General features: G+C 62.4%; 56 protein-coding genes and 1 pseudogene (1 of these 57 running past the window's edge). 31 read left to right on the top strand and 26 right to left on the bottom strand.

All coding sequences use genetic code 11. The annotated features are described in order from the left end of the window. From PCA31118_RS10530 to PCA31118_RS10550, 5 genes are all read right to left on the bottom strand, one after another. On the bottom strand, positions 1-632 hold a 632-nt coding region (locus PCA31118_RS10530), incomplete at its 3' end, for an ABC transporter permease subunit (RefSeq protein ID WP_425495342.1). Positions 633-650: 18 nt separating this feature from the next. After that, positions 651-1,601 carry a branched-chain amino acid ABC transporter permease gene (locus PCA31118_RS10535; RefSeq protein ID WP_044456815.1) on the bottom strand — a complete coding sequence of 317 codons (951 nt, stop codon included), beginning with the start codon at positions 1,599-1,601 and terminating at the stop codon, positions 651-653. A gap of 210 nt (positions 1,602-1,811) precedes the next feature. Next, positions 1,812-3,020, bottom strand: a complete 1,209-nt coding sequence (locus PCA31118_RS10540) for a branched-chain amino acid ABC transporter substrate-binding protein (protein ID WP_044456816.1) — start codon at positions 3,018-3,020, stop codon at positions 1,812-1,814. 761 nt (positions 3,021-3,781) lie between these two features. Then, positions 3,782-4,756 (bottom strand): 4-hydroxy-3-methylbut-2-enyl diphosphate reductase, encoded by a 975-nt coding sequence (gene ispH, locus PCA31118_RS10545; RefSeq protein WP_044456817.1) that lies wholly within the window; start codon positions 4,754-4,756, stop codon positions 3,782-3,784. Positions 4,757-4,764: 8 nt separating this feature from the next. Continuing rightward, entirely contained in the window at positions 4,765-5,220 is a 456-nt protein-coding gene (locus tag PCA31118_RS10550; protein WP_044456818.1) for an FKBP-type peptidyl-prolyl cis-trans isomerase, read from the bottom strand. A 166-nt stretch (positions 5,221-5,386) separates the two neighbouring features. Here PCA31118_RS10550 and radC point away from each other — a divergent pair, with 166 nt between their 5' ends. The 4 genes from radC (at position 5,387) to nadB (ending at position 8,602) form a co-directional block, all read left to right on the top strand. Continuing rightward, positions 5,387-6,061, top strand: coding sequence for a RadC family protein (gene radC, locus PCA31118_RS10555; RefSeq protein WP_150625218.1), 675 nt, complete (start codon positions 5,387-5,389; stop codon positions 6,059-6,061). 276 nt (positions 6,062-6,337) lie between these two features. Continuing rightward, a complete protein-coding gene (gene rpmB, locus PCA31118_RS10560) occupies positions 6,338-6,571 on the top strand; it encodes a 50S ribosomal protein L28 (protein WP_039400832.1) in 234 nt (77 codons plus the stop codon). Positions 6,572-6,587: 16 nt separating this feature from the next. Next, the gene (gene rpmG, locus PCA31118_RS10565; protein WP_010807102.1) at positions 6,588-6,755 is read left to right on the top strand and encodes a 50S ribosomal protein L33; all 168 of its coding nucleotides are present in this window, start codon (positions 6,588-6,590) and stop codon (positions 6,753-6,755) included. Positions 6,756-6,997: 242 nt separating this feature from the next. Then, positions 6,998-8,602, top strand: a complete 1,605-nt coding sequence (nadB, locus tag PCA31118_RS10570) for an L-aspartate oxidase (protein WP_150625219.1) — start codon at positions 6,998-7,000, stop codon at positions 8,600-8,602. 239 nt (positions 8,603-8,841) lie between these two features. Here nadB and nadC read toward each other — a convergent pair whose 3' ends face one another. From nadC to purN, 6 genes are all read right to left on the bottom strand, one after another. After that, positions 8,842-9,744 (bottom strand): carboxylating nicotinate-nucleotide diphosphorylase, encoded by a 903-nt coding sequence (nadC, locus tag PCA31118_RS10575; protein ID WP_246190180.1) that lies wholly within the window; start codon positions 9,742-9,744, stop codon positions 8,842-8,844. Beyond that, the gene (gene nadA, locus PCA31118_RS10580; RefSeq protein ID WP_150625220.1) at positions 9,744-10,877 is read right to left on the bottom strand and encodes a quinolinate synthase NadA; all 1,134 of its coding nucleotides are present in this window, start codon (positions 10,875-10,877) and stop codon (positions 9,744-9,746) included. The genes nadC and nadA overlap by 1 nt, the downstream gene beginning before the upstream one ends. Positions 10,878-10,972: 95 nt before the next feature. After that, positions 10,973-12,169 carry a DesA family fatty acid desaturase gene (locus tag PCA31118_RS10585; protein ID WP_150625221.1) on the bottom strand — a complete coding sequence of 399 codons (1,197 nt, stop codon included), beginning with the start codon at positions 12,167-12,169 and terminating at the stop codon, positions 10,973-10,975. A gap of 319 nt (positions 12,170-12,488) precedes the next feature. After that, complete coding sequence (locus PCA31118_RS10590; RefSeq protein WP_246190181.1) at positions 12,489-13,910, bottom strand: mechanosensitive ion channel family protein; 1,422 nt, start codon at positions 13,908-13,910, stop codon at positions 12,489-12,491. Positions 13,911-13,973: 63 nt separating this feature from the next. Next, positions 13,974-15,254 (bottom strand): RsmB/NOP family class I SAM-dependent RNA methyltransferase, encoded by a 1,281-nt coding sequence (locus PCA31118_RS10595; protein ID WP_150625647.1) that lies wholly within the window; start codon positions 15,252-15,254, stop codon positions 13,974-13,976. Positions 15,255-15,439: 185 nt separating this feature from the next. Beyond that, positions 15,440-16,099: a phosphoribosylglycinamide formyltransferase gene (gene purN / locus PCA31118_RS10600; RefSeq protein ID WP_150625222.1), complete on the bottom strand. Its 660-nt coding sequence runs from the start codon at positions 16,097-16,099 to the stop codon at positions 15,440-15,442. 213 nt (positions 16,100-16,312) lie between these two features. Between purN and PCA31118_RS10605 the strand changes: the two genes are divergently transcribed. The 7 genes from PCA31118_RS10605 to dut all read left to right on the top strand — a co-directional run bounded on the left by PCA31118_RS10605 (position 16,313) and on the right by dut (position 25,400). Further along, positions 16,313-17,305 (top strand): bifunctional riboflavin kinase/FAD synthetase, encoded by a 993-nt coding sequence (locus PCA31118_RS10605; RefSeq protein WP_150625223.1) that lies wholly within the window; start codon positions 16,313-16,315, stop codon positions 17,303-17,305. A 178-nt stretch (positions 17,306-17,483) separates the two neighbouring features. After that, positions 17,484-20,330 carry an isoleucine--tRNA ligase gene (gene ileS, locus PCA31118_RS10610; RefSeq protein ID WP_150625224.1) on the top strand — a complete coding sequence of 949 codons (2,847 nt, stop codon included), beginning with the start codon at positions 17,484-17,486 and terminating at the stop codon, positions 20,328-20,330. After that, positions 20,330-20,872 carry a signal peptidase II gene (gene lspA, locus PCA31118_RS10615; protein ID WP_150625225.1) on the top strand — a complete coding sequence of 181 codons (543 nt, stop codon included), beginning with the start codon at positions 20,330-20,332 and terminating at the stop codon, positions 20,870-20,872. Before ileS ends, lspA begins: the two co-directional genes overlap by 1 nt. Before the next feature lie 166 nt (positions 20,873-21,038). Beyond that, positions 21,039-22,250, top strand: coding sequence for a bifunctional phosphopantothenoylcysteine decarboxylase/phosphopantothenate--cysteine ligase CoaBC (gene coaBC, locus PCA31118_RS10620; protein WP_150625226.1), 1,212 nt, complete (start codon positions 21,039-21,041; stop codon positions 22,248-22,250). Positions 22,251-22,497: 247 nt separating this feature from the next. Beyond that, on the top strand, positions 22,498-23,718 hold the full coding sequence (locus tag PCA31118_RS10625; RefSeq protein ID WP_150625227.1) for an MFS transporter: 1,221 nt from the start codon (positions 22,498-22,500) through the stop codon (positions 23,716-23,718). A 74-nt stretch (positions 23,719-23,792) separates the two neighbouring features. Next, on the top strand, positions 23,793-24,824 hold the full coding sequence (locus PCA31118_RS10630) for an LLM class flavin-dependent oxidoreductase (protein WP_150625228.1): 1,032 nt from the start codon (positions 23,793-23,795) through the stop codon (positions 24,822-24,824). A 129-nt stretch (positions 24,825-24,953) separates the two neighbouring features. Then, positions 24,954-25,400 carry a dUTP diphosphatase gene (gene dut / locus PCA31118_RS10635; protein ID WP_150625229.1) on the top strand — a complete coding sequence of 149 codons (447 nt, stop codon included), beginning with the start codon at positions 24,954-24,956 and terminating at the stop codon, positions 25,398-25,400. 116 nt (positions 25,401-25,516) lie between these two features. Here the strand turns inward: dut and clpA are convergent, their stop codons facing one another. Beyond that, positions 25,517-27,814 (bottom strand): ATP-dependent Clp protease ATP-binding subunit ClpA, encoded by a 2,298-nt coding sequence (gene clpA, locus PCA31118_RS10640; RefSeq protein WP_150625230.1) that lies wholly within the window; start codon positions 27,812-27,814, stop codon positions 25,517-25,519. Next, a complete protein-coding gene (clpS, locus tag PCA31118_RS10645) occupies positions 27,811-28,125 on the bottom strand; it encodes an ATP-dependent Clp protease adapter ClpS (RefSeq protein ID WP_010807118.1) in 315 nt (104 codons plus the stop codon). The genes clpA and clpS overlap by 4 nt, the downstream gene beginning before the upstream one ends. Positions 28,126-28,567: 442 nt before the next feature. Between clpS and cspD the strand changes: the two genes are divergently transcribed. Next, positions 28,568-28,774: a cold shock domain-containing protein CspD gene (gene cspD, locus PCA31118_RS10650; protein WP_010807119.1), complete on the top strand. Its 207-nt coding sequence runs from the start codon at positions 28,568-28,570 to the stop codon at positions 28,772-28,774. A gap of 643 nt (positions 28,775-29,417) precedes the next feature. Here cspD and PCA31118_RS10655 read toward each other — a convergent pair. From PCA31118_RS10655 to PCA31118_RS10670, 4 genes are all read right to left on the bottom strand, one after another. Beyond that, on the bottom strand, positions 29,418-29,732 hold the full coding sequence (locus PCA31118_RS10655) for a non-heme iron oxygenase ferredoxin subunit (protein ID WP_150625231.1): 315 nt from the start codon (positions 29,730-29,732) through the stop codon (positions 29,418-29,420). 30 nt (positions 29,733-29,762) lie between these two features. Continuing rightward, on the bottom strand, positions 29,763-30,236 hold the full coding sequence (locus PCA31118_RS10660; RefSeq protein ID WP_150625232.1) for an aromatic-ring-hydroxylating dioxygenase subunit beta: 474 nt from the start codon (positions 30,234-30,236) through the stop codon (positions 29,763-29,765). 21 nt (positions 30,237-30,257) lie between these two features. Next, entirely contained in the window at positions 30,258-31,481 is a 1,224-nt protein-coding gene (locus PCA31118_RS10665) for an aromatic ring-hydroxylating dioxygenase subunit alpha (RefSeq protein ID WP_150625648.1), read from the bottom strand. A gap of 182 nt (positions 31,482-31,663) precedes the next feature. Continuing rightward, a complete protein-coding gene (locus PCA31118_RS10670) occupies positions 31,664-32,755 on the bottom strand; it encodes a 2Fe-2S iron-sulfur cluster-binding protein (RefSeq protein ID WP_150625233.1) in 1,092 nt (363 codons plus the stop codon). 194 nt (positions 32,756-32,949) lie between these two features. Here PCA31118_RS10670 and PCA31118_RS10675 point away from each other — a divergent pair, with 194 nt between their 5' ends. Beyond that, on the top strand, positions 32,950-33,888 hold the full coding sequence (locus PCA31118_RS10675) for a LysR family transcriptional regulator (protein ID WP_150625234.1): 939 nt from the start codon (positions 32,950-32,952) through the stop codon (positions 33,886-33,888). A 63-nt stretch (positions 33,889-33,951) separates the two neighbouring features. Here PCA31118_RS10675 and PCA31118_RS10680 read toward each other — a convergent pair whose 3' ends face one another. Next, positions 33,952-34,695, bottom strand: coding sequence for an SDR family oxidoreductase (locus PCA31118_RS10680; protein WP_150625235.1), 744 nt, complete (start codon positions 34,693-34,695; stop codon positions 33,952-33,954). A 108-nt stretch (positions 34,696-34,803) separates the two neighbouring features. Here PCA31118_RS10680 and PCA31118_RS10685 point away from each other — a divergent pair, with 108 nt between their 5' ends. Next, entirely contained in the window at positions 34,804-35,727 is a 924-nt protein-coding gene (locus tag PCA31118_RS10685; protein WP_150625236.1) for a LysR family transcriptional regulator, read from the top strand. A gap of 137 nt (positions 35,728-35,864) precedes the next feature. Beyond that, the gene (locus PCA31118_RS10690) at positions 35,865-36,293 is read left to right on the top strand and encodes a hypothetical protein (RefSeq protein WP_150625237.1); all 429 of its coding nucleotides are present in this window, start codon (positions 35,865-35,867) and stop codon (positions 36,291-36,293) included. Between the two features lie 163 nt (positions 36,294-36,456). Here PCA31118_RS10690 and icd read toward each other — a convergent pair whose 3' ends face one another. Next, complete coding sequence (gene icd, locus PCA31118_RS10695) at positions 36,457-37,710, bottom strand: NADP-dependent isocitrate dehydrogenase (protein ID WP_150625238.1); 1,254 nt, start codon at positions 37,708-37,710, stop codon at positions 36,457-36,459. A gap of 307 nt (positions 37,711-38,017) precedes the next feature. Here icd and PCA31118_RS10700 point away from each other — a divergent pair, with 307 nt between their 5' ends. The 4 genes from PCA31118_RS10700 to PCA31118_RS10715 all read left to right on the top strand — a co-directional run bounded on the left by PCA31118_RS10700 (position 38,018) and on the right by PCA31118_RS10715 (position 39,927). Next, a complete protein-coding gene (locus PCA31118_RS10700; RefSeq protein ID WP_150625239.1) occupies positions 38,018-38,608 on the top strand; it encodes a pseudouridine synthase in 591 nt (196 codons plus the stop codon). A gap of 53 nt (positions 38,609-38,661) precedes the next feature. Then, a complete protein-coding gene (locus PCA31118_RS10705) occupies positions 38,662-38,904 on the top strand; it encodes a hypothetical protein (protein WP_044456841.1) in 243 nt (80 codons plus the stop codon). A gap of 127 nt (positions 38,905-39,031) precedes the next feature. After that, positions 39,032-39,235, top strand: coding sequence for a hypothetical protein (locus tag PCA31118_RS10710; RefSeq protein ID WP_044456842.1), 204 nt, complete (start codon positions 39,032-39,034; stop codon positions 39,233-39,235). A 281-nt stretch (positions 39,236-39,516) separates the two neighbouring features. Continuing rightward, positions 39,517-39,927 carry a DUF192 domain-containing protein gene (locus PCA31118_RS10715; RefSeq protein ID WP_150625649.1) on the top strand — a complete coding sequence of 137 codons (411 nt, stop codon included), beginning with the start codon at positions 39,517-39,519 and terminating at the stop codon, positions 39,925-39,927. 151 nt (positions 39,928-40,078) lie between these two features. On the opposite strand, the gene PCA31118_RS10720 is transcribed toward PCA31118_RS10715, so the two are convergent. The 3 genes from PCA31118_RS10720 to xseA all read right to left on the bottom strand — a co-directional run bounded on the left by PCA31118_RS10720 (position 40,079) and on the right by xseA (position 43,229). Further along, entirely contained in the window at positions 40,079-40,828 is a 750-nt protein-coding gene (locus tag PCA31118_RS10720) for an HD-GYP domain-containing protein (RefSeq protein WP_150625240.1), read from the bottom strand. A 246-nt stretch (positions 40,829-41,074) separates the two neighbouring features. After that, entirely contained in the window at positions 41,075-41,653 is a 579-nt protein-coding gene (gene sodB / locus PCA31118_RS10725) for a superoxide dismutase [Fe] (protein WP_039367328.1), read from the bottom strand. Between the two features lie 202 nt (positions 41,654-41,855). Next, positions 41,856-43,229, bottom strand: a complete 1,374-nt coding sequence (gene xseA / locus PCA31118_RS10730; RefSeq protein ID WP_150625241.1) for an exodeoxyribonuclease VII large subunit — start codon at positions 43,227-43,229, stop codon at positions 41,856-41,858. Positions 43,230-43,677: 448 nt separating this feature from the next. On the opposite strand from xseA, the gene PCA31118_RS10735 reads away from it, so the two are divergent. From PCA31118_RS10735 to PCA31118_RS10770, 8 genes are all read left to right on the top strand, one after another. After that, positions 43,678-44,292, top strand: a complete 615-nt coding sequence (locus tag PCA31118_RS10735) for a MotA/TolQ/ExbB proton channel family protein (RefSeq protein WP_150625242.1) — start codon at positions 43,678-43,680, stop codon at positions 44,290-44,292. 15 nt (positions 44,293-44,307) lie between these two features. Then, positions 44,308-44,754: an ExbD/TolR family protein gene (locus PCA31118_RS10740; RefSeq protein WP_150625243.1), complete on the top strand. Its 447-nt coding sequence runs from the start codon at positions 44,308-44,310 to the stop codon at positions 44,752-44,754. A gap of 50 nt (positions 44,755-44,804) precedes the next feature. Then, complete coding sequence (gene lpxK, locus PCA31118_RS10745; RefSeq protein WP_425495355.1) at positions 44,805-45,821, top strand: tetraacyldisaccharide 4'-kinase; 1,017 nt, start codon at positions 44,805-44,807, stop codon at positions 45,819-45,821. Then, positions 45,802-46,008, top strand: a complete 207-nt coding sequence (locus tag PCA31118_RS10750) for a Trm112 family protein (RefSeq protein WP_069341960.1) — start codon at positions 45,802-45,804, stop codon at positions 46,006-46,008. The genes lpxK and PCA31118_RS10750 overlap by 20 nt, the downstream gene beginning before the upstream one ends. A 7-nt stretch (positions 46,009-46,015) precedes the next feature. Beyond that, on the top strand, positions 46,016-46,807 hold the full coding sequence (gene kdsB, locus PCA31118_RS10755) for a 3-deoxy-manno-octulosonate cytidylyltransferase (protein ID WP_150625245.1): 792 nt from the start codon (positions 46,016-46,018) through the stop codon (positions 46,805-46,807). Positions 46,808-47,123: 316 nt separating this feature from the next. After that, on the top strand, positions 47,124-47,789 hold the full coding sequence (adk, locus tag PCA31118_RS10760) for an adenylate kinase (protein ID WP_150625246.1): 666 nt from the start codon (positions 47,124-47,126) through the stop codon (positions 47,787-47,789). Between the two features lie 197 nt (positions 47,790-47,986). Then, positions 47,987-48,745, top strand: a complete 759-nt coding sequence (locus PCA31118_RS10765; RefSeq protein ID WP_150625247.1) for an SDR family NAD(P)-dependent oxidoreductase — start codon at positions 47,987-47,989, stop codon at positions 48,743-48,745. A 251-nt stretch (positions 48,746-48,996) separates the two neighbouring features. After that, the gene (locus PCA31118_RS10770; RefSeq protein WP_174990425.1) at positions 48,997-49,491 is read left to right on the top strand and encodes an Mpo1 family 2-hydroxy fatty acid dioxygenase; all 495 of its coding nucleotides are present in this window, start codon (positions 48,997-48,999) and stop codon (positions 49,489-49,491) included. Positions 49,492-49,634: 143 nt separating this feature from the next. Here PCA31118_RS10770 and PCA31118_RS10775 read toward each other — a convergent pair whose 3' ends face one another. After that, entirely contained in the window at positions 49,635-50,501 is an 867-nt protein-coding gene (locus tag PCA31118_RS10775) for a SirB1 family protein (protein WP_150625249.1), read from the bottom strand. Positions 50,502-50,554: 53 nt separating this feature from the next. Beyond that, positions 50,555-52,123 (bottom strand): annotated as a pseudogene (gene murJ, locus PCA31118_RS10780) (murein biosynthesis integral membrane protein MurJ); the annotation flags it as partial. Positions 52,124-52,298: 175 nt separating this feature from the next. On the opposite strand from murJ, the gene rpsT reads away from it, so the two are divergent. Next, complete coding sequence (rpsT, locus tag PCA31118_RS10785; protein WP_039405217.1) at positions 52,299-52,571, top strand: 30S ribosomal protein S20; 273 nt, start codon at positions 52,299-52,301, stop codon at positions 52,569-52,571. 347 nt (positions 52,572-52,918) lie between these two features. Here the strand turns inward: rpsT and PCA31118_RS10790 are convergent, their stop codons facing one another. Beyond that, positions 52,919-53,233, bottom strand: coding sequence for a DUF3579 domain-containing protein (locus PCA31118_RS10790; RefSeq protein ID WP_039400937.1), 315 nt, complete (start codon positions 53,231-53,233; stop codon positions 52,919-52,921). A gap of 362 nt (positions 53,234-53,595) precedes the next feature. Here PCA31118_RS10790 and argF point away from each other — a divergent pair, with 362 nt between their 5' ends. From argF to PCA31118_RS10805, 3 genes are all read left to right on the top strand, one after another. Next, positions 53,596-54,522 (top strand): ornithine carbamoyltransferase, encoded by a 927-nt coding sequence (gene argF / locus PCA31118_RS10795; RefSeq protein ID WP_150625251.1) that lies wholly within the window; start codon positions 53,596-53,598, stop codon positions 54,520-54,522. Positions 54,523-54,904: 382 nt separating this feature from the next. Continuing rightward, positions 54,905-55,228: a pyrimidine/purine nucleoside phosphorylase gene (gene ppnP, locus PCA31118_RS10800; protein WP_150625252.1), complete on the top strand. Its 324-nt coding sequence runs from the start codon at positions 54,905-54,907 to the stop codon at positions 55,226-55,228. An 87-nt stretch (positions 55,229-55,315) separates the two neighbouring features. After that, positions 55,316-56,671, top strand: a complete 1,356-nt coding sequence (locus PCA31118_RS10805; RefSeq protein WP_150625253.1) for a patatin-like phospholipase family protein — start codon at positions 55,316-55,318, stop codon at positions 56,669-56,671. Here PCA31118_RS10805 and murB read toward each other — a convergent pair. Then, on the bottom strand, positions 56,661-56,804 hold the 3' portion of the coding sequence (gene murB / locus PCA31118_RS10810) for a UDP-N-acetylmuramate dehydrogenase (protein ID WP_150625254.1). The gene runs 882 nt beyond the window's last position; only the last 144 of its 1,026 coding nucleotides appear in the window; the start codon falls outside the window, past its right edge — the gene reads right to left on this strand; its stop codon occupies positions 56,661-56,663. The two genes, PCA31118_RS10805 and murB, sit on opposite strands and share 11 nt — an antisense overlap.

A 56,804-nucleotide genomic window follows, 5' to 3' on the forward strand; every position in this document is an offset into this window, starting at 1 on the left:
TAGTAGTACATGTACACCGAGCTGACCTTGAACCCGAAGAACTCGTGCGCCTTCGAGAAATCGAAGCCGAACAACGAGGCGGGCTGGATGCCGGTGATCCCCTTCGGGCCGTTCGTGATGTTGACCGGCCGGTCCAGGTTGTTCATGAAGATGCGGATGATCTCGCCGAAGCCCAGCGTCACGATGGCCAGATAGTCGCCGCGCAGACGCAGCGTCGGTGCCCCGAGCAGGATACCGAAGACGGCCGCCACGGCAGCGCCGATCGGAATCGTGAACCACACAGGCACATGCAGCCCGGCGGGGAACAGATGCGCGATCCACTCGAATTGCGACGTGAGGTGAGGCGAACTCAGGAACGCAGTGACGTACGCGCCCACGGCATAGAACGCGATGTAGCCCAAATCGAGCAGGCCGGCGAAGCCCACCACGATGTTCAGCCCCAGCGCGAGCATGATGTAGAGCAGCGCGAAGTCCAGCACGCGCACCCAGTAGTTGCCGCCGGCGTAGCCCACGAGCACCGGCGCGATGATCGCTGCGATCAGGAAGAATGCGAGGCCGCGATAAGCCTTGCGGGTTGCGGCCGCCGCGGAAATTTGCGTGGCGCCGTTGGCGGTTGGCACGGGTTGATTCATGATGTCGATCCTCCCGTCTTAAGCACGATCTGCCACGCGCTCGCCGAGCAGACCGCTCGGACGGAACACCAGCACCACAATCAGCACGACGAACGCAAAGACGTCCTGATAGTTACTCCCGAACACGCCACCGGTCAGATCGCCGATGTAGCCCGCGCCCAATGCTTCGATCAGGCCGAGCAGCACGCCGCCGACCATGGCCCCCTGAAGGTTGCCGATCCCGCCGAGCACGGCGGCGGTGAACGCCTTCATGCCGGGGATGAAGCCCATGTAGAAGTGCGCGTTACCGTAGTTCGAGGCCATCATGACGCCGGCCAGTGCGGCCAGGCCGCCGCCGAGCGCGAACGTCGCGGAGATCACGAAGTTCGGGTTCACGCCCATGAGACCGGCGACGTTTCGGTTTTCCGCCGTGGCACGCATCGCGCGCCCCAGCTTGGTGCGGTTGACGAGCTGCGTGAGGCCGAACATCACGAGGAACGCGACGACCACGATCACGATGCCCGTGCCGTTGGTGACCGCACCCGGATGATCGCCGCGCGGCGGGATGATGTTCATCGCGTCGGTGGGCAGCAGTTGCGGGAACGAGAGGGGGTTGCGCGACCAGATCAGCATGGCGATCGTCTGCAGCAGCAGCGACACGCCGATGGCGGTGATCAGCGGCGCGAGTCGCGGCGCGTTGCGCAACGGCCGGTAGGCCACACGCTCGATCACGAAGTTGGCAATGGCACACACGGGCATACACACGAGCGTGGCAATGGCCAGCATGAGCGCCGGGTTCATGTCCGGCGCGATCTTCAAGAGCAGGTTGATGGTGGACAGCGCGACCATCGCGCCGATCATCATCACGTCGGCGTGGGCAAAGTTGATGATGCCCAGAATGCCGTAGACCATCGTATAGCCCAATGCAATGATCGCGTAGACGCTACCAAGCACGAGGCCGTTCAAGATTTGTTGGATAAAAATATCCATGAAGCAAACTCCTTGTCCCGGAAACGGGCTCTCGACACGCTAGCCAGATAGGCGCGCGAGGGGGTCGAGAGAACTGCGGGTTATGAGGCGTAATCCTGTGTCAGGAGGAGGGCCGTGCCCGTCATGCAGGCACGGCGTCTTTCCGCAGATATTGATACGGCACCGAACGGGTAGGCTGCGGTGCCGTTTCATGGCGCGAGCGCCCGGGAGTTACATCTTCACCACGTCGAGCACGCTCTTCTTCTTGTCCTTGTAGTTGTAGAGCGTAATCACCGGCTCCTTCATGTCGCCCTTGCTGTCGAACGCGATGTGACCGATCACACCCTTGTAGTCCGTCGCCGGCATGGCGGCCAGGATCTTGGCCGGATCGGCCGAGTTGGCGCGCTTCATGGCGTCGACGATCACGTTGACGGCGTCATACGTGAACGGGGCGTAGATCTGAATCGGCTGGTTGTAACGGGCTTCGTAACGCTTCGAGAAGTCGCCGCCGCCTTCCATCTTCGACAACGCCATACCCGCTTCCGAGCAGACGATGTTGTCGATGGCGTCGCCAGCGAGTTCGGCCACCTTGTCGGTACACACGCCGTCGCCGGCCAGCACCTTGGCGCCGATGCCCAGTTCCTTCGACTGCTTGGCGAACGGGCCGCCGGTGGCATCCATACCGCCGTACATGATGATGTCCGGCTTCTCACCCTTGATCTTGGTCAGAATGGCGCGGAAGTCCGTGGCCTTGTCGTTGGTCGCGTCGTGCGAGAGCACCTTCAGGCCGTTGGCCTTGGCGGTCTTCTCGAACTCATCGGCAAGACCCTTGCCGTAGGCGGTGGCGTCATCGACGATGGCGACCGATTTGGCGTTGAGCGACTTGGTCGCATAGTTGGCAAGTGCCGGGCCCTGCTGGGCGTCCGTCGCCACCACGCGATAGGTCGTCTTGAAGCCCTGCTGGGTGTACGCCGGGTTGGTTGCCGACGGCGAGATCTGCACGATGCCCGCATCGCTGTAGATCTTCGATGCCGGAATGGTCGTCCCCGAATTCAAGTGCCCCACCACGGCGACGACCTTCTCGTCGACAAGCTTCTGGGCAACCTGCGTTGCGGTCTTCGGGTCGGCAGCATCGTCTTCTGCAACCAGTTCCAGCTTGACCGGCTTGCCGTCGATGGTCAGACCGGCTTTGTTGGCTTCTTCGATGGCGAGGCGTGCACCATTTTCGTTATCTTTGCCCAAGTGAGCAATTTGGCCCGTCAACGGTGCAACGTGACCAATCTTAATGACAACCGCATCGCCGCCCCCGCTGGCGGCAGTCGTCGCGGCAGGTGCAGAAGCCGCACCCGAAGCGGCCTGCTTTTCTTCTTTCTGGCCGCATGCTGCCAACAGCGTCACTGCGGCAACTACGGGCAGTACCTTCGCGAACTTGAGTTGCATGTGATTATCTCCTGATTGTCGGCGATTAAATAACGCCAATAACGCCAAATCGATGTTTCGTATGCGAAACGCGCGCATTGTAACTCCATTCTTTGCGGCTGCGACGCCCGCAGCCACAGGGTTTTCCATAATGGAGGACTAAGGTTTTATACCGACTTGTGCAACCCTATTTTTTCAAAAGCGCAACCCCGAAATTGTGAATGGTTTTACGCACCCGCACGCTGCTCAACGGGCGGCTTCGTGGTGCAACCGGTGCACCATTTGTGGGCCCGGATGCTGTAGAAATCTAATAAGCAATTAGCATGCCCATTGAATTTGGAAGGTTCTTTCTAATTAAACAGGTATATAAATAATTAGATTCCGGAAAACCAGACGCCGTTTACTTTTGCCAATTCCATATTCGTTGAATTACGATTACCGCGATTCGGTTTTGGCTGACAAGACGTTAAAACCACATAAGCGTGGCGCGCGGAAATTTTGCAAAATGGAAACGGCGAATGCGAAAACACCGCAACCCTTTTCACGACGCCGGGCGGTATGGTCTGCGGGGGATCGGGCGACGATGCTGCACGTGGGGGCGCGCAAGCAGGGTTCACGCGCTGTCGACTTCGATGCCAGGGCGGCGGGGTGCCGCGGGCGCGGCAGTGCGGGAAACAGCGGACGAAAAAAAACCGGGCACGTCCATGACGGCACCCGGTTTGTCGGCCATGCGGGGTTCCCGCCGGCCGTGTACGACTAATGAATGGCGCGCGCGGCAGAACTCAGCCTGCCGCGACCTGTGCGAGGCCCTTCGGCAGCGGGAACGCGATGTTCTCCTCCACGCCATCGAGCACCTTGACCTGATTGACGCCCAGCTCACGCAAACGCGACACGATCGACTGCGCCAGCACTTCGGGTGCCGACGCCCCGGCCGTCACGCCGATGCGGCGCTTGCCGTCGAACCACTCCGGTTTGAGCTGATCGGGGGAGTCCACCATATAGGCGGGCACGCCCATCTTTTCGGCAACTTCGCGCAAACGATTCGAATTGGAACTGTTGGGGCTGCCGACCACCACCACCACGTCGCACTGCGGCGCCATGAATTTCACGGCGTCCTGGCGGTTCTGCGTGGCGTAGCAGATGTCCTGCTTCTTCGGCTCGGTGATTTCCGGGAAGCGCTTCTTGAGCGCGTTGATGACTTCGGCGGCGTCGTCGACGGAAAGCGTCGTTTGCGTCACATAGGCAAGCTTGCTTTCATCGGCAACTTGCAACGCGAGCACGTCTTCGATCGTCTCCACGAGGAACATGCCCTCGCCCGACTGGCCCATCGTGCCTTCGACTTCCGGGTGGCCCTTGTGGCCGATCATGATGATCTCGAGCCCCTGTCCACGCATTTTGGCGACCTCGACGTGAACCTTCGTCACGAGCGGGCAGGTGGCGTCGAAAATGCGCAGTCCGCGCGATTCGGCTTCCGCACGCACGGCTTGCGACACACCGTGGGCGCTGAAGATCAGCGTGTTGCCCGACGGAACGTCCGACAACTCCTCAATGAAAATCGCGCCCTTCTTGCGCAGATTTTCGACGACATACACGTTGTGCACGATTTCGTGACGCACGTAAATCGGTGCACCGTACATTGCCAGGGCGCGCTCGACGATCTCGATCGCGCGGTCGACACCCGCGCAAAAGCCGCGCGGCTGAGCCAACAGGATTTCTGCATCCGACAGCATCGGTGCTACGTCTTGGGTGGCGCTCATTTCGATTCCTACAGAATGCCGATAATCTGGACTTCGAACACGATCGGCTGGCCCGCCAACGGATGGTTGAAGTCGAACAATGCCCAGCCGTCGCCCAGTTCGCGCAGGATACCCGCATAACGGCCACCGCTCGGCGCGTTGAACTCGACCAGATCGCCAACGCTATATTCTTCGCCGAAGTTGCTGTTCTCCTGCAGCGTCTTCATCGACACGCGTTGCAGCAACTCCGGATTGCGCGGGCCGAACGCCTGCTCCGGCGCCAGCTCGATCCGGCGACGCTCCCCCACGGCCATTCCCAGCATTGCCTGCTCCAGCGTCGGCGCCATCTGGCCACCGCCCAGTTGCAGCGTCGCGGGTGTGCCTTCGAAAGTGTTGACAATATCCGCGCCGTCGGGCGCGCCGATCCGGTAGTGGAGCGTCAGATAGGAATTGTCTTGAACCACGGGGGTTGCAACAGAACTCATGGGGGTCTCACAGCAAGGTCAAGCTATTATTGTAAGCGACGACGCGTTGCGCGTCCGGCTCCCCATCATCGCAGCCCCGAATTTTTCCGTCGACGGCTGTTCCCTGTATTAGTTTCTGGTGACACCCGTGATCATGCGCGCGACCGTGTCCGCCTCCGGAGTCGTCATGTCCATCGCTCACTGGCCGCCGGCCGAGCGCCCCCGCGAAAAGATGCTTGCCCACGGCCCGGGCGCCCTGTCGGACGCCGAGTTGCTCGCCATTTTGCTAAGAACCGGCTCGCACGGGCGCAACGCCGTCGACCTCGGTCGCGAGTTGCTCACTCGCAGCGGCTCGCTGGCCCGCCTGTTGGCCACACCGTTCGAGACGCTGCGACAACTCCCCGGTCTGGGACAGGTCAAGGCCCTTCAGTTTCAGGCGTCGCTCGAAGTGGCGCGCCGCATGCTGCGCGAGGGGTTGCAGTCAGGCTGCATGCTCGATTCCCCGGCCCGCGTGCGCGACTATTTGCGCCTGACGTTGCAGGACATGTCGCGCGAGCGTTTCGTCTGCCTGTTTCTGGACGCTGCGCACCGACTCATCGGCACGCGCATCATGTTCGAGGGAACGCTGACGCAGACCTGCGCCTACCCACGGGAAATCGTCCGGGCAGCGCTCGACGTGCACGCGGGCGCCGTGATCGTCGCGCACAATCACCCTTCCGGCATCCCGACACCCAGCGCGGCGGACCTGGCGCTCACGCGCCAACTGGGCGACGGACTGGCCCTGATGGAAGTTCGGCTGCTGGACCATTTCATCGTAGCCGGGGATACCGTCTACTCCCTGGCCGAAGGCGGCCACATGTAACTTTGGGACGTTGCAAGGGCTTGTGGGCAACGTGGACGACGCAAAATGTGACGCCGAACAACACCTTGCCCACAAATTTGGCAAGCGGTTCGCATTCGAGCGCCGTTTACGCTATGATCCGTCCCTTCCCCGAATCTCCGACAGACGTGTTCCGCCAGGGACTTACGTCCTACATCGACTAAAGCGATTGATTTGTCTGGGATTTTTGTGGTATTATCGCGGTCTGTCTTTTCGACTCACCTTTTTTTACACAGAATTCTGGGTTAGGAGTGCTTCATGGCACGCGTATGTCAAGTGACCGGGAAAGCGCCGATGGTCGGCAACAACGTTTCCCACGCCAATAACAAAACCAAGCGCCGTTTCCTCCCGAACTTGCAAAATCGCCGGTTCTGGGTTGAGAGCGAAAACCGTTTTGTGCGCCTGCGCCTTTCGAACGCCGGCTTGCGCCTGATCGATAAGGTCGGTATCGATGCCGTTCTCGCGGACCTGCGTTCGCGTAACGCCATCTAAGTTTTAGGAGCTCATCATGGCAAAAGGCGCTCGCGACAAGATCAAGCTGGAATCGACCGCAGGCACGGGTCATTTCTACACGACCACCAAGAACAAGCGTACCCATCCGGAAAAGATGGAAATCAGCAAGTTCGATCCGGTGGCTCGTAAGCACGTGCCCTACAAAGAAACCAAGATCAAATAAGATCAACAGGTTTCACCGCGGTAGCTTGCTACTGCGTTCGATACCCCGCCTCTGGCGGGGTATTTTCGTTTGGGCGTCCCGAAAATCGTCACGCTACGCTATGCGTAGTCATGTGAGGCACAATTTCCCCGATGTGCGCATAGGGTCATGTGTCAGGCGCGTATTGACTCGCTATACTGGCTCATCTCCCATAACGCGGGTCACGCCCTGTCGGCGCGTCGATCCCAGACACCACGCGTACCATGAATTTCGATGTCGTCATCGTCGGCAGCGGACTTGCCGGTCAATCCGTCGCCCTGCATCTGGCCAATACCTGCCGCGTGGCGCTGGTCGCCAAACGCCCCATGCCGGAAGGCGCGAGCGACTGGGCGCAAGGCGGCATTGCCGCAGTCCTCGATTCCACCGACAGTGTCGACGAACACGTTGCAGATACGCTCATCGCCGGCGCCGGCCTGTGCGACGAGGCGGCCACACGGTTCATCGTCGAACATAGCCGCGAAGCCATCGAATGGCTCATCGACCAAGGCGTTCCCTTCACGCGCGATGCCGAAGCCGAACTGGGTTTCCATCTGACGCGCGAAGGCGGTCACAGCCATCGCCGCATCATTCACGCAGCCGACGCGACAGGCCACGCCGTCATCACCACGCTCACCGAACGTGTGCGTCAGCATCCGAACATCACCCTTTTAGAAAATCACTTTGCCGTCGATCTGATCACGTCGGACCGTGCCGACGCCGCGCCGACTGCGGGACGTCATTGCCAAGGACTCTACGTACAGCATCTGAGCACGGGCGAAGTGCACGCGGTGACCGCGCGCCACACGGTGCTTGCGACCGGTGGCGCGGGCAAGGTCTATCTCTATACGACGAACCCCGACACCGCGACAGGCGACGGTATTGCCATGGCCTGGCGCGCCGGATGCCGGATTGCGAACATGGAATTCATCCAGTTCCATCCGACGTGCCTTTACCATCCGTACGCCAAGTCATTCCTGATCTCGGAGGCGGTTCGCGGCGAAGGCGGACGACTGGTATTGCCGGACGGCACGCGCTTCATGCTGCAACACGATCCCCGGGCAGAGTTGGCTCCTCGCGACATCGTCGCACGTGCGATCGATTTCGAGATGAAGAAACATGGCCTCGACTGTGTCTACCTCGATATCAGCCATCAAAGCCCCGAGTTTCTGCGCGAGCATTTCCCGACGATTCTCGCGCGCTGCGCTGAACTCGGCATCGACATCATGAAGCAACCGATCCCGGTCGTCCCCGCAGCGCACTATACGTGCGGCGGCATCGTCACGGACATGCATGGCCGCACGGATCTGCCAGGACTGTACGCTGTCGGCGAAGCGACCTATACCGGATTGCATGGTGCCAATCGTCTGGCGAGCAATTCGCTGCTGGAGTGCATCGTGCTCGGAAAAGCCGCAGCGGAAGACATTCAGCGCGGCGAATCGATGCATCCGAACGTTACCGACGTGCCTGCCTGGGACGAGAGTCGCGTCTCCGATGCCGACGAAGAAGTTGTCGTCGCCCACAACTGGGATGAGTTGCGCCGCATGATGTGGAACTACGTCGGGATCGTGCGCACGACCAAGCGACTCGAGCGGGCGCAGCATCGCATTGCCCTGCTGCGCGAAGAGATCGCCGAGTACTACGCGAACTTCCGTGTGAGCCGCGACCTGCTGGAACTGCGTAATCTGGTGGACGTTGCATCGCTGATCGTCGATAGCGCGCTATCGCGACGCGAGAGCCGTGGCCTGCATTTTTCGCGCGACTTTCCGGACACATTACCTAAAGCGCTGCCGACAGTGCTGTCGCCCAGAGTGACGCAACGCCGTCGCTGAGAAAGCGCTGCGATGGCCGATCGTACGCTGCGAAACCAGGAATTCCGTTGCTCACATAGCGCGTCACGCCTCGCTCGATCAGCAAGGGCGGGGTAAGGTACAGAAGGCGTGGAAGGCGTGGAAGGTGCAGAAGGCGCAGCAGCCATGGAATCGCAGAAAGCAAAAGGCCGCAGGGGGCAGTTCATTGCCCCCTGCGGCCTTTTCACGTCTGCCCCGCGCGGCAGCGCAGCCAGTGACGTTTATCCCACCGTTTCCAGTATGCGCATCGAGAAGTCCGTCGCGCGCACATCCTTGGTCAGCCCGCCCACGGAAATCCGGTCGACGCCCGTCTCCGCAATCGCGCGCAGCGTTTCGAGATTGATGCCACCGGATGCCTCCAGCACGGCACGCCCATCCGCCACGCGCGCAGCTTCACGCATCATTTCCAGCGAGAAGTTATCGAGCAGAATCGACGTTGCACCGCATTCGAGCGCGGTGTCGAGTTCTTCGAGCGACTCCACTTCGATCTGCACAGGCGCCCCATCGGCAAGACGATCCGCGTTGGCCAACACCTGACGAATACCACCTGCTGCCGCGATGTGATTTTCCTTGATGAGAATGCCGTCGTAGAGCGCAAGACGCTGATTCGCCCCGCCGCCCACGCGCACCGCGAACTTTTGCGCCAAACGCAGCCCCGGCAAGGTCTTTCGCGTATCGAGCACGCGCGCCTTCGTCCCTTCCACGATATCCGCGTAGCGGCGCACTGCGGTAGCAACGCCCGAAAGCAACTGGAGGAAGTTCATCGACGTGCGCTCGCCCGTGAGCAACGCTCGCGCGGGGCCGTGAATATCGCAGACGGCAGCGCCGGGCGTCATGCGTTCGCCCTCGCGGTAATGCCACTGCACACGCACCGACGCATCCACACCTTGCATGCAGCGCTCGAACCAGCGCACGCCACACAGCACCGCCGACTCTCGCACAATGACGCGGGCGTGGGCCATTTCGTCCGACGGCACAAGCAGCCCCGTGAGGTCGCCGCTCCCGATATCTTCCGCCAGTGCGTCACGCACATTGCGCGTAAGCGCGGCCTCTAGCGGCTCGCCGAACGTCGCGAACTCCGAAGAGAGGGCGTCGTCGGTACTCAACAATGTCGATTGCGTCATTATGCGGGACCTACACCGGCAAACAGCGCGCCGTCGCGCGCAAAGTCACCGCTGGCACGCACGTTTTGCTTGCGCGCTTCAGCGAACGTCAACATACGGTCGATACAGGTATGGGCGCGGCGGCCGATTTCCGGATCGACATGAATCTCGTTGGCGCCGGACTCCAGCACGTCAGCCAGATTCTGCAGGCTGTTCATCGCCATCCACGGGCAATGCGCGCAACTCTTGCACGTTGCACTGTTGCCGGCCGTCGGGGCCTCGATAAAACGCTTGCCCGGTGCTGCGGCGCGCATCTTGTGCAGAATGCCGTTATCGGTGGCCACGATGAATTCCGTCGCGTCCATGGTCTGTGCCGCCGCAATCATCTGCGACGTGGAACCCACGACGTCGGCCAGTTCAACGACCGCCGCCGGCGACTCCGGATGCACCAGAACCTTGGCGTTCGGATATTCGCGGCGCAGCAGTTCGAGCTCCGTGCCCTTAAACTCGTCGTGCACGAGGCAGGCGCCCTGCCACAGCAACATGTCCGCCCCGGTCTGCTTCTGAACGTAGCTGCCCAGATGGCGGTCCGGCGCCCACAGAATCTTTTTGCCCTGCGCGTGCAGGTGCGCCACGATCTCAAGTCCGATGGACGACGTGACCATCCAGTCCGCACGGGCCTTCACGGCAGCACTCGTGTTCGCATAGACAACGACCGTACGATCCGGATGCGCGTTACAGAACGCGGCAAACTCATCGGCAGGACAGCCCAGATCGAGCGAGCAGGTCGCGTCGAGATCGGGCATAAGGATGCGCTTTTCCGGACTAAGAATCTTCGATGTCTCGCCCATGAAGCGCACGCCGGCAACGACCAGCGTCTTCGCGGCGTGATTCCGGCCGAATCGCGCCATTTCCAGCGAGTCGGCCACGCAGCCGCCGGTCTCCTCGGCGAGGTCCTGCAAATCGGAATCGACATAGTAGTGGGCGACGAGCACGGCGTTCTGCTCGACGAGCAAACGCTTGATCTTCGCCTTGAGCGCCGCGCGCTGCTCCTGCGACGGCGCATCCGGGACGCGTGCCCAGGCTTGGGCAACACACGTGGCGCCGCTCGGTGCGGGGCGCTCGAATTCTACGGATTTGAGTGAGGCATTCATTTTCGCGTGGCCCGTGGGATAGGCCGGGAATGACAAAACCCCGCCGTGGCGGGGTTTCGATTATGCGTCAAAAACAGATTTCTGGCTGACTCCGTTCACGCGTAGCGGCGCAGACGCGTCGCAAATTCCTGCAATGCGTGAATGCCGCTCTGTTCGGCACGATGACACCAGTTCTGCAGTTGGCTGAGCAATTGCTCGCGCGAAGCGTTCGAGCGTTCCCAGATGCCTGCCAGTTCGCTGCGCAGTTCGTAGTACGTCTTCACGGCGCTGCTGTGCGCGAAAATCTCGCCCAGTTGCTGCTTCTGCGGCTCTTGCAGCGATGCTTCGTCATGATGCAGCCACTTGCGCGCACCGCGGAACAGCTGATATTCGCCATGCTGACGCTTTTCCTTGAAGCGAGCCAGCTCTTCGCCGTAAGCGCGCTTGAAGGTCTTCGCGTAACGCGCCATCACTTCGTAACGATTCGAGAGCACGGCCTGCAACGTATCGTCGTCACATGCGGCCTTCACCTTCGAGAGCTTCGGCGTCGGGGCGATCTTCTTCACCTTCGCCAGGCCCACGAACGACAGCGTACGGATATACAGCCAGCCGATGTCGAACTCGTACCACTTGTTCGACAGCTTGGCCGACGTGGCGTACGTGTGATGGTTGTTGTGCAGTTCTTCACCGCCGATGATGATGCCCCACGGCAGCAGGTTCGTCGAAGCGTCGGCACAGTTGAAGTTACGGTAGCCCCAGTAGTGGCCCAGGCCGTTGACGACACCGGCTGCCCAGAACGGAATCCACACCATCTGCACTGCCCACACCGTCAGGCCGATGGCGCCGAACAGCGCGATGTCGATGATCATCATCATGCTGATGCCGAGAATCGGGAAACGCTTGTAGACGTTGTTCTCGATCCAGTCGTTCGGCGTGCCGTGGCTGAACTTGCGCAGGGTTTCTTCGTTTTTGGCTTCGGCGCGATAGAGTTCGGCGCCCTCGGCCAGCACCTTCCACAGGCCGCGCGTTTGCGGGCTATGCGGGTCTTCCGGCGTTTCGCACTTGGCGTGGTGCTTGCGGTGGATGGCAGCCCATTCGCTCGTGATCATGCCCGTGGTCATCCACAGCCAGAGACGGAAGAAATGGGCGACGATCGGATGCACGTCGAGCGCTCGGTGCGCCTGGCAACGGTGCAAATAAATCGTCACGGCGGCGATCGTCACATGGGTGACGGCCAGCGTGAAGAAAAAGATCTTCCAGCCGCTCCAGTCGAGCAGGCCGGTCGAGAGAAATCCAAGGAGACTGTCCAGCAAAATATCACTCCAAACTAATCAATACGGTAGCCATCACGGCAAAGCATCAAGCGCCGTGTCTTGTCTTGTCGGGCCGAAGCGGCCTTCGTTGGCCGTCGCGTCAGGTCTCGTTCAAGTCTCGTTCTTGCGCTCGCTTGACGCTTGGATTCGCTGGAGGTCGGCAAGTTGCGGATGCCGGGGCGATATGGGCGGAAAACGTGCCAGTGAACGTCTGGTTTTTTTGGTTTGGGACGCATTTTACCCGACCCACCGGTGCCCGTGTGTAGCCTTGCAGCCACGCATTTTGTCGCAGGTCAACCCGTCGCTTAGGTAAAAACGTCTATCCGGCCTTCTTTTCGGCGTCATTCGCCTGCGCAGACGCCGTTTTTGACGTCAAATCAGGAGATTCTTCCAATAAATCAGGATGTTGGATCGATTGGGGCGCTTGTGCAGGAATGCCATCCGCCCAGTCGTTCAGGATACGTATTTCGCGCTGGGCATACGGAATTTCAATACCGTGCTCGCGAAATGTGCGCCAAATCCGCAAATTGATGGTCGAACGGATCGCGCCGCTGCCCTGAGCGGGGTCCTGCACCCAGAAGCCCATTTCCAGATCCATCCCATCTGCACCGAAATTCAGCAGCAACGCCGAGGGGGCCGGGTCCGCAAGCACGCGGGGAATGCCTTCCGCCGCCTTGAGCATCAACGACATCGCCAGTTCGACGTCCGCGCTGTACGCCACCTGCACGTTGACCTTGGCGCGCCCGCGCGTCTCCGTGAAGGAGTGGTTCTGAACGACGTTCGTCACCAGTTGCTCATTGGGGACCAGCGCTTCGACGCCATCCAGGCCGCGCACGACCGAATACCGCGTGTTGATTTGCGAGACGGTGCCGTGATACGTCGACACGGTAATCAGGTCGCCGATCCGCACGGAGCGATCGAGCAGGATGATGAAGCCCGACACGAGGTTGGACGCGATTTTCTGCAAGCCGAACCCCAAGCCCACGCCGAGCGCCCCGCCGAACACACCGAGCACCGTGATGTCGATGCCGACGAACGACAGCGTGGCCAGCACGGCGATCAGCGTCAGCAGCCCCTTGACCAGGCGCGAGAGCACGACCTTCAGGTTGCCGTCGAGCGTGGTCGTTCGCATGATCCGGTCTTCGATCAGCGAACCGACCCACATCGCGAGCACCAGCGTCACGCCGACCCAGAGCAGGCCCGACAGAATCGAGAGCAGCGTCAGATGACTCGTGCCGACGGCGAACTTCACGCTGGCGAGCCACTTGAGGATGTCGTCGTGAACGCCGAGCACGTAGGCCAGCATGGAGAACCACGCCAGCGTCGTGAAGACACGCTCGAAGACCTTGAGCAACCCTGAGGCGTGCGGCGATGAGGCAAACAGCCGACGTGCGAAGTAGAACGCCAGATAGATGAGCGCCGTGCCGAACAGCGGCACTTCCGCGAGCATCAGCAGCGAGACGTGCGTGTACTGTTGCAGTACCACGCGCGTGAGCGCGACGCACATCCAGCCGAACATCGGAAAGAATGAGCGACGCAGGCTCGACGACCCCGCCCGACGCGCCGGCGCAACGCGCTCGAAATGGCGATCGAGCCGGCCGGTCATCCACCGGCGCAGCACCCAGGCGAGCGCGAGCGCGCCCACGAGCGCGACGACCTGCCAGACGATTTGCGGATCGCCGAAGTCGCGAACGACATCCCGCACCAGCCTCGCAAAAGTCGGACTTTCCTGCATCGCCATATCCCTTCTTCTCTCTTTTCTTGTCGTTTGCCGATATCAGGTGACGCGGCACATCCCCGGCGCTCAGGCCTTGGCCGCCGGACGACGCTCGAACACGGCGGCAAAAAAACCATCCGTTGCGTTGCGATGCGGCAGCAATTCGAGATACTTGCCCGTGTCAAGGCCGATTTTCTGCGACGCCAGAAGTTCGTTCGCCGGCAGCAGGACGAAGTCGGGATGCGCGGCGGCGAATGCCTCGGCAATCGCGCTGTTCTCCTCCGTCAACAAGCTGCACGTGGCGTACACGAGACGGCCGCCCGGCTTCACCAGGCGCGCCGCGCTCGCGAGAATCGACGCCTGCTTCTGCGTTAGTTCCTCGACGGATTGCGGCGACTGGCGCCACTTCAGATCCGGGTTGCGACGCAGTGTACCGAGGCCGCTGCACGGCGCGTCGACCAGCACACGGTCGATCTTGCCCGCCAGACGCTTGATCTTGCTGTCGTTCTCGCTATCGATCATCACCGGATAGACGTTGGACAGGCCACTGCGCGCCAGACGCGGCTTGAGCTTCGCGAGCCGCTTTTCCGACACGTCGAAAGCATAGAGTCGGCCGGTCGAGCGCATCTGCGCACCGATGGCGAGGGTCTTGCCGCCCGCGCCCGCACAGAAATCGACGATCATCTCGCCCCGGCGCGGCGCGACCAGTTGGCACAGCAACTGGCTGCCTTCGTCCTGCACTTCGATGGCGCCGGACATGAACAGCGGGTGCTTTTGCAGTGCCGGCTTGCCCGACAGGCGAATGCCGTTGGGGGCCAGCGGCGTGGGCTCGGCCGAAAAACCGTCTTCGCGCAGCTTGGCAAGCACGTCGTCGCGCGTGGCCTTGATGAGGTTGACGCGACAGTCCAGCGGCGCGGGCTGGTTCAGTGCCGCGGCCAGAGATTCGAGCTCGCTCGCGTCGAAACGCCTGGCCAGTCGGTCGTACAACCACTCCGGCAAGTTAGTGCGCACTCGCGGCGAAAGGCTTGCCGGATCGATCTGACCGACGTGTTCGAGCCAGGCGGCCTCGTCAGGCGTCGCCACCAGTTCGACCGAGGCGATACCGCGCGTGAACGCCAGACCGAGCAACGCCAGACGGCGCTCCTGCGACCCCGTGCCGCTCACGGCATGCTGGCCGAATTCGAGCTTGCGACGCAGGATGGCGAACACCGTCTCGGCGAGCACGCCGCGCTCACGGTGCCCCAGTTTGTCGTTGGCACGGAAGTACGTGCTCACCAGCGTGTCGGCCGGACCGGTAAACGTCAGCACGCTGCCGAGCAGCCGCTGCGTATGTTCGAACAGGGCGGGCGGCAGACGCTCGCCGCGCATGCCGACGCCGCCCACGACGGTCGGCGCGTCCTGACGGCGATCGTTGCGCGAACGGTCGTAGCGATCGGGGCGAACGTAATGACGGTCGTTACCGCCCTTGGCGCCGTGACGGGTGTCGGAAGAACGGCCACCGGAGCGGTTACCGGATTGATGGGCGCCATCGCGGCGCTGGGTCGGGCGGGTGCTCATGCGTCCTCACCAAAAAGCCATTGCGAATCTTGCGAATCGGAAGTGCCGTCGGCACGCGCGGTGACCGTCACGCGGCCGTCGGCCACGACCAGTCGGTCTTCGACGAACCAGCGTACGGCACGCGGATAGATGATGTGTTCGAGCGGCAGAATACGCTCGGCCAGTGTCTCGGGCGTGTCGCCCGCCAGCACGGGAATGGCCGTTTGCACGACATAGGGGCCGTGATCGAGCTCGGCGGTCACGAAATGCACCGTCGCACCAACGATCTTGCAGCCGGCTTCCAGCGCACGGGCATGCGTTTGCAGGCCCGGGAAGGCGGGCAGGAGCGACGGATGAATATTGATGAGCCGACCGGCGTAGCGCTCGGTGAATGCCGGCGTGAGAATGCGCATGAACCCCGCGAGCACGACGAGATCCGGCGCATGGCGATCGATCTCGGCGGCGAGTTCGGCGTCGAAGACTTCCCGGGTCTTGCCCCGGCTGGGAACGACGGCGGTGGGAATGCCGTTTTCCTGGGCGAACGCCAGGCCTTCGGCCTCGGGACGATTGGCGACAACGGCGGCCACGCGGGCCGGCCAGCCTTCTGCGGTACAGGCCCGGACGATGGCTTGCATGTTGCTGCCTCGCCCGGAAATCAGGATGACAATGTTCTTCATCGCCGGATTTTATCATTGGCGCGGCGCACCAGACAGCGCGATGCGCGCCGCGATGGCCCCGAAGCGTTTATAATTCAACGTTCTGCGGCGCCGCAATGTCGGATCGGCCGTCCTGCGCCGGCCGGTTCCGCCCGCCGCACAGGCCGCCGGGTCCTGCCCGCCACGCCGCGCGGTTCACTCAATATCAACGTCCTGTTCTGACGCTTCCTTATCGTGCGAGTCTTCCGGGGTCTACCCAACGCGCAAAGCAAAGCGCCCTGCGTGCTGACGATCGGCAATTTCGACGGCGTGCACCTGGGCCACCAGGCACTGCTCGCGCGCGTGCGCGCGGCGGCGGCTGCGCGCGGCTTGCCGGTATGCGTGATGACGTTCGAGCCGCATCCCCGCGAATATTTCACCCCCGATCGGGCCCCCGCGCGCATCTCCAACCTGCGCGACAAGTTCGAGGCGCTGCGTGCGCACGGCGTCGACCGTCTGGTGGTGGAGCACTTCAACGCCCACTTCGCCGGTCAGTCGCCCGAGGATTTCGTGCGCAACATCATCGTCGACGGCCTGCACACCCGCTGGCTGCTCGTGGGCGACGACTTCCGCTTCGGCGCCAAGCGCGCGGGCGACATCGAATATCTGCGTGACGCCGGGCGTCGCTTCGACTTCGTGGTCGAACAGATGCCGACGATCGCGCACGACGGCGTGCGCATTTCCAGCTCGGAAGTGCGCAGCGCGCTTGCCGAGGGCAACTTCGAGCGCGCCCATGCGCTGCTCGGTCGTCCGTACGCCATTACCGGCCACGTCGTGCATGGCATGAAGCTCGGCCGCAAGCTCGGCTTCCCGACGCTCAACCTGCGCATTGCCCACAAGCACCCCGCCCTGACGGGCATTTTCGTGGTGCAGGTGCATGGTCTGGCGGACAAACCGCTGCCGGCCGTGGCAAGCCTCGGCCTGCGCCCGACCGTGGACGATTCCGGCCGCGTGCTCCTGGAAGTGCATCTGCTCGACTTCGTTGGCGATTGCTACGGCAAGCTGGTGCGCGTGGAATTTTTGCAGAAGCTGCGTGACGAAGCGAAATTCGACGGGCTGGCAGAGCTCGAAGCCGCCATCGCGCAGGACACGCGCGAGGCCCGCGCGTATTTCGCCCACGCGCTCGACGCCAACGGCCCGAGCGCACGACGCGACTTCGCCACCTCGGCTACCGACCGAATTAGTTGATCTTCGCCCGCGAGCGTCGGCGCCAAGCGCCTCGCGCGCGGTCCGCCGCCTCTGGCACCTGCCCGGGCGTCGCTTTGCCGGCCTCAGAACACGTCAGGTGCGTCAGGCACCAAGGCCCAAGTCGACGTCACCGGCGCGAGCGCCCCACACCGACATTCAAAATTCGAAGCGTTGCACCATGAGCGAAAAGAAAGCCCCGAGCAAATATCCCGTCAACCTGCTGGACACGCCGTTCCCGATGCGCGGCGACCTGCCCAAGCGCGAACCGCTGTGGGTCAAGCAATGGCAGGAAAAGAAGATCTACGACAAGATCCGCAAGGCCAGCAAGGGCCGCCCGAAATTCATTCTGCATGACGGCCCGCCGTATGCGAACGGCGACATCCATATCGGTCACGCGGTCAACAAGATCCTCAAGGACATGATCGTCAAGGCGCGCAGCCTCGCAGGCTTCGACGCCGCTTACGTGCCGGGCTGGGACTGCCACGGCATGCCCATCGAAATCCAGATCGAAAAGCAGTTCGGCAAGCACCTGCCGGTGCGCGAAGTGCAGGAAAAGGCGCGCGCATACGCCGCTGTCCAGATCGAGCGCCAGAAGGCGGACTTCGAGCGACTGGGTGTGCTCGGCGACTGGGACAATCCGTACAAGACCATGAACTTCTCGAACGAAGCCGACGAGCTTCGTGCGCTGGCGAAGATTCTGGAGAACGGCTATGTGTATCGAGGCCTGAAGCCGGTGAACTGGTGCTTCGACTGCGGCTCGGCACTGGCCGAAGCGGAAGTCGAGTACAAGGACAAGACCGATCTGGCGATCGACGTGGGTTTCGCATTCGCCGAGCCGGAAAAGGTGGCCAAGGCCTTTGGCCTGTCGGCACTGCCGCGCGAAGACGGCTACATCGTCATCTGGACGACCACGCCGTGGACGATTCCGTCGAACCAGGCGCTCAACGTGCATCCGGAAGTCGAGTACGCCCTCGTCTCGACCGAACGCGGCCTGCTGATCCTCGCGACCGATCGCGTCGACGAGTGCCTGAAGACGTACGGCCTGCACGGCGACATCATCGCGCGCACCAAGGGCGAAGCGCTCTCGCTGATCCGCTTCCGTCACCCGCTCGCGACGGTGGCCGCCGCCAACGGGGGATACGACCGCACGTCGCCCGTCTACCTCGGCGACTACGTGACCACCGATACCGGTACCGGTATCGTCCACTCGGCCCCGGCCTATGGCGTGGAAGACTTCGTGTCGTGCAAGGCGCACGACATGCCGGATTCGGAAATTCGCATGCCGGTGCTGGGCGACGGCCGTTATCAGGACAGCCTGCCGCTGTTCGGCGGTCAGTCGATCTGGGACGCCAACCCGCAGATCGTCGAAGCGCTGCGCGAGGCGGGCTCGCTGTTCCACTCGTTCAAGTACACGCACAGCTACATGCACTGCTGGCGCCACAAGTCGCCGATCATCTATCGCGCGACGAACCAGTGGTTCGCCGGCATGGACGTGAAGCCGGTCGATGGTGCGCCGGGCAACGGCCAGACGCTGCGCGAGATCGCGCTCGCCGGTATCGAAGCCACGGAGTTCTTCCCGTCCTGGGGCAAGCAACGCCTGCACAACATGATCGCGCACCGCCCGGACTGGACGCTCTCGCGCCAGCGCCAATGGGGCGTGCCGATGGCGTTCTTCGTTCACAAGGAAACCGGTGCCCTGCACCCGCGTACGCCGGAACTGCTCGAAGCCGTGGCCAAGCGTGTGGAACTCGAAGGCATCGAAGCCTGGCAGACGCTCGACCCGGTCGAACTGCTCGGCGACGAAGCCAAGGATTACGTGAAGAACCGTGACACGCTCGACGTGTGGTTCGACTCGGGCACCACCCATTGGCACGTGCTGCGCGGCTCGCACGCGCACGAACTCGGCTTCCCGGCGGATCTGTATCTGGAGGGCTCCGACCAGCACCGCGGCTGGTTCCACTCGTCGCTGCTGACCGCATCGATGCTCGACGGCCGCCCGCCCTACAAGGCGCTGCTCACCCACGGCTTCACCGTCGACGGTCAGGGTCGCAAGATGTCGAAGTCGATCGGCAACACGATCGTGCCGCAGGAAGTCGCGGGCAAGCTGGGCGCCGAAATCATTCGCCTGTGGGTGGCGTCGACCGATTACTCGGGCGAGTTGTCGATCTCGGACGAAATCCTCAAGCGCGTGGTCGAGAGCTACCGCCGCATCCGCAATACGCTGCGCTTCCTGCTCGCCAATCTGGCCGACTACGATCACACGAAGCACGCCATGCCGGCGGACCAGTGGCTCGAAATCGACCGTTACGCCGTGGCGCTGGCGCAATCGCTGCAAACCGAAGTGCTCGGCCATTACGACCGTTACGAGTTCCACCCGGTCGTGTCCAAGCTCCAGACGTTCTGCTCGGAAGACCTCGGCGGCTTCTACCTCGACATCCTGAAGGACCGCCTGTACACGAGCGCGCCCGATGCGCCGGCACGCCGCGCGGCCCAGAATGCGCTGTATCACATCACGCACGGCCTGCTCAAGGTCATGGCCCCGTTCCTGTCGTTCACGGCGGAAGAAGCGTGGCAAGTGTTCCAACCGGGCAACGACACGATCTTCACGGAAACGTACTACGCGTATCCGGAAGTGGCGGAAGGCACGCGCCTGCTCGAAAAGTGGCATCTGCTGCGCACCGTGCGCGGCGACGTCACCAAGGCGCTCGAAGAAGCGCGGGCTGCCGAGCAGATCGGCTCGTCGCTGCAAGCGGAAGTCGATGTGCGTGTCTCGGGCCGCAAGTACGAAGTGCTCGCCAGCCTGGGCGACGATCTGCGCTTCGTGCTGATCACGTCGGCCGCCAAGGTTACGCAAGTCGCCTCGGACGCCGAAGAAGGTGTCGTGGTCACACCGTCGACGCATCAGAAGTGCGAGCGCTGCTGGCACTATCGTGAGGACGTTGGCGCCGACGCAGCTCACCCGACCCTTTGCGGCCGTTGCGTGTCGAATCTGTTCGGCAGCGGCGAACACCGGAGCGCGGCATAATGGCAAGCAAGGCAGGCGCCCGCACGGGCGCAAAGCGTACCTCGGCAGGAGCAACCCGCAGTGGCAGCACTTTCGGACTGGCGCCGTGGCTGGGGATCGCGGTCATCGCGATCCTGCTCGATCAGGTCACCAAGCTGACGATTCTGAAGACATTTCAGTACGGAGAATTCCGCCCGCTGACGTCGTTCTTCAATCTGGTGCTGGTGTACAACAAGGGCGCGGCGTTCAGCTTTCTGGCGGCTGCAGGCGGCTGGCAGCGCTGGTTCTTCACGTTGCTCGGCGTTGTGGCGGCTACGGTTATCGTCTGGCTGCTCAAGCGGCATAACGGCCAGAAGATGTTCTGCCTGTCGCTGTCGCTGATTCTGGGCGGCGCACTGGGGAATGTGATCGACCGGGTGGTCTATGGTCATGTGATCGACTTTCTGGACTTTCACGTCGGTGGCTGGCACTGGCCGGCGTTCAACGTGGCCGACTCGGCCATTTGCGTGGGCGCGGTGTTGCTGGTGATCGACGAGTTGCGACGCGTGCGGCGCGGCAAGTAGTCAGTCCGCCCTGCCACCCACCCCGCCGCCCGATCAGCAGCACATTCAGCAGCAAGATTGGCGGCACGATTCGCGCCCGCCAACCGCGCGCGAATCGACGAGAGCAGCAAATACCGTCGCGGCGCCCTGGAGGCGCCGCGCGGCACTTTGGAGGAGGCTTTTTCCTATGGAACGCGGTGAACTGGCAGGCAAGACCATCGTCCTCGGCCTGACGGGCGGCATCGCCTGCTACAAGTCGGCCGAGCTCACGCGGCTGCTCATCAAGGCCGGTGCGACGGTGCAGGTCGTCATGACCGAAGCCGCCACGCAATTCATCACGCCGCTCACGATGCAGGCGCTCTCGGGCCGTCCGGTCTTCACAAGTCAGTGGGACAACCGCATCGACAACAACATGGCGCACATCGACCTCTCGCGTGAGGCCGACGCCATCCTGATCGCCCCCGCCTCCACCGATTTTCTCGCCAAGCTCGCGCACGGCATGGCCGACGATCTGCTCTCCACGCTGTGCGTAGCGCGCGACTGTCCGTTGCTCGTGGCGCCCGCGATGAATCGTCAGATGTGGGCAAATCCGGCGACCCAACGCAACGCCGCGACGCTGCGCGGCGATGGCGTCACGATTCTCGGTCCCGGCAGCGGCGATCAGGCATGCGGTGAAATCGGCGATGGTCGCATGCTCGAACCGGAAGATCTCTACGAAGCGCTCGCGGGGTTCTTTCAGACGAAGCGCCTGGCCGGACGCCGTGTCCTCATTACCGCCGGTCCGACGTTCGAGCCCATCGATCCCGTGCGTGGGCTGACCAATCTGTCGAGCGGCAAGATGGGCTTCGCCCTTGCGCGCGCGGCGGCGCAAGCCGGTGCGGACGTCCATCTCGTTGCCGGTCCGACCTCGCTCGCGACGCCCTACGGGGTGACGCGCAGCAATGTCCAGACGGCGCAGCAGATGTACGACGCCGTCATGGCAGATGTTTCGCGCAACGACATTTTCATCGCCGTGGCGGCGGTCGCCGACTGGCGGGTGAAGGACGTGGCGCGCGACAAGATCAAGAAGACGGGCGACGCGGATGTGCCGACGCTCGAATTCGTCCAGAATCCGGACATTCTCGCCGCCGTGGCGCAACTGCCGGCTCCGCCCTACTGCGTGGGTTTTGCAGCCGAGTCGGGCGATCTGGAAAAGCATGGCGCGCAAAAGCGTCAGCGCAAACAGGTGCCGCTGCTCGTGGGCAATCTCGGGCCCGCCACGTTCGGGCAGGACGACAACGAAGTGATTCTGTTCGACGAGTCGGGCCAAAAGCGCCTGCCGCGCGCCGACAAGCAGTCCCTCGCGCGCAGCCTGATCGTCGAGATCGCCGCGCGCCTGCCGTCGCGCAAGCCGGCCTGATTGGGCTGATTTCGCCGATTGCGCCGAACACACCCGCAATACCCCTACAGCCAGTCCGTCTGTCATTGTCGTTGTCCGGCGACGCTGACAGACTGGCGGGGATGAGCGGCGGGGCAGCCGAACGGTCGGAACGTTCCGAACATTCCATACGTTTCACGTGCTCCGCGCTTTGCACGCTTTCACCTCGTTCGGCGCCTCGTCCGTCGGTCCACCGGCCCTCGGACCAGAGCCTTCGAAAACCATCAAAATGACGCTACCTTCTTCCTCCGCGCGACCGACAGTCAGTGTCTACGGGACCCTGAGCATGCTCGCCGGGATCATGTTCTTCGGCTTCATGACGATCGGCATGCCGCTTCCCGTGCTGCCGGTGTATGTTCATGAAACGCTCGGCTTCGGCTCGTTCGTCGTCGGGGTGACGATCGGCATTCAGTCGGTCGTCACGCTGCTGCTGCGCTCATACGCCGGGCGCACTGTAGACACGCGCGGCCCACGTCACGCTGTGCTCACAGGTCTGTGCGGCTGTGCAGCGGCGGGCGTGCTGTACCTTGTCGCGTCGGTCATGCCCACGCCCGCGCTCGCGCTCGGCGTGCTGCTTGCCGGACGCGTCGTGCTCGGCTTCGGGGAAAGCCTGCTGCTCACAGGCGGCATGTCGTGGGGTATCGGCCTGCTCGGTGCGACGCACGCGAGCAAGGCCATCTCGTGGCAAGGCGTGTCGATGTACACCGCGCTCGCGGTTGGCGCGCCGTTTGGCGCGTACTTGTTGCAGGCGGCGGGCTTCACCGTCGTGTCGCTCGTCAACGTCGGCTTGCCCGCCGTGGCATTCGCTATCGCGCTGCGCCTGCCCGCGGCGGCGCCCGTGGGCGGCACGCGCCTGTCGTTCTTCAGGGTCGTCGGCCTGGTCTGGCGTCCCGGTCTCGCCATGACGCTCGGCAGCATCGGCTATGCGGTGATCGCGGCGTTCATCACGTTGTTTTACGCAAGCCACGGCTGGTCAGGTGCGGCGTTTGCGCTCACGCTCTACAGCGGCACGTTCATCGCGATGCGTGTACTGTTCTCGCATGCGGTGGACCGTTTCGGCGGACGCCGCGTCGCCATGTGCTCGCTGGTTTTCAGCGCCATCGGTCAATTTCTGCTGTGGGGTGCGGTCAATCCGCATATGGCGCTGGTCGGCGCCGGCCTCACGGGTGTGGGATTCTCCCTGGTGTTTCCGGCGCTCGGTGTGGAAGCGCTGCGTCAGGTCCCCGCGCAGAACCGTGGCGCGGCGCTGGCCGCCTACTCCGCGTTCTTCGATCTCGCCCTGGGGCTGATCGGGCCAATGGCCGGACTGGTGGCCAACTTCTTCGGCTACGCCTCGATTTTTCTGTGCGGCGCCCTCGGCGGCATTGTGGCCATTCTGATGATTGCGCGCCTGCCGCACGCAGGCCCGGGTACCGCGCCGGTGGACGCCTCCGCCGGCAGCGGCCACTGAACGATACATGACGATGCGTCGATGCCCCCGAGCCGCGCGGCGACCGTGGGGGATCGACAAGGAGCGGGAAACGCATGGTGCAACCAACGCAGCGAATCAAACTCTCGATTCTCGATCAGACGCCGGTGATTCACGGGCATAGCGTGGCGGACGCCATCGCGGCAACCGTGGAGCTGGCGCAAGCCGCCGACGACCTGGGCTACACACGCTACTGGTGTGCAGAGCACCACGGGCTGCGCGGCGTGGCCAACCCCGCGCCGGAAGTCATGATCGCGCGGCTCGCGAGCGTAACGAAGCGCCTGCGGGTGGGCTCGGGCGGCGTCATGCTGCCGTACTACAGTCCTTTCAAACTCGCCGAGCAATTTCTGATGCTCGAAGCGCTGTTCCCGAACCGGATCGACCTGGGTGTCGGCCGTGCACCGGGCGGCGACATGCGTACCGCGCGCGCCGTCGCGAAAGGCCCGTACGACGCAGGCGAACACTTTCCCCAGCAGGTCGCCGAACTGGCCGGCCTCTTCGGCGACACATTGCCCGACGATCACCCGTATCGCGGCGTGTTGCTGCAACCGGCCGTCGAGACACGACCCGAGCTGTGGGTATTGGGATCGAGTGAATTTGGCGGGCTGCTCGCCGCTCAACTCGGCCTTCGCTACTGTTTCGCGCACTTCATCAATGCCCATTACGGACATCGTGTGACGCAGGCCTATCGCGAGCGTTTCACGCCGGGTCAGCTCGACAAGCCCTACTGCTCGGTCGCGCTGTTCGTCATCTGCGCAGATACGCAGGCGCAAGCCGAAGCCCTGGAAGCGGGCGTGGACCTGCGTCGTGTGCAGATGGCCTACGGCATGAACGAGCCGATTCCCAGCCTCGAACAAGGTGCGCAGGCCAAGCCTCAGTACCGCGACAGGGAGTTGTCGGTGATTGCGAGGGAGAAGCCGCGTAGTATCATCGGCACCCCGGAGCGCGTGACCGAGCGCGTGCTCGAATTGCAGGCGCAGTTCGAGGCCGACGAAATCACTGTGCTGACGGTCGCAGGCAGCTACCGCGCCCGATTGCGTTCCCACGAATTGCTCGCACAGGCGTTTTCGTTGCGCGCCGAGGATTAAGCCCCTTCGGTTTGCTCCGCCGCCACGAGCGATTCGGTCGATTCGGCCGAGCCAACCGAGCCAACCGATCCAACCGATCCAACCGATTTCGCCGACTTCTTTTTTGCCCTAATTCAACGCCATCACGCCATGAAACTCGACGTCAAGATTCTCGACGAACGCCTTCGCATGCAGTTGCCCGCCTACGCGACCCCGGGCAGCGCCGGCCTCGACCTGCGCGCCTGTCTGGACGCCCCGATGACCATCGCCCCCGGCCAGACGGTGCTCGTGCCGACGGGCCTGGCCATCCATCTGGCGGACGCGGGCTACGCCGCGCTGATCCTGCCGCGCTCGGGTCTCGGCCACAAGCACGGCATCGTGCTCGGTAACCTGGTCGGCCTGATCGACTCGGACTATCAGGGGCAGTTGATGGTCTCGACGTGGAATCGCGGCAATGAGCCGTTCGTGTTGAATCCGTTCGAGCGTCTGGCGCAACTGGTAATCGTGCCGGTCGTGCAGGCCGAATTCAATATCGTCGACGAATTCCCCGAAAGCGATCGCGGCGCCGGCGGCTTCGGCAGCACGGGCAAGCAGTAACGCGCTAACGCCATCACGCGATAACGCAAGCCGCCGCCCCGGTCTCGACGGAGCACGGATGCAACGAAAAAGCGCCGCAAATGCGGCGCTTTTTCTTTAGGGCAATACCGGCTCGATCACTCGACTTCGGCGGCTTCCGGCTGTGCCTTGGTGTTGCCGTCCTCGGGGAAGGACAGTTGCACCTGATCGTGCTCGTCCAGGTCGACGCTCACGCGGCCTCCGCTGGTGAGGCGGCCGAACAGCAGTTCGTCTGCCAGCGCACGACGAATCGTGTCCTGGATCAAACGCTGCATCGGACGCGCGCCCATGAGCGGATCGAAACCCTTCTTCGACAGATACGTGCGCAGCTTGTCCGTGAAGACAACTTCGACCTTCTTCTCGTGCAGCTGATCTTCGAGCTGAATGAGGAACTTGTCGACCACGCGCAGAATAATCTGCTCGTCGAGCGGCTTGAAGCTGATGATCGCATCCAGACGGTTGCGGAATTCCGGCGTGAACATGCGCTTGATGTCGGCCATCTCGTCGCCGGCCTGACGCTCGTTCGTAAAGCCGATGCTCGCACGGTTGATCGTCTCGGCACCCGCGTTCGTCGTCATGATGATGATGACGTTACGGAAGTCTGCCTTGCGACCGTTGTTGTCCGTCAGCGTGCCGTGATCCATCACCTGGAGCAGCACGTTGAAGATGTCCGGATGCGCCTTCTCGATTTCGTCGAGCAACAGCACGCAATGCGGCTTTTTCGTGACAGCTTCGGTCAGCAAACCACCCTGGTCGAACCCCACATAGCCCGGCGGCGCGCCGATCAGACGGCTCACGGCATGGCGCTCCATGTACTCCGACATGTCGAACCGGATCAGCTCGATGCCGAGCGTGAACGCGAGTTGCTTCGCCACTTCGGTCTTGCCAACGCCGGTCGGGCCGGAGAACAGGAACGCACCAATCGGCTTGTCCGTCTTGCCCAGCCCGGCGCGCGACATCTTGATCGCTGCCGACAGGGCGTCGATGGCCGGATCCTGCCCGAACACCACGCTCTTGAGGTCGCGATCGAGCGTTTGCAACTTGCCGCGATCGTCCGCCGACACGCTTTGCGCCGGAATCCGGGCGATCTTCGAGACGATTTCCTCGATCTCGCCCTTGCCGATCGTCTTCTTCTGCTTGGATTTCGGCAGAATGCGTTGCGCGGCGCCCGCTTCATCGATCACGTCGATGGCCTTGTCCGGCAGATGGCGGTCGGTGATGAACTTCGCCGACAGTTCCGCCGCGGCCGAGAGCGCGCTCGACGAATACTTCACGCCGTGGTGCTCTTCGAAACGCGACTTCAGCCCGCGCAGAATCTGCACCGTCTGCTCGACGGTGGGCTCGTTCACGTCGATCTTCTGGAAACGGCGCGACAGCGCTGCGTCCTTCTCGAAGATGCCGCGATATTCGGTGAACGTCGTCGCGCCGATGCACTTGAGCTGCCCGGACGACAGTGCCGGCTTGAGCAGGTTCGAGGCGTCGAGCGTGCCGCCCGATGCGGCGCCCGCGCCGATCAGGGTATGAATTTCGTCGATGAACAGGATCGCGTTGTTGCGCTCCTTGAGTTCCTTGAGCACCGCCTTCAGACGCTGCTCGAAGTCACCGCGATACTTGGTACCGGCCAGCAGCGCACCCATATCCAGCGAGTAGACCGTTGCGTCCTGCAGGATCTCCGGGACTTCGCCACGCGTGACGCGCCAGGCGAGCCCTTCGGCGATCGCCGTCTTGCCCACACCGGCTTCGCCCACGAGCAACGGATTGTTCTTGCGGCGGCGGCACAGCACCTGCACCACGCGTTCGACTTCCGATTCGCGCCCGATGAGCGGATCGATCTTGCCGTCGCGCGCCATCTGGTTGAGGTTCTGCGTGTACTGCGCGAGCGGGCTTTCCTTGGTGTTCGCCCCCTCTTCCCCTTCGGCACTGCCCTCGCCGGCCTTGGCCGACTCGCCGGACGCACCGGTCTTGGTGATGCCGTGGGAGATGAAATTGACGACGTCCAGACGCGTCACGCCCTGCTGCTGCAGGTAGTAGACCGCGTGGGAATCCTTCTCGCCGAAGATGGCGACCAGCACGTTTGCGCCCGTGACTTCCTTCTTGCCGTTGGAAGTGGACTGCACGTGCATGATGGCGCGTTGGATCACGCGCTGAAAACCGAGCGTGGGCTGGGTGTCGACCTCGTCGCTGCCCGGCACCGTCGGTGTGTTGTCAGCGATGAAATTGCGCAGGTTCTGGCGCAAATCGTCGAGATTTGCCGCGCAGGCGCGCAATACTTCGGCTGCTGTCGGGTTATCCAACAAGGCGAGCAACAGGTGCTCGACCGTGATGAATTCGTGTCGTGCCTGGCGCGCTTCCATAAACGCCATGTGCAGGCTGACTTCCAATTCCTGGGCAATCATGCTTCCTCCATCACGCACTGCAGCGGGTGCCCGGACTGCCTTGCATGGCTAACGACTTGCTCAACTTTGGTCGCCGCGACGTCGCGCGTAAAGACCCCACAAACTCCCCTGCCCTCGCGATGAACCTTGAGCATGATCTGCGTGGCAGATTCCCGGTCCTTATTGAAATATTCCTGAATGACCATCACCACGAACTCCATCGGGGTGAAATCGTCGTTCAACAGTACCACCTTGTACATGGACGGCGGCTTGAGCTGCTGCTCCTGCCGCTCCTGTACGGTGTCGTCATGCGTTGTCGGTAAGGTTGCCATACGTGGATTCTAAACAACTCCCGGGTGCAGGAAGCAATCGGAGCTCCTATTGCCGCCTGCCGTCCGGTTCTCCACCGGAATGCCAACACTCGTCGTTCAGCGCGTGCGTTGTCCAGCAAGGCGCTGCAGCCCCGACCACCGGGGGTGCCACACCCATATGAGTCAGCTTAACCCAAATTTCAAGCCCGTGTCTCCGCACGGCTTATGCCCTCCCAGATATAAGGGTAAAACCTGATCGAACGTAAGTTCTATCGTTCAAAAAAGGGCTTGACACTGTTGGTAGTTAGCGAAAACAATCGACGTGGCGCTTTTCCTCTATAAGTGATTTAAAAGAAAAGATGCCTGGGTGAGCCTAAGAAGCCGCCGCCAGCCGGCGGGTTTTTCAGATGTGCTCGTTGTTGCGGTGATATGTAGTAGTCGTAATTGTTTAGGGGAAGTTTGTATGGCAACCGGTACGGTCAAATGGTTTAACGACGCCAAGGGTTTTGGTTTCATCACGCCGGATGAGGGTGGCGAAGATCTGTTCGCTCACTTCTCGGCGATCCAGATGAACGGCTTCAAGACCCTGAAGGAAGGTCAGAAGGTTCAGTTCGAGGTCGTACAAGGCCCGAAGGGCAAGCAGGCTTCGAACATCCAGGCAGCCGCCTGAGGTAGCGCCGTTCGACGCATTGAAAACCCGGCTCCGGCCGGGTTTTTTATTGCACTGCAACAACGCTTGTGAAAAGACGCACCGTTTTGGATCCGCTTTTGCATGCAAAAGGTGCGCAATTTTCCACTCCAGGGACGAATGTTTTCAGTATTAATCTGCGATTAATACCTTATAAAACTATATTCGTCGCAACAATCCACTCAGTTATTAAAATACTCCCGACTTTTGCTCGGCTGCGGAAATCAATTACGCATTTACCTTAATAGACTAAGTAATCCTACGCAGCGGACCGGCCGGCGATTTCCCGCAATACCGCGAGATAAGTGCCCGAAACGAATAAACTTTTAACGCTTTCCAAAGCATGGCACTCGTCATTTGCATCCCTCATCCGATGATCCGCTTGTTTCATCGTTGAATTTTCTGCATCGAACAATTCACCTCGTTTGTCGGCTCGCCCAAGGCTTCTCGCCACGCATTGGCACGCATGGCGGCCCGGCAGCCGCACGGCGGCACAGTCCATCGCTGCGCGGCGTACGCCTGCGCTGTCGTACAAACGCCACGGGCCGCCCAATGAAAACCCATCGGGCGGCCCGTTTGGACAGATTCCCCTAAAGTGAAGGATGCCGATGCCCCGGCGCGAGACTTACCCCAGATCTACGAACACCTTGTCGGCCTCGATACGGATAGGATAGGTTCTCACGGCTTCGGTCAACGGTGCGCACATGGCCGCCCCGGTCCGGACGTCGAATTTGCCCTGGTGCAGCGGGCACTCGATCTCGTGTCCGTCCAGAAACCCGTCGCACAGCCGTGCATTTCCATGGGTGCAGACGTTGTCCGTGGCGAACACTTCGCCGTCGACGCCGTACAGCGCGATGTCGCGTCCGCCGACGATCACGCCGATGACGTCGTCCTCGGGAATGGCGTCGCGCGACGCCGCCTCAATCCAGTTGCCGCTCATGATGTCCTCGTGTCGATCGTTAGCATGCTGTCAGATCGGGTAGATGAGCGAGTTGGGAATCATCTCGCTGTCGAAAATGCATTGGCGCGACGCGAACTTCCAGCCGTCGCCCGTGCGTTTGACGATGTCCAGATAGCGGCCGACGGACAGAATGTCCGTCAACTGATCCGGCTTTGTCCGGAACACCGCGTAATTCGCCTCAACGTGCAACGTGTCGTCATCCACCGCCCGGATGGACGGCAATCCGATCACGTGCCGCTGGTAGTACGGATCATGGAAAAGCGTGTCGCGAATGCCATAGATGCGGTCGCGCAGCATGCCTTTGCTCTCGAACGAAAGCGTGGCGAGGGGTAAGCCCATCTCGAAATTCTCGCGCGGCTGAATGCGGTAGACGCACTCGTCCAGAAAGAACTCGGGCCATGCATCCCATGCCTGCGTGTCGAGCGCCGCCGCGTAGGCGGCATTGAGTTCGACCACTGCCTGAAACGTTGCAAAATCCACCATCGAATCGTCTCCCCGGCGATCTCAAACGCCCATCACACGCCGCCAGTAGGCGTACATGCCGCGAATCAGCGTCTCAGTCACCATGTGCTCGGTGTTCTCCACCCCGGTGCCCCCCAACTCGGCCAACACCCGATGCCACGGCTTCTGCGCGAAGCCCTCCTGCGAGCACTCGATGGCCTCCCCGTCGTCTGCCGAGACAAAACCTGCCGGGCCGAACAGGTTGGCCTGACGCAGACGCCGCTGCGTCATTTCCTCGGTGTCGTCCTCGAAGCCGAAGTGTGTCCATACGAAGTCGAACGCGTTGTGACCGCGTGGCTGGATATGACGCGTCGATACGGAGTTGACCTGCTGCTGCAGGATGACGCTGGGAAAGAGGGTCATCAGAACCGCCGTCGGTCCCTTCCACCAATCTTCCTGCACGATGTCGAGAAATCGCATGTCGTTGAGCGACATCGATTCCTTGAAGCTCGACACGCCCGAGGTCACCTCGCCGCCGCCGCCCTGCCCCCGTGTGGACACCATGGCCGCGTGACGACCGTGGGCGTCCATCACCAGACGCGATTTGTTGTCCGCGCGCCAGAGGCCGAACGTGACGAACCACGTGTGCAGCAATCCCGGGTGGTACGGGTCCTTGATGTTTTCCTGCATCAGCTTCCAGTTGCCCGGAATCCGCTGCTTGTTGTAACCGAGCAGCTTGAGCTTGCGACCGTCGAACAGCCGGTCGAAATAGGCGCAGATATCCGGCCCGAGAAAGTCTTCGAGCGACTCGACCTCATGGTCGAACGACGCGAATATCACGCCCCCGCGCGTGGCCACCTTGAGCTTGGTCAGGCCATGCTCCTCCGGCTTGAAATCCTTCGGCATGCCGCCGTTGATCTTGCCGTCCTGCTTCACGCCGCGCCGAAACGGCACGCCTTGCAGGTTGCCTTTGAGGTCGTAGTTCCACTGGTGGTAGGGGCAATGGAAATCCGTGCGGTTGCCGCGCTTTTCGCGGCAGAATTTCATGCCACGGTGGGCGCACACGTTCTCGACCACGTTGATCTCGCCCGTGGCGTCGCGCGTCACGATCACGGAGCGCTCGCCGATGACCGTGCGCTTGAAGTCGCCCGGGTTCGGGACCTCGGCTTCCAGACCGACGTAATTCCAGTGATTGCGATAAAAACACTGCTCCAGCTCGCGCCGGTGCAGTTGCTCGTCGGTGTAGACCCGGAACGGGATCCGGCTCGAACCGTCCGTGGGCCAGATGTCCGACGGCGCTAAGGGGGGGCACGGTGCCGGCTCGACGGGATCGACGCCGGTCTGCGGTGTTGTGGTCACGATCGTCTCCTGATGAAAAAGTGGGGGGCCGACTAGCAAGGCGGTAGCGTTTCGAAATTGCCTGATCGGTCTGATCCGGCCGCTTGGACAACCCCGCCTGATCTGCCGGATCAAGCCGCCCTGGCGTAGAACGCGTCAGCGTAGATATGTGCGCCGTCGATGCCACGCTCACGCAGCAGGCGAGTGGCGGCCTCGACCATTGGCGGCGCACCGCACAGATAGGCACGCCAGCCAACCAGGGCATTCGGGGCAGCGAAGTCCGCATCGAGCGCTTCGGTGACATGGCCGCTGCGGAAGGTCGCTTCGGACGCGCTGCGCTGCCCCGGGGTGTCGAGCGTCGTCACGACATGCAGGCGAATACCGGCGCGGCGCGACGCCAGTTCGTGCAGCCACGCGAGGCCGTAGACGTCCGCCGCAGAGCGCGCACCGACGTAAATCTCGATGGGATTCGTCATGCCGTGCGCCAGCGCGCCGCGCACGATGGACAGCACGGGCGCCAGCCCGGTACCGCCGGCAACGCACAGCATCGGCCCGTCATGGCGCCTGCGGAGATACGACGTTCCCAACGGCCCGGACACCCGTACCGCATCGCCGACCTTGAGTTGCTCGTCCACGTAACCGGTCACAGCGCCGCCCGGCACGCGGCGTATGTGGAATTCGAGGGTGTCGTCGGCGTCGAGTCCGGCCATCGAGTACGGACGGATGTGAGCCGGGGTGAATTGCAGTGTCGCGTATTGGCCGGGGGAGAAGCTGAGCGGCTTGGCCGGCTTGAGTACCAGCCGCTTGATGTCGTGCGTCAGGGGTTCGATGGCCTGGACCGTCGCCTTGAGGATTCTGGCGGGATGCACAACGACTTCATCCACGTCCGGCAACACGATTTCACAGTCGCCATGGACGCTCGACTGACAGGCGAGCACGTAGCGCTGACGCTGCGCACCGGCCGGGGCGGACGACGTCGTTGGCGATGCGCCATCGTCGCCATCGTCGCCATCGTCGTGATCGTCGTGATCGTCGTGATGACGATATTCGACCCCTTCGGCTTCGCGTACGTCGCCCGACACGACACGGCAGCGGCAAGTGCCGCAGCGTCCGGACAGGCAACTGTACGAAATGGGAATCTGGCGGTCGGTGAGGACCTTGAGCAGGTTGTCGCCGGGCACAACCTCGAAGCGCTCGCCAAGCGGCTGCACGTGAACTTGCATGATGGGGATTGTCTCCGTTCTGGCGACACCTTCCGGGTGCCGCGCATGGCGTTAAGACGCCGTTTGCCAGCAGCATCGCGCAACCCTCGATATAAACCAATAGAATCTCGTTTATATGGCCTATAAAATTTCGTGATTTTGCAGCGACGGATGATGCCGATGCTGCCGAAGCCACCCACGTCTGCGGACTCGTTATGGACTTGCACGCCGTCGATTTGAACCTGCTGGTGGTTTTCCAGCATCTGTACAACGCAAGACGCGTTTCTCGTGTCGCGCAAACGCTAGGCGTTACGCAACCTGCGGTCAGCAACTCGCTGGCACGTCTGCGCAAGCTGTTCAACGACGAGCTGTTTATCCGCACATCGCGGGGCATGTTGCCCACGCCGATGGCCATCGAACTGGCCGAACCCGTGGCGGCTGCGCTCGATGCCTTGCACGGGGTGTTCAATCGCGAGCTGGCGTTCGACCCGGCGACGAGCCAGCGCGCGTTTCAGATCGCCATGACCGACATCGGCGAAGTGCACTTCCTGCCGAAACTGATGCACGCGCTGGGCGAGCGCGCGCCGGGCATTACGGTCAGCACGGTGCGCAATACGGCAGTCAACCTTCGCGAGGAGATGGCGGCCGGGCAGGTCGATCTGGCGATCGGCCACCTGCCGGACCTGACGACGGAGTTTTTCCAGCGGCGGCTGTTCCGCCAGAAATACGTGTGCATGTTTCGCCCCGGGCATCCGCTCGATCGCACGGCGCGATCCGCGGGCTCGCGCAAGCCGACGGCCCGCCCAATGACGCGCGAAGACTTCGAGCGTGCGGAGCAGGTGATGGTGGTGGCCGCGGGCACCGGGCACGGGCAAGTGGATGACTTCATGGCGCGCGCGCATGTCCAACGCAACATACGGCTACGCGTGCCGCATTTCGTCGCGCTTGCCGACATTCTGCACGCGACCGATCTCATCGCCACCGTGACGGAGAAGTTCGCGCAACGCAGCGCCCGGCACTTCGGACTGCGCTACGTCGATCATCCGATCGATCTCCCCGACGTGCAGATCAATCTGTTCTGGCACGCGCGGTTTCACCGCGAGCCGGGGAGTCAATGGATGCGAGCGTTATTGTTCGACTTGTTTTCGGAGTGACGCGAACGCAGGCATGGCGCCATGTACCGCGCGTGTCCGCCTCGCTCGCTGAAGGTCGGCGCGTTACGCGTTGAAGCCGCCGTCGATCGTCAGGCTGGCGCCCGTGACGAAACCGGCGGCATCGCTGGCGAGATAGGCGACCATTCCCGCGATTTCTTCCGGACGGCCGTGACGCTTGATCGCCATGAGGTCGTGCATCGCTCCGGCAAACTCGCCGGCAGCCGGGTTCATGTCGGTGTTCGTCGGTCCCGGTTGCACATTGTTGACGGTAATCCCGCGAGGGCCGAGGTCGCGAGCCATGCCTTTGACCAGACCGACGAGCGCCGACTTGGTCATCGCGTACGTGGCGAAATCGGGGAACGGCACGCGCTCGGCGTTGCACGAACCGATGTTGATGATGCGACCACCCTCGCCCATGTGCGTGAGCGCCGCCTTCGACGCGACGAACACGGCACGCACGTTGACATTGAGCATGCGCTCGAACTCTTGCAGTTCGAGCTCGGCGATGTTGCCCATCGAGAAGACCCCTGCGTTGTTCACCAGAATGTCGACCTTGCCGAATTCACGTGCCGCGTCGTCCACCGCGCGCGTGAGAGCCTGGGCGTCGGCGACGTCGGCTTGCAGCGCGAGCGCGCGCCCGCCTGCGTTTCGGATGCGCGCGACCAGCGTTTCCGCCGCCGCCTTCGATCCGTTGTAGGTGAAAGCGACGGCTGCGCCGTCGTCGGCAAACCGTTGCACGATGGCCGCGCCGATACCGCGCGATCCACCCGTCACGAATGCCACCTTGCCTTGAAAGTTCGTTGCCATGATCTTGCTCCACTGGGTTAGGAAGTGAAGCCAGTATCGGCGCCGAATTGCATTGCAACTAGACCATAATAGCGATCATCACTTTCAACCCATTGGAACAGATGACGTATGGATGCCCTCCATCTGATCGAATCGTTTGTGCTCAGCGCGCGTGCCGGGAGCTTTTCGGCGGCCGCGCGTCGGCTGGGCATGACACCGGCCGCCGTCAGCAAGAATGTGGCGCGTCTGGAAGCGCAGCTCGGGTTGCGATTGTTTCACCGCAGCACGCGCAGCCTCACGCTGACGGCGGGCGGCGAGCGCTTTCTGCTCGACGTGGACGGGCCGTTTGCCGCCTTGACGGATGCCTTCTCGCGGGCGGCCGAGCGCGAAGGCGCGCCCTCGGGCACATTGAAAGTCAGCATGGCGCATTCGTTCGGGCGACAGTATCTGCTGCCGATGCTCGGCGACTTTCAGGCGCGATATCCGGACATCGTGCCGGACTGGCGATTCGATAACCGCAGCGTGGATGTCGTGGGCGAAGGGTTCGACGCCGCGATCGGCGGTGGCATCGAGCTTACGCAAGGCGTGATTGCTCGCCGACTCGCACCGACGTATGCCGTGATGTGCGCGTCGGCCACCTACATGGCGGGGCGCGAGATGCCCCGGCACCCCTCCGACCTGGCGAGCCTCGATGCCATCATGCGGCGCTCCGGCGTATCCGGTCGCCTGCGCGCCTGGAACCTTTGCCATGTCACGGGTGAACGGGTCAACGTCGAGGCACGCACGCGCATGATTTTCGACGACCCGGAGGCGATGGCGCACGCGGTCGCGCTCGGCTACGGCCTCGCCCTGTTGCCCATGCCGCACGCAGCGCCAATGCTCGCGGACGGACGCATTGTGCGGCTGCTGCCGGACTGGTTCGACGAATACGGCGGCGTGTTCATCTACTACCCCAACAAGAAGCAGTTGCCGCTACGCACCCGGGTGTTCGTCGATCATGTGGCGCAGGCGTTCGAGCAGCAACGGCTCGCGGCACGCTTCGACTGGCGATGAGTTGACGACGCGACAACGCAATCCCCGCTCCTTGCGTTGTTCCCGTCCGTGCACTGTAATGAAAGCGGATAATCGGCACGGGACCAGGGAGCGAGAACGCCGCTGTGCCGGTTGAACAGGGGGGTGGGAGATCCGCCATGGATACCACCGCAGCCACCGTGCGGGCCGCAGTGTTCGCCGTTTGCGTGCTTGGCGCTGCCGCCGCAGGCGCGCGTCCGCCATTCCCGCCGGACACCATCGAGGTCGAAGCCGCGGTCGGTCAGAAGATATCGATCTGGGAACAGAGCAACTACAACGCGTTGTGTCGAGACCTCGGCACACCGACCTTCGAACTGGACTCGAAGCCGGCGTTGGGCGAAGTCACGCCAGAGTGGATCACCTACACGGTGCCCATCGGCCAGCGCTGCGAGCAAATGAAGTTCTCGGGAATGATCGTCTGGTATCAGGCCGGTCCGGTGCCGGGGACGGATGAAGTCGTCTGGACCGTCGGATTCCCTCGCGAGTTCGGCAGTCGCACCCCCACCACCGGCGAGCATCGCGTAACGACGAAGATTGTCATCCGTTAGCGCTCTTTCGCCTGCGCCCCGGCGTCATGCCGCGACAGCCCAACCCGCCGTGCCTGCGAAAAACCCCGGCAAGCCTTGCCATACCGGGGTCGCTTCGAATACCGGGGTCGCTTCGAAATCGAGGCGACCCCGAGTCGTCAACCCGGGGCAATGCCCTCGTGCGTCACATATTCGCGATCATCACGTCGCCAAATCCGGAGCACGACACTTGCGTGGCGCCCTCCATCAGGCGAGCGAAGTCGTATGTCACCTTCTTCGAGAGGATCGATTTTTCCATCGACGCGATGATCAGATCCGCCGCTTCCGTCCACCCCATGTGACGCAGCATCATTTCCGCCGACAGAATTTCGGATCCCGGATTGACGTAGTCCTTACCGGCGTACTTCGGCGCGGTGCCGTGCGTCGCTTCGAACATGGCCACCGAGTCGGAAAGGTTCGCGCCGGGTGCAATGCCGATGCCACCGACCTGCGCGGCGAGCGCATCGGAGATGTAGTCCCCGTTCAGATTCAGCGTGGCGATGACGTCGTACTCCGCCGGTCGCAACAGAATTTGCTGAAGGAATGCGTCCGCAATCGAATCCTTGATGGTGATCTCCTTGCCCGTCTTCGGATTCTTCACCTTGCACCAGGGACCGCCGTCGATCTCCGTTGCCGAGAATTCCTTCTTCGCGAGTTCATACCCCCAGTCGCGGAACGCGCCTTCGGTGAACTTCATGATATTGCCCTTGTGCACGAGCGTGACCGTATCGCGGTTGTTGTCGATCGCATACTGAATCGCCTTGCGTACGAGGCGCTCCGTGCCCTCGCGCGAGACCGGCTTCACGCCGATGCCCGACGTCTGGGGGAAACGGATCTTGCTCACCCCCATCTCGTTTTGCAGGAACGCGATCAGCTTTTTGGCACCGGCAGATTCGGCTTCCCATTCAATGCCGGCGTAAATGTCCTCCGAGTTTTCCCGGAAGATCACCATATTGATCTTCTCGGGCTGACGCACCGGCGAGGGCACGCCCTTGAAGTACTGCACCGGACGCAGACAGACGTACAGATCGAGTTGCTGACGCAGCGCCACATTGAGCGACCGGATACCGCCGCCCACCGGTGTCGTGAGCGGTCCCTTTATCGAGACCACGTAGTCCTTCACGACCTGAAGCGTTTCGTCCGGCAACCAGACGTCCGGCCCGTAGACACGCGTCGATTTTTCGCCGGCATAGATTTCCATCCAGCTGATCTTGCGCTTGCCGCTGTACGCTTTCTCCACCGCGGCATCGACGACCCGAAGCATCACCGGCGTAATGTCGACGCCCGTGCCGTCGCCTTCGATATACGGAATGATCGGATTGTCCGGCACGTTCAGCGAGAAATCCTTGTTGACGGTGATCTTCTCGCCTGCCGGGATCTTGATGTGCTGATACGACATGGTGGAACTCCAATGGTGTGGATCCGATGACGGGCATCGGATGGCGTGAGTCGGATAGCGTAAGTTGGATAGGTTAGGTTCGTTAGCGCAAGTCGGACGTGAGCTGGATCCCTTGAGTCGGCGATCAGTCGGCAATCTCGGGGCAGCGTGAGCATTTCAGACGTTACCGCTGCGCACAGCGCAGCCCTATTGTAGTCACACACGCCTGACGATGGTGTGACACGCCCTCATGTCTTATATAAGACATAAGACTGGTGTTTTGGATTATGCATTAACATGTCGGCGCTGACTAGATTCTCTGCCCGGTATGACACTTCTCGCACTCAACAAACCTTTCGGCACCATCTGCCAGTTCTCTGCGCATCCGACACGCCCCACGCTTGCCGAATGCATCGATCTGCCAGACGTCTACCCGGCAGGTCGTCTCGATGCCGACAGCGAGGGCCTCTTGTTGCTCACCGACGACGGACGGCTTCAGGCACGCATTGCGGAGCCGGAGCGAAAGCTGCCCAAAACGTATTGGGCGCAGGTAGAAGGCGAATACGACGACACCGCGCTCGCACGCCTTCGCGCCGGGCTCGATTTGGGCGACTTCGTCACGCTGCCGTGCGAAGCGCGCGTCATTGCGGAGCCGACGCAGCTCTGGGAGCGTCATCCACCGATCCGCTATCGCGCGAGCATTCCAACGCACTGGCTGGAAATCAAGCTCGTCGAAGGCAAAAACCGTCAGGTGCGGCGCATGACGGCCGCGGTCGGCAAGCCGACCCTTCGACTCGTGCGCGTAGCCATCGGCCCGGTCGACATCTTTTCGCTGAACCTCGGTCCCGGCCAGTGGTGCGAACTACCGCAACAAATACTTACACTTTCCGGTCAACGCAGTCGCCGTTCGCCTCGTTGAGGGAACAGGTGCGCAACATACGCACCACCAAACTGAAACGAGGAAACCAAGTCATGAACAAACTGCTGCTCGCACTGACCGCCGGCCTGATCGTGTCCGGTGCCGCGATGGCCCAATCTTCGGCGCCCGCAACGGCGCCTGTCGCCCCGGCGGCGCCTGCGGCAGCAGCGCCTGCTACGGCGGCACCGGCGGCCGATCACGCCGCACCGGCGAAGAAGTCCACCAAGCAAAAGAAGCATCACCACAAGAAGTCCGGCAAGAAGGCTAGCCAGCCGCCGGTCGGTAACAAGCCGTAATACTTGCTGTCGTAAAAATCCGCGAGTGAGGTGTCAACCGATGTCCTGAACGGACGTTAAAGGAGATGACTCACTTCGCGGGTCAACGAGTACACCACCCAAACATCGAGCTCCAAAGAGGAATCTCATGAAAAAACTGATCGCTGCCCTGGTCGCTGGCCTGTTCGCAACTGGCGTGTTCGCCCAAGCTTCGGCTCCGGCCGCTGACGCCGCTGCTCCGGCCGCTGCAAGCAAGCCGGCTGCCAAGAAGTCGAAGTCGCACAAGAAGTCGACCAAGAAGTCGGCCAAGAAGGCCTCCGCTGCTGAAGCTCCGGCTGCTGCAAGCAAGTAAGTACCGCGTCGCGCAGCCCGCCTGCGCAACGGACGGTAACAAGCAGGTTGCTCGCGCAACCTGCTTTTTTTTCGTCCCGCAGCTACAATGACCCGCGACTTGGGGGCCAGCGTCGTCGCGCTGCGCTGCGGTGGTTTCGCGCGCTTCAATAGGCTTTCGTCCGCGCCTGACGCCTCCCGCTGTCGCTCCTCCGACCTTCCCAGGAGTCATTCGTGATCCGGATTTCACGTCAACTGGCCGCACTCGCCGCCAGCGCAACGTTCACCAGCATCGCCGCCTTCATGGCCTTCGTCCCGGCCAGCGCGGGTGCGCAAATCAAGCAGCCCGGGGAGTTCCCGACGGTTCAGCTCTCAGCCGGCATGTATCTCATCAAGGCTGAAGTCGCCGCAAACGAGAAGGACCGCGAACAGGGTCTGATGTATCGCAAGAGCATGCCCGCCAACGCCGGCATGCTGTTCGTGTTCGAGCAAAGCGCCGGGCATTGCTTCTGGATGAAGAATACCGACTTGCCGCTGTCCATCGCGTTTCTTGCCGACGACGGCACGATCGTCAACATCGAAGACATGGCGCCGCAGACCGAAGACAACCACTGCCCGCGTGCCGCAGTTCGATACGCACTCGAAATGAATCAGGGCTGGTTCAGGAGCAAGAACATCAAAGCCGGCGCGAAGATTTCGGGTCTGCCGCGCTGATCGACAGCCGCTGACGTTGACCGCTGACGTCGACCGTCGACCGTTGACCGTTGATGTTGCCCCGTATTGCGGACTGGCGTTGCGTGCACGACGCCCGCCGTCGAGATTGGCCGCGCCGCGCTCGATTTGATCTGACGAAACCGGATCGAGCTCAGTGCGCGCCGCTCGATATTTCCAGCGCGCCGATCAGCGAGTGCTCGAGAAAAGCATCGAGCAACCACGGATCGAAGTGACGCCCGCGCTCTGCCAGCATTGCCGCCACAATCTGTGCGGGACTCAGCGCCGCGCGATAGGGGCGATGACTGGCGAGCGCGTCGAAGACGTCGACCAACGCGACAATGCGGCCCGCCAACGGAATGCGATTGCCCGACAGCCCGTACGGATAGCCGCGACCGTCGAACCGTTCGTGATGTGTGCGCGCCACGGTGGCGGCCAGCTCGCATGCCGCGCCGCCAATCGCATTCAACATGTCACCGCCCAATTGCGGATGCATCCGCATCATCTGCATTTCTTCGGGCGACAACTTGCCCGGCTTGTCCAATATCGCATTCGGAATACAGAGCTTGCCGGTGTCGTGCAACGCCGCAGCGAGCCCGAGCGCCTGCGACTCGATGCCGGACATGCCCAGCGCCTGCGCGAAACGCCACGCGAGCGCGCCCACTCGCCACATATGCGTTGCGGTGCCACCGCGCTTGGTCTCGGCCAGACGGAAGAGTGTCCACGCCGCGGGCGGCAAACTGCGCATGAGACGGGCGTCGGCCAGCCAGGCACGACGCGAGGCGCCGTGCGATATCTCGACAGAAGGCGTGGCCAACGTGTTCGCGGTATTCGAGGTATTCGAGGTATTGGCAGCGAGGCAACGCGTGGAGGCGGCAAAGCACGGTGGCGCAGGGTCTAGCATTTCGGTGTCCGATGAGTTTGAAGCGCTCACTCTAACGAGACCCTCATGCGCGGACGTTGATGCGGATCAAGCGGGCCGCAAACGCCCGCGATCCGGCAACCGCTGAAAAAACGAAAAGCCCACTGCACGCAGTGGGCTTTCGTCTTGCCGGTGTCGCCAGACGCTCGGGTTGGGCGCCTGACGTTACCCTTCGGCGACGGGTTGCCGAAGTCGACCGCTATCGGCCGGCAATTCCGGGCGTTTCGATTACGCGAAGTTCTTCGCGGCGAATTCCCAGTTGACCAGGTTCCAGAATGCCTCGACGAACTTCGGACGGGCATTGCGGTAGTCGATGTAGTACGCGTGTTCCCACACGTCGATCGTGATCAGCGGCTTGTCGGCGCCGGTCAGCGGCGTGGCAGCGTTGCTGGTGTTCACGATGTCGACCGAACCGTCGGCCTTCTTCACGAGCCACGTCCAGCCCGAACCGAAGTTACCCACGGCCGACTTCGAGAACGTTTCCTTGAAAGCGTCGAACGAGCCGAACTTGGCGTCGATTGCCTTGGCCAGATCGCCGGTCGGTGCACCGCCGCCCTTCGGCGACAGCGTGTTCCAGAAGAAGGTGTGGTTCCACACCTGCGCTGCGTTGTTGAACACGCCGCCCGACGACTTCTTGATGATGTCTTCGAGGCTGGCGTTTTCGAATTCGGTGCCCTTGATCAGGTTGTTCAAGTTGGTCACATAGGCTTGGTGGTGCTTGCCGTAGTGATACTCCATCGTTTCCTTGGAGATGGTCGGCGCCAGTGCATCGATGGCGTACGGCAGTTCAGGGAGCTTGTGTTCCATGGCAATTGTCCTTTGTGCTCTGAGGGGAACCCGATTTTGCGTTATCCGGAGCCATCGATTCTAGGGCAGATGCGAAAACCCCGCAAACCCAATGGGTACTTGGTTTTCCGCAATCTGCCCGAGAAATGTGACGATTGTTTGCCGATCCCGGCTAATCGACGCACGATGCCCGCGATTCGTCACGTTTGGCTAACCGGGCCGCCTAAAAAGTATCGTCAAGCCTGACCTGAACGTCACCAATGCCCACATCCGCCGCGCCGTCGGCCAGATGCATCGTGACCTGCTGACCGCGCTGCAATTTTCGCGGGTCGCGCAGCGGCTGCCCTTTCGCATCGAGCACTGCGGCATAGCCGCGTTGTAACGTACGTCGGGGATTGAGCAGCTCCAGTTGCGCGGTGGCATCGGCCAGACGTTGTGTCGAGCGCTCGGCGCGGCGGGACATTGCCGTCTGCAGACGCTGCGAGAGCAAGGCGACACGCTCATGTTGCGACGCGACATCCGGCACGGCTCGCGCGAGCCGCAGTCGCAGCATCTCGAAGCGGCTGCGACGCTGCGCGAGCGGCCGCTCGAGCGCGTGCCGCATACGATCGGCAAGATGCGCGAGCGCCGTGCGCTGACGCGCCAGTCGCTCGCGAGGCGATACCAGTCCGCGCGACAGGCTGTCGAGTTGCTGCGCGCGCTGCTCCAGCGCGCGTCGCATGGCGCGGATCAGTCGCTGATGCTCCCGGTCCACTTCACGCAGACACTCGTCGCGCGCCGCCGTGATCAGTTCGGCAGCCGCCGTGGGCGTGGGCGCGCGCACGTCTGCCACGAAGTCGGCAATCGTGAAATCGGTTTCGTGACCGACCCCGGACACGACCGGTAATTCGCTGCGAGCAATCGCCTGGGCAAGCACTTCCTCGTTGAACGCCCACAAGTCTTCGATGGAACCGCCGCCGCGACAAAGCAGGATCGTGTCCACTTCGCCCCGAGCGTTGGCGGTGTCGAGGGCTGCCGCCAATCGGGCCGCTGCATCGGCGCCCTGCACCGGTGCGGGATAGACGACGATCGAGATATGCGGCGCGCGGCGAGCCAACGTCGTGAGCACGTCTCGCAGCGCAGCCGCCTGCAACGACGTGACGACCCCCACCCGTCGGGCATAACGCGGCAAGGGGCGCTTGCGCTCGGCATCGAACAGGCCCGCCGCGGCCAGCTTCTCTTTCAGACGCAGGAACGCTTCATACAGATTGCCCTGACCGGCGCGGCGGATCGCTTCGACGTTGAGCTGCACCTCGCCGCGAGGCACGTACATCGAGAGCAACGCACGGACTTCGACCCGGTCCCCTTCCCTGGGCGAGAAATCAGCATGTTGCGCACGGCCGCGGAACATCACGCAGCGCATCTGCGCCTGCGCGTCCTTGATCGAGAAATACCAATGACCGCTGGCCGCACGCGTGAAGTTGGAGATCTCGCCGCTGACCCATGCCAGCGGGAAGCTGCGCTCCAATACGCCGGCAACGGCTTTGTTCAAATCCGAAACACTGAGTACGCGATCCGCGCCACCAGTGGGACGGGCGTCGTCGAAAGATAGGTTCATGCGTGTGCGCTGACGAAAAACTGTCCACAGGACCGCTAATTTAAGGGTTTTCGCGCCCGCACGCCTTGTATTTCCTACGCCACAGAGACAAACCCTTGATTTAACAGGCTTTACAGAGGGCATCCCGCGTGGCGGAAGCCGTAATTTCGAGGCGGACGCCGAGATATATCGTCCGCTGGGGACATGTGCACATAGTTATCCACAGGCCGATGGAAAAGTCCTGGGATTTGTGAGCTTGCGGCGGTGTTCATTTCTGAAACCGCTCATTGCCCATTTTTTAATCACGAACCAAAAAGTTCCGTTGTGTCAAAGAGTTGCTCGACGTATCCAAAGGTTGTCCACATCCTTGTGCTCGGTGGATGTGGAAAACGGTGCTTGCCCATCCCCCCCCTGCACGCTACAGTTCGGACTCGTTTGCCCATCCCCCGCAACAAGCAAGAGGTCGTCTTTGTTCGCCGTCATCCAGGCCGCCGGCTGGCCCATCTGGCCACTTCTCATCGCATCCGTCATCGCCCTCGCCCTGATTGTCGAGCGCGCCCTTTCGCTGCGCCGTGCGCGCGTGCTGCCGGGCGGTGTGCTCGAAAACGCGATTACGCTCGCGCGTCGCGGCACCGCCAAGCAGGACGCCACGGAAGCGCTCTCGCGCGGCTCCATGCTAGGCCGGGTGCTCGCGACCGGTGTCCGTTACGTCGCCCACAATCCGCAGGGGCCGCGCGAAGGGGCGAAAGAGGCACTCGAAGAGACGGGGCGCGCCGTCGCCCACGAACTGGAGCGGTTCCTGCCGGCGCTGGGCACCATTGCGTCCGTGGCGCCGCTGATGGGACTGTTCGGTACGGTCGTCGGCATGATCGAGATCTTCGGGGCACAAGACGCTACCGGCACCGACCCGGCGCAACTGGCCCACGGCATTTCGGTCGCGCTCTACAACACCGGCTTTGGTCTGATGATCGCGATTCCGGCGATGATCTTCTATCGCTACTACCGCACGCGCGTCGACGCGTTCCTCGTCGAACTGGAAACGCAAGCGGTCCATTTTCTCGATGCCACGCTGCCGCGGCACTGATCCGAGCGACATACGATGAATTTCCGTCGAGGTCTCTCCACACGCGACGAGCCGGAGATCAATCTGATTCCGCTGATCGACGTGCTGCTCGTCATTCTGATCTTCCTGATGGTCACGACGACTTACACGCGCTACACCGCGCTGAAGGTCAACCTGCCGACGGCCGATGCCGAGAAGGCGGTGGTGCCGCCCCGCCAGATCGTCGTCTCCGTGGGCGCCGACGGCAGCTACGCGATCGACCGCCATTCGCTTGCGCAACGCGACGTCGCGAGCCTGACGGCGGCACTGCGTCAGGCGGCCGGACCCGCAAACACCGGCGCCGAGCCGCCGGTCATCATCATCAACGCGGACGCCAAAAGCTCGCACCAGTCGGTCATCAATGTGATGGAAGCGGCGCGTGAAGCGGGGTTGTCGCGACTGACGTTCGCGGCACGCTCCACGACGGCCCAACCGAGCCGATGACCGACTTCTCACGCCCCGACAAGGTGAGCGGCGCGCGGGCGCGCGCGCTGGTGCCGCGTCTTTCCGGATCGCTGGTCCACTGGGTCACCGCACAGTGGCAACGCAGAGGCGTGCTTGCCTGGGCGCTTTGGCCGCTCTCATGGGCATTCGCAGCGACGGCTGCGTGGCGTCGGTGGTGTTTTCGCCAGGGCTGGAGACGGTCGACTCGCCTGCCGGTGCCCGTCGTCATTGTGGGCAATCTCACCGTGGGCGGCACCGGCAAGACACCGACCGTCATCGCACTGGTCGGCGCCCTGCGTCAACACGGCTACACGCCCGGCGTGCTCTCGCGCGGCTATGGCGCAAAGTTGTCGCAGCCGACCCAGGTCGCCGTGACGGCGCGTCCGGAGGATACGGGTGACGAACCGCTGCTGATCGCCAAACGCACCGGTGCGCCCGTGTGGGTGTGGCCGTCGCGGGTCGAAGGTGGCCGGGCATTGCTCGCCGCGCATCCGGCATGCGATGTCATCGTGTGCGACGACGGCCTTCAGCATTACGCACTGGCCCGGGATGTCGAGATTGCCGTGTTCGATCACCGGCTGGGCGGTAACGGCTTTCTCTTGCCCGCCGGTCCGTTGCGCGAACCGCTGTCGCGCGAGCGAGACGCCAACCTCATCAACGATCCTTATGGGAGAACCCTGCCGGAGTGGCCCCACACGTGGCGATTGACACTCACGCTAGGTGACGCGTGGTGCGTTAGCCAGCCCTCGCTCACGCGGCCGTTGTCGCACTTTGCAGGCAAGCGTGTACTCGCCGCCGCGGGCATCGGTGCACCGGAACGGTTCTTCGCCGCGTTACGGGCGGCGGGGCTGCAAATCGAGACGCTGGCATTGCCCGATCATTACGACTTTGCAACGAATCCGTTTGATGGCGTGGCAGCCGACGCCATCCTGATCACGGAAAAGGATGCAGTAAAATGCGTCTCCTGGTCCGACCCGCGTGTGTGGGCCGTACCCGCCGAGGCGGCGCTCGATGCGCGCCTCGTATCACTGGTAGTGGAGAAATTGCGTGGACAACCGACTGTTTGAGATTCTCGTCTGCCCGTTGTGCAAGGGCCCGCTGGAGCTGGATAAGAAAGCGCAGGAGCTGATTTGCCATGCAGACAAGCTCGCGTACCCGATCCGCGACGGCATTCCGGTCATGCTGGCCGATGAGGCGCGTCAGTCTGTCGAAGGCACGCCGGTCCCGCTGAACGACGACAAGTCCGCATCGTGAGCCAATTGTGAGTCAATCGAAAGCCGCCATCGATTTTGTCGCCGTGGTGCCTGCGCGTCTGGCGTCGACACGGTTGCCCAACAAGCCGCTCGCCGACATCGGCGGCAAGCCGATGGTCGTGTGGGTCGCCGAGCGCGCCCGTGAGTCGGGCGCTAGTCAGGTCGTCGTGGCCACTGACGCCCAAAGCGTGGTCGATGCCGTCGCGGCGCATGGTTTCGATGTTGTCCTCACGCGCGCCGACCACCCCACCGGCACCGACCGTCTGGCCGAAGTCGCCGTGCAGCAAGGCTGGTCCGACGACACGATCGTCGTCAATGTGCAGGGCGACGAACCGCTGATCGATCCGCGCCTGGTGCATGCCGTTGCCGCACATCTGGCCGAGCACCCCGAATGCGCGCTGTCGACGGCAGCACATCCAATTACCGACAACGCGGAGATTTTCTCTCCCAATGTCGTCAAGGTAGTTCTCGACGCCCACAGCCGCGCCCTCTATTTCTCTCGCGCGCCCATTCCGTGGTCACGTGACGCGTGGTCGGCCGGCATCGCAAACGCTGCGACCCTGCCACCGACCACGACACCGATTTTCCGCCACATCGGCCTGTACGCTTACCGCGCCCAGTTTTTGCGTAGCTATCCGAGCCTGCCGCAGGCGCCCATCGAAACTGCCGAATCGCTGGAGCAACTGCGGGCGCTTTGGCATGGCGAGCGGATCGCCGTACTCGTGACCGACGATGCGCCGCTGCCCGGCGTCGACACGGCCGCCGATCTCGAACGTGTGCGCGCCTTACTGAAAAACTGAGGGTCAATACCGTACGCGATTCGCCGCGTGAGGACGGTTCGGCCTATCCGAACCGCGTGGCGAACGTGTCCCGGAATTCGCAACGGCGCGACACCGGCAAGTCTGCAAAACGCCGCCGGGCGGGCACGTCGTGGCATAATCGCTCTGATTCTCGCGAGCAGACCCCCGGTCGCGCGCGTCGCGCCCTGCCGAGCGCGTCGTCTGCGCGCAGCGCAGTTGCCCGGTCATCGGACCCGCAACCGCCGCAAAGTACCGGGGACGCAAACTCCTGCCGCACGCACAGCATTCACAAATCACAAACTTTCAGGAGTCATCGATGCGTCTGATTTTGTTGGGGGCACCCGGGGCCGGCAAGGGCACCCAAGCAACTTTCATCAAAGAAAAATTCGGCATCCCGCAAATCTCGACCGGCGACATGCTGCGCGCCGCGATCAAGGAAGGCACCCAACTCGGCCTCGAAGCCAAGCGTTTCATGGACGCGGGCGATCTGGTGCCGGACGCCGTGATCATCGGCATGGTCAAGGAACGCCTGACGGCCGACGACTGCAAGAACGGCTATCTCTTCGACGGTTTCCCGCGCACCATTGCGCAAGCGGAAGCGATGAAGGAAGCCGGCGTCGCGATCGACTTCGTGCTCGAAATCGACGTGCCGTTCGATGAAATCATCACCCGCATGAGCGGTCGCCGCACCCACCCGGCATCGGGTCGTACGTATCACGTCAAGTTCAACCCGCCGAAGGTCGAAGGCGTTGACGACGTTACGGGCGAACCGCTCGTGCAGCGCGAAGACGACAAGGAAGAGACCGTCAAGAAGCGCCTCGCCGTGTACGAATCGCAAACCAAGCCGCTGGTGGCCTATTATTCGGATTGGGCCAAGCATGGCAGCCCGGGCGCGATCGTCCCCGCCCCCCAATATCGCAAGATTTCGGGTCAGGGCAGCGTCGAGGACATTCGCGCACGCGCGTTCGACGCGTTGAAGTAAGGCGGTCTTTCGCCGTTCCACGGCGCTCTCGGCCGGTGAGACGATGCCACGCATCGATCCGGCCAACGTGGTTCAGCGCCGACGCAGATGCATATGCGACGGTGCGAGGTGGTGGCGAAGCCAATGCAGCCAATGCAGCCAATGAAAAGGCGGCCAGTTCACACTGGGCCGCCTTTTTTGCCGAAGGAGGATGACGCATGGAAATTCAGGGCAATGTGTTTCTGATCACCGGTGGCGCCTCGGGGCTCGGTGCCGCCGCTGCGCGCTGGCTCGCAGGCCTCGGCGCGAAAGTGGTGCTCGCCGATGTGAATGTCGATGAAGGCGAGACACTTGCCGAGAAGCTGGGCGGCAAGTTCGTCAAGTGCGACGTTACGCAAGAGACCGATGGCAAGGCCGCCGTGGCCGCAGCGCAGTCGCTCGGCACGCTGCGCGGTCTCGTGAATTGCGCGGGCATCGCCATCGGCAGCAAGACCGTGGGACGCGACGGCCCGCATCCGCTCGACGCGTTCGCTCGCGTCATTCAGATCAATCTGATCGGCACCTTCAACATGGTCCGTCTCGCGGCCAGCGCCATGAGTCAGGCGGAACCGAACGGCGAAGGCGAGCGCGGTGTGATCGTCAATACGGCATCGGTCGCCGCGTTCGACGGCCAGATGGGACAAGCCGCCTATGCCGCATCGAAAGGTGGCGTGGCGAGCCTGACGCTGCCGGTCGCCCGCGATTTGTCGCGCAGCGGCATCCGCGTCATGACCATTGCACCGGGCATTTTCGAGACACCCATGATGCTCGGCATGCCCGCCGACGTGCAGGCCTCGCTCGGCCAGATGGTCCCCTTCCCGCCCCGGTTGGGCCGACCCGCTGAGTACGCGATGCTCGTAGAGCAGATCGTGCGCAATCCGATGCTCAACGGCGAAGTCATTCGGCTGGATGGCGCGATCCGGATGCAACCGAAGTAACATTCGCGTGCCTCGCGAGCCCTAATCAGCCCTAACAGGCCCCAACAAGCCCTAACAAGCACTAACAAGCACTCGCACACGGCAATGGCACAGCGCCCGGACCGTTTGCCGCACCGCAACAAACCGTGACGCCGAGTGTGACTACAATGGAATGCCGACCGCACCTCGCGGTCGGCATAGACACCGGTTTTCACGATCTCGACCCGGTGCCCAGACGTTCCCCCCGTCGTCCCCCGAGGCAGGAGGCTGGCATGAAATCACTGGCGCAACAGATGTCGTTCTACCAGCGCTATCACCGCAGTCCCAAGAATCGTCTGACCCATTTCTTCGGCGTTCCCATGATCATTCTTGCCGTGATGCAGGCATTTTCTTGGGTGCCGCTCGGCCCCAGCGGCCTGAATGCGACGCATGTGATCGTGCTGGTCCTGCTCATGTACTACTTCCTGCTCGACGTTCCGCTCGCCCTGGCGATGACCGCGTTCTTCGCCGTGATGCTCGCCGTCACGCAGCATCTGGCGAAACTGCCCTTGCCGTGGGCGCTGGCCGCGTTCGGGGTCTTGTTCGTCGGCGGCTGGATCGTGCAACTGGTCGGTCATCATTTCGAAGGCCGCAAGCCGGCACTGCTGGACAACGTCTTTCAGATCTTCATTGCCCCGATGTTCCTAATGGCCGAAGTCTTCTTCCACTTCGGCTACAAGCCTGGCCTTCAGCGGGAAGTGCAGGAGTTGTCGATGCAGTCGGCGTAGCCCGTTCGTCGGCGAACGTCGGCCGTCGCTGGTCGACGCTGGAAAAGAAACGCCAGCCCATGACGAGGGCTGGCGTTTTTCATGACGCTGTCGAATCGTTAGGCGCCAACGTCGCGGCAGTAAAGCACGATCTAGAGCGCAGCTTACCCGTGACCGCCGGGCCGGCGGCTCAAGTCGTCGAGCACCTGCCGTATGGCATCGGCATCCTCCGCGTCCGGACGCTTGCTCAGGTAAAGCTCGAGATCGTCCTGCGCGGGGCGGACCAACCCCAGCCGAGCGTACGCCAATCCGCGATCCCGCTTTTCCACCGGCTGGTCGGGCAGCACGAGCACCATGCGCTCCTGCACCGCCAGCAAGCGCTCCCATCGTTCGTTTTGTGTATAGATGGCACGCAGGTTGCGAAGCATCCGCGCCAGGATTTCGCGCGGCGTGGCAGGCTCCAGAAACGGATGCAACAAGGCCCACAGGGCCAGTTCCTGAATCGGTTCGGCGCTCTCGTCGCGATAGTGTTTCAAATACGGCTCGACCATTTCGAGCAAGCGCTGGGGCGAGAGCGAATTGCCGGAAATCGGATCGATGACGACGTCACCCGCCGGCACGGCGAGCCTGAGCAGAAAATGCCCGGGGAACGACAAGCCGCGCAACGGCAACCCGATCTGATGGCCGATCTCCATGCACAGGACGGCCAGCGATATCGGAATGCCCCGGCGCCGGTCCAGCACGACATGCAGATGGCTGTTGTCCGGGTCGTAGTAATCGTTCTGATTGACCGTGAACCCGAGTTCACGGAAGAAGAAGTGGTCGAGCAGTTGCAGCTTCTGCAATGGCCCGGCATCCGGCGGCAGGCGCTTGGCCAGACGCGCGGCGAGCGCGTCGATCTGGGTCAGCGTGTCCTGCACGTCGAGATCGGGATAGACGTCCTGTGCGATGGCAATGGCCGCTTCGGTCAACGGCAGACCGTCGTCGGAGGCAACCAGCGCAGCAAAGTACTCGAGAATTCGATTCGCCATGCGGTATCCGTGAATTCCGCCGCGTCACCTGAGCGCTTCGTAACCCTGAGGGGTCACGAGTGGGTCCGTCGGCGGAAGAACGAGAAGTTGAAACCCATGAGGAATAATGCCCCGAAATACACCACGGCGCATAGCACCAGACTCGCGCCAAGCAGGGCAATGCGGGCAAGCGGACGCGCGCCCAGCGCCACCCAGTCGAAGCTTTGCGTGAACCAAAGCAGCACCCCGGCCAGAATCAGGCAGGCCGCCAGCAGTTGCACGAAAAAGAGTCGCCAGCCCGCGGCCGGTCGGTAGATGCCGCGCTTGTAGAGACCCGCGAACAGCAGCGCCGCGTTCATGCAAGCCCCCACGCCGATCGACAGCGACAATCCCGCATGCGCGAACCAGCGTACAAAGAGGATGTTGGAGATCTGCGTGGCCACCAGTACCACGATGGCAATCTTCACCGGCGTCTTGATGTCCTGCTTCGCGTAGAAACCCGGCGCGAGAATCTTGATGAGAATCAGGCCGACGAGGCCAACGCCATACGCCGTCAGGGCATGCGCCGTCATGGCGACGTCGTTCGCGTCGAAACGACCGTACTGGTACAGCGTCGCGGTGAGCGGCTCTGCATAGACGAACAGACCCACGGCGCTCGGCATGGCCAGCAGGAAAGTCAGACGCAGGCCCCAATCGAGCAGCGCGGAATACTCGGCGGTGTCGCCGTCGGCATTCGCGCGGGACAGGCTCGGCAGCAGAATCGTGCCCAGCGCCACGCCCAGCAAGGCCGTCGGAAACTCCATCAGCCGGTCGGCGTAGGCGAGCCATGACACGCTGCCCTGGGCAAGTCGCGAGGCAATGTTCGTATTGATGATGAGGCTTATCTGCGCGACCGAGACAGCGAGCGTGGCCGGCACCATTTTCGCCAGCACCCGTTTGACCCCCGCGTTGCGCAGCGCTGCCATGATATTGACGGAGATGCGCGGCAGCATGCCGATGCGCGCGAGCGCCGGGAGCTGGATCAGCAGCTGCAGCACCCCACCCACGATCACGGCGTAAGCCAACGCGTAGACCGGCGTCTCCAGATGCGGCGCAACCCAAAGCGAGGCCACGATCGAGCTCACGTTGAGCAGTACGGGGGCAAACGCAGGCATCGAGAATTGACGCCACGTGTTGAGCACTCCTGCCGCCAGCGTCGTGATCGAAATCAGCGTGATATAGGGGAACATGACGCGCGTCATGAATACGGCGGCATCGAACGTGCCGTTTTCCCGCGACAGACCCGTTGCCACGGCATAGACGACCGCAGACGCGCCCAGCACGCCGGCAATCGTGATGGACAGCAACACCCAGAACAACACGGTAGTGACGGAATCGACGAGCGTTTTCGTCTCTTCGGGGCTTCGCTGCGTCTTGAATTCGGCCAGAATTGGGACGAATGCCTGCGAAAACGCCCCTTCGGCGGACAAGCGGCGCAGCAAATTGGGAATGCGGAACGCCACGTTGTAGGCATCGGTCATCGGACCCGCCCCAAACATGCGTGCGATAAGAATTTCACGAATCAGGCCGGTGATGCGCGAGAGCATCGTGAAACCGCTGACCGTAGCGAGAGCTTTGAGCAAATTCATGTTGCGCGTATTATACGCACACCCGTCGCACCCCCATGCAGCAAAGAAGTTGCAATTTCCGTTTCGCTTCGGCTATAATCGACGGTTTCGAAGTCAATGGATTGCTTCCTGGCCACCGTGTCTCCCAGGGAGCCGAGCCAAACTGCATAGAAGCCGCATCAGGCGGAGCAATTCAAGGAATTCACAGAACATGGCAAATACCGCTCAAGCACGCAAGCGCGCGCGTCAAACCGTTAAGATCAACGCCCACAACTCGGCGCTGCGTTCGCGTCTGCGCACGGCTGTGAAGGCTGTTCGCAAGGCCATCGCCGCTGGCGACCAGGCCGCTGCCAAGGAAGTGCTGCGCGCTTCGGCAAAGACGATCGACATCATCGCTGACAAGAAGATCGTCCACAAGAACACCGCTGCTCGCCAGAAGAGCCGCCTGTCGGCCGCCATCAAGGCGATGTCGGCTGCTGCCTAAGACAGCTCACGCTGCAAGGCAAATCTGTTGCTTGCCGGTTCCGACTACGGTCGGGACACTAAAAAGCCCGCTCTATGCGGGCTTTTTTCTTTCGTACGTCCGACATGCCCCGTGGTGGCGCCAAGGCGCTGCAGGCGCCACAGGCAAGACAAGCACCGGGAACATGTTGCACAGCGCAAAACGACAATAACGGCGGCAAGACGCAGCGTCGCCTCGTGCAAGGGCAAGGAAGAAGTTACCGGGGGAAAGAAATTCGGTGCGCCGAACGGCGAAGATGTGACACATCGACGGTGAGTCAGGGCCAAAGGCCCGGCACTCACGTCTGGCCGACAACGGCCGTGGGGGAATTACTTGACGTCGGGAACGAAGCAGGCTTCCGTCATCTGCAAGCCGTTATCCCGGGCGAAACTCATCACGAAATCGAACATTCGCGGTTCGATATCGCGCAGTCGCTCGTCGACGACGACGCACTTGACGTCACCCACCATCGTGGGACGCACGTAGGGGGAGTACTGCATGTATGCGTTCGGGCCGGAATTGCTGCGGCCACAGAACGACACGGCGCCGCACAGACGCTCCGCCCAGTCACTCGGACGAAACTTCTTGCCATCCAGAGTCAGCCCCTGAATGAAATACTCGCGCGCGGAAACCTGGTCGGTCATATCGCTCAATCACCTCAAAAAACATCTGGCCAGCCGTACGCGGGTAGCGTTGCCGACAGAGTCAGTATTATATCTTATATAAGACTGGAACCTGTCCCCCACCGTTGCTGCGGATGTTTTTTTCGGTCTTGCCAGTCGTTTCCGGCTGTGCAGCAGCGGGCTCGATAATACGCTTTTCGTGTGACGACAAAACGATTTGGTAGACTAGGGGCCGTTCCCCTGAAGCCAGCAACCGGTAGAACACCTTCACGAGCCTGACCGGGGGACAGGCCTCAAGGCTTGTTCGTCGTGCCGAACGCGTCCGAGTTCCCAGCGAATCTGCGGTGAATTCACGCGGTATCGGCCTCCAGCAGAACATCCAAATGACCACCGCCAAACCCATCAAGCATTACCTTCAGTTTTCGGATCTGACGCTCGACGAGTATGACTATGTGCTCGAGCGCACCCGCATCCTCAAGAAGAAATTCAAGAACTACGAGACCTACCACCCGCTGCACGACCGCACGCTGGCGATGATCTTCGAGAAGAGCTCGACCCGCACGCGTCTGTCGTTCGAAGCCGGCATCCACCAGTTGGGCGGCCACGCCGTGTTCCTGAACACACGCGACACGCAGCTCGGCCGCGGCGAGCCGATCGAAGACGCCGCGCAGGTGATCTCGCGCATGACCGACATCATCATGATCCGCACCTTCGGGCAGGAGATCATCGAGCGCTTCGCGCAGCACTCGCGTGTGCCGGTGATCAACGGCCTGACCAACGAGTACCATCCGTGCCAGGTGCTGGCGGACATCTTCACGTATTACGAGCATCGTGGCCCGATCAAGGGCAAGACCGTGACGTGGATCGGCGACGCCAACAACATGTCGTACACGTGGATTCAGGCCGCCGAGATCTTCGGTTTCCAGTTCAATATCTCCACGCCGCCGGGTTACCGCCTCGATCAGGCGATGGTCTCCGAGTCGAGCCGCCCGTTTGTGCGCGAGTTCGACGACCCGCGCGAAGCCTGCGAAGGTGCCGACCTCGTGTCGACCGACGTCTGGACGAGCATGGGTTTCGAAGCGGAGAACGAGGCGCGCAAGGCGGCTTTCGCTCAGTGGTGCGTGAACGCCGACCTGATGCAACGGGCCAAGCCGGACGCCCTGTTCATGCACTGTCTGCCCGCCCATCGCGGCGAGGAAGTCTCGGCAGAGGTGATCGACGGCGCGCAGAGCGTTGTGTGGGATGAAGCCGAGAACCGGTTGCACGTGCAGAAGGCCCTCATGGAGTATCTGATGCTCGGCCGTGTCTGATCCGAGCTAGTCCTCAGGGCAGTCAGCCCTACGCCCGGACGCACCGCGCCGTCCGGGCGCCTTCCTCGCCCGCCATCCTCCGCACAAGCGCAACACCCACCGATCACCCCGCCGCGATCCACGTTCCGCTATCATCCCTGTCGCGCCGATGTCGCCCACGCGATCAACGGCGCTTCATTGCCACACGACATAGTTCGCCATACGCATCAGAACAATTTGGAATTTGCACCATCACGGGGCAATTTCGTTGTGCATTGCACAAATTGCAGACGGGTAGACGTTCGAAACGTGCTAGCATGAATTCACGCTTTCCCCTTGAAACGGGGCAGGCATATCGACTCTCCATCGCGACTCTCGCTCGCATTCGACACAGCATTCGGTCATGACGCAAAACGCAACGCAGTTCGACAACGTTTCCGTAATCAAGCGCGCCAACACCTATTTCGACGGCAAGTGCGTCTCGCACACCGTTCTGTTCCCGGACGGCACGCGCAAGACGCTGGGCGTGATTTTCCCGGCCACGCTGCAGTTTGGTACCGATGCTCCCGAAGTCATGGAAGTCACGGGCGGCCGCTGCCGCATCCGTCTGGCAGGACAGACCGAATGGCAGGAATATGCCGCCGGTCAGGAGTTCTCCGTGCCGGGCAACAGCAAGTTCGATATCGAGGTCGTCGAAACCCTCGATTACGTTTGCCACTACGGCTAATCGTCCGGCCTGCATCGCGACGGCGCGCCATGCCACGCGCCGCCGCCCTCTCGGCCGGTTCAGCGCGGCCTGGCGCCGCTTCCTACTATGTCGCGACTGCCTTCCGATTCTGCCGATCCTGGCGTCGACCATGCTGCCGACACCGCCGAGAGCCAGCCCCGCCAAGGGGCTGAAACCTCCGCCAGGCCTCCCGCGACGTCCGATGTCGAGTTGACCGGGACGTCGCTGCGAGCCCCACCGCACCCGGACACCCCGGATCAGTCGGACCCCTCGGACACCAGCACCGACCTGGACCCGACCGACGTCCCCCTGCTCCCGCCTGACGGCCCCCGCGCACGAAACCGCAAGAAATCCGCCGACGCCCGGCGCGGCAATACCAAGCGCAAGGGTATCGACCTGGGCTTGCAAGGGGGTGGCGCGCATGGCGCGTATGCATGGGGTGTGCTCGACAAACTGCTCGAAGACGGACGTCTGGCGTTCGAAGGCATCAGCGGCGCTTCGGCGGGCACGATGAATGCCGTGGTGCTTGCCCACGGCCTGCTCGATCGCCCGGGCGTCGACCCGCGCGAGAAGGCCCGCGAGGCCCTGCACAGCTTCTGGCTGGGCGTGTCTCAGGCGGGCTCTTCGGCGACCGCGTGGGCACAAACGGTTTTCAGCTGGCTAAACGGGCGGCCGACCGAATACCCGATCTGGCATGACTGGATGCAGAGCATGCAGCAATGGATGATGCCGTTCTCGCAGCCGCCGACCGAAATCAATCCGCTGCGCACCGTGCTCGAAGCGCAGGTCGACTTCGAGCGGCTGCGCGAGAGCACCGCCACGCATCTGTTCGTCTCCGCGACCAATATCCGCACCGGCAACATCCGCATCTTCCGCACGCACGAAATCACGCTCGATGTGGCCATGGCCTCCGCCTGCCTGCCCTGGCTGTTCAAACCGGTGAAGATCGACGAGGACTTTTACTGGGACGGCGGCTACCTCGGCAATCCCGCCCTCTATCCGTTCTATTACGAAACGCTCACGAGCGACATCCTGATCGTGCACATCAACCCGATCGAGCGTGCCGAGAAGCCCGTGTTGCCCGGGCAGATCATGAACCGTGTGAACGAGATCACCTTCAACGCCTCGCTACAGCGCGAATTCCGTGCAATCTCGTTCGTTCACAAGCTGATCGACGAAGGATGGCTCAAGCCTGAGTTCCGGGATCGTCTGAAGTATCCGCTGATTCATTCGATTCGCGCCGACAAGGAACTGTACGACTTGTCCTCGTCGACGAAATTCGTGACGGACTGGCACTTCCTCACCACCTTGCGCGACCGCGGGCGCGACGCCGCAGCACGTTGGCTGAGCGCGCATTTCGACGACGTCGGCGTGCGCTCGACGGTGGATCTGAAGCGCGATTACCTGCAGCGTTTGCCCGACGCCACCGCCATCAGATCATGAGCGGTTCGGGTTCGAGTGAAATGCCGAAGCGTTCCTGAACACTGGCCTGCACGGCGCGCGCGAGCGCCACGATGTCGTCGCCGCTCGCGCCGCCACGATTGACGAGCACCAGCGCCTGACGTTCATGAACACC

The sequence above is a fragment of the Pandoraea captiosa genome (genome assembly GCF_902459775.1).
Classification (GTDB): Bacteria; Pseudomonadota; Gammaproteobacteria; order Burkholderiales; family Burkholderiaceae; genus Pandoraea; species Pandoraea captiosa.

Coding starts and splice junctions, on each gene's coding strand:
- PCA31118_RS10770 (WP_174990425.1), top strand. CDS start 48,997: ATGAAATCACTGGCGCAACAGATGTCGTTCTACCAGCGCTATCACCGC.
- rpmG (WP_010807102.1), top strand. CDS start 6,588: ATGGCAAAAGGCGCTCGCGACAAGATCAAGCTGGAATCGACCGCAGGC.
- PCA31118_RS10805 (WP_150625253.1), top strand. CDS start 55,316: ATGTCGCGACTGCCTTCCGATTCTGCCGATCCTGGCGTCGACCATGCT.
- PCA31118_RS10740 (WP_150625243.1), top strand. CDS start 44,308: ATGAATTTCCGTCGAGGTCTCTCCACACGCGACGAGCCGGAGATCAAT.
- PCA31118_RS10660 (WP_150625232.1), bottom strand. CDS start 30,236: ATGGTGGATTTTGCAACGTTTCAGGCAGTGGTCGAACTCAATGCCGCC.
- PCA31118_RS10715 (WP_150625649.1), top strand. CDS start 39,517: ATGGCCTTCGTCCCGGCCAGCGCGGGTGCGCAAATCAAGCAGCCCGGG.
- PCA31118_RS10550 (WP_044456818.1), bottom strand. CDS start 5,220: ATGAGTTCTGTTGCAACCCCCGTGGTTCAAGACAATTCCTATCTGACG.
- clpA (WP_150625230.1), bottom strand. CDS start 27,814: ATGATTGCCCAGGAATTGGAAGTCAGCCTGCACATGGCGTTTATGGAA.
- icd (WP_150625238.1), bottom strand. CDS start 37,710: ATGTCGTATCAGCACATCAAGATCCCGGCAGGCGAGAAGATCACCGTC.
- PCA31118_RS10590 (WP_246190181.1), bottom strand. CDS start 13,910: ATGGCGATGCAGGAAAGTCCGACTTTTGCGAGGCTGGTGCGGGATGTC.
- PCA31118_RS10775 (WP_150625249.1), bottom strand. CDS start 50,501: ATGGCGAATCGAATTCTCGAGTACTTTGCTGCGCTGGTTGCCTCCGAC.
- PCA31118_RS10535 (WP_044456815.1), bottom strand. CDS start 1,601: ATGGATATTTTTATCCAACAAATCTTGAACGGCCTCGTGCTTGGTAGC.
- PCA31118_RS10765 (WP_150625247.1), top strand. CDS start 47,987: ATGGAAATTCAGGGCAATGTGTTTCTGATCACCGGTGGCGCCTCGGGG.
- coaBC (WP_150625226.1), top strand. CDS start 21,039: ATGGAACGCGGTGAACTGGCAGGCAAGACCATCGTCCTCGGCCTGACG.
- ppnP (WP_150625252.1), top strand. CDS start 54,905: ATGACGCAAAACGCAACGCAGTTCGACAACGTTTCCGTAATCAAGCGC.
- dut (WP_150625229.1), top strand. CDS start 24,954: ATGAAACTCGACGTCAAGATTCTCGACGAACGCCTTCGCATGCAGTTG.
- sodB (WP_039367328.1), bottom strand. CDS start 41,653: ATGGAACACAAGCTCCCTGAACTGCCGTACGCCATCGATGCACTGGCG.
- nadC (WP_246190180.1), bottom strand. CDS start 9,744: ATGACGCAATCGACATTGTTGAGTACCGACGACGCCCTCTCTTCGGAG.
- adk (WP_150625246.1), top strand. CDS start 47,124: ATGCGTCTGATTTTGTTGGGGGCACCCGGGGCCGGCAAGGGCACCCAA.
- PCA31118_RS10540 (WP_044456816.1), bottom strand. CDS start 3,020: ATGCAACTCAAGTTCGCGAAGGTACTGCCCGTAGTTGCCGCAGTGACG.
- PCA31118_RS10680 (WP_150625235.1), bottom strand. CDS start 34,695: ATGGCAACGAACTTTCAAGGCAAGGTGGCATTCGTGACGGGTGGATCG.
- PCA31118_RS10630 (WP_150625228.1), top strand. CDS start 23,793: ATGGTGCAACCAACGCAGCGAATCAAACTCTCGATTCTCGATCAGACG.
- rpsT (WP_039405217.1), top strand. CDS start 52,299: ATGGCAAATACCGCTCAAGCACGCAAGCGCGCGCGTCAAACCGTTAAG.
- nadA (WP_150625220.1), bottom strand. CDS start 10,877: ATGAATGCCTCACTCAAATCCGTAGAATTCGAGCGCCCCGCACCGAGC.
- ispH (WP_044456817.1), bottom strand. CDS start 4,756: ATGAGCGCCACCCAAGACGTAGCACCGATGCTGTCGGATGCAGAAATC.
- purN (WP_150625222.1), bottom strand. CDS start 16,099: ATGAAGAACATTGTCATCCTGATTTCCGGGCGAGGCAGCAACATGCAA.
- PCA31118_RS10655 (WP_150625231.1), bottom strand. CDS start 29,732: ATGAGCGGCAACTGGATTGAGGCGGCGTCGCGCGACGCCATTCCCGAG.
- clpS (WP_010807118.1), bottom strand. CDS start 28,125: ATGGCAACCTTACCGACAACGCATGACGACACCGTACAGGAGCGGCAG.
- xseA (WP_150625241.1), bottom strand. CDS start 43,229: ATGAACCTATCTTTCGACGACGCCCGTCCCACTGGTGGCGCGGATCGC.
- PCA31118_RS10705 (WP_044456841.1), top strand. CDS start 38,662: ATGAACAAACTGCTGCTCGCACTGACCGCCGGCCTGATCGTGTCCGGT.
- PCA31118_RS10690 (WP_150625237.1), top strand. CDS start 35,865: ATGGATACCACCGCAGCCACCGTGCGGGCCGCAGTGTTCGCCGTTTGC.
- PCA31118_RS10675 (WP_150625234.1), top strand. CDS start 32,950: ATGGACTTGCACGCCGTCGATTTGAACCTGCTGGTGGTTTTCCAGCAT.
- PCA31118_RS10720 (WP_150625240.1), bottom strand. CDS start 40,828: ATGCTAGACCCTGCGCCACCGTGCTTTGCCGCCTCCACGCGTTGCCTC.
- radC (WP_150625218.1), top strand. CDS start 5,387: ATGTCCATCGCTCACTGGCCGCCGGCCGAGCGCCCCCGCGAAAAGATG.
- lspA (WP_150625225.1), top strand. CDS start 20,330: ATGGCAAGCAAGGCAGGCGCCCGCACGGGCGCAAAGCGTACCTCGGCA.
- PCA31118_RS10685 (WP_150625236.1), top strand. CDS start 34,804: ATGGATGCCCTCCATCTGATCGAATCGTTTGTGCTCAGCGCGCGTGCC.
- cspD (WP_010807119.1), top strand. CDS start 28,568: ATGGCAACCGGTACGGTCAAATGGTTTAACGACGCCAAGGGTTTTGGT.
- PCA31118_RS10625 (WP_150625227.1), top strand. CDS start 22,498: ATGACGCTACCTTCTTCCTCCGCGCGACCGACAGTCAGTGTCTACGGG.
- PCA31118_RS10790 (WP_039400937.1), bottom strand. CDS start 53,233: ATGACCGACCAGGTTTCCGCGCGCGAGTATTTCATTCAGGGGCTGACT.
- PCA31118_RS10670 (WP_150625233.1), bottom strand. CDS start 32,755: ATGCAAGTTCACGTGCAGCCGCTTGGCGAGCGCTTCGAGGTTGTGCCC.
- argF (WP_150625251.1), top strand. CDS start 53,596: ATGACCACCGCCAAACCCATCAAGCATTACCTTCAGTTTTCGGATCTG.
- rpmB (WP_039400832.1), top strand. CDS start 6,338: ATGGCACGCGTATGTCAAGTGACCGGGAAAGCGCCGATGGTCGGCAAC.
- PCA31118_RS10710 (WP_044456842.1), top strand. CDS start 39,032: ATGAAAAAACTGATCGCTGCCCTGGTCGCTGGCCTGTTCGCAACTGGC.
- ileS (WP_150625224.1), top strand. CDS start 17,484: ATGAGCGAAAAGAAAGCCCCGAGCAAATATCCCGTCAACCTGCTGGAC.
- nadB (WP_150625219.1), top strand. CDS start 6,998: ATGAATTTCGATGTCGTCATCGTCGGCAGCGGACTTGCCGGTCAATCC.
- PCA31118_RS10700 (WP_150625239.1), top strand. CDS start 38,018: ATGACACTTCTCGCACTCAACAAACCTTTCGGCACCATCTGCCAGTTC.
- PCA31118_RS10595 (WP_150625647.1), bottom strand. CDS start 15,254: ATGCGCGGCGAGCGTCTGCCGCCCGCCCTGTTCGAACATACGCAGCGG.